Source organism: Bacillus sp. FSL K6-2861, assembly GCF_038630725.1.
Lineage (GTDB): Bacteria > Bacillota > Bacilli > Bacillales > Bacillaceae > Bacillus > Bacillus velezensis.
On record NZ_CP152037.1, the window covers coordinates 518,529 to 574,713 of the forward strand.

62 protein-coding genes, 7 tRNA genes, 5 pseudogenes and 1 riboswitch (2 of these 75 only partly in view) are annotated in these 56,185 nt (G+C 41.9%); of the genes and pseudogenes, 56 read left to right on the top strand and 18 right to left on the bottom strand.

Going from position 1 to position 56,185, the window contains the following annotated elements:
- From NYE62_RS02490 to NYE62_RS02510, 5 genes are all read left to right on the top strand, one after another.
- Positions 1-563, top strand: the 3' portion of a protein-coding gene (locus NYE62_RS02490) for a D-alanine--D-alanine ligase (protein ID WP_003156199.1). The gene continues 523 nt to the left of window position 1, outside the view; the window shows 563 of its 1,086 coding nt (coding positions 524-1,086); its start codon lies off the left edge, out of view; it ends in the stop codon at positions 561-563.
- Between the two features lie 76 nt (positions 564-639).
- Positions 640-2,010, top strand: coding sequence for a UDP-N-acetylmuramoyl-tripeptide--D-alanyl-D-alanine ligase (gene murF, locus NYE62_RS02495; RefSeq protein WP_342497211.1), 1,371 nt, complete (start codon positions 640-642; stop codon positions 2,008-2,010).
- Positions 2,011-2,339: 329 nt separating this feature from the next.
- Positions 2,340-3,824, top strand: coding sequence for an ATP-dependent RNA helicase CshA (cshA, locus tag NYE62_RS02500; protein WP_144664530.1), 1,485 nt, complete (start codon positions 2,340-2,342; stop codon positions 3,822-3,824).
- Between the two features lie 116 nt (positions 3,825-3,940).
- Positions 3,941-4,420, top strand: a complete 480-nt coding sequence (locus NYE62_RS02505) for a PH domain-containing protein (RefSeq protein WP_342497212.1) — start codon at positions 3,941-3,943, stop codon at positions 4,418-4,420.
- Complete coding sequence (locus NYE62_RS02510; RefSeq protein WP_342497213.1) at positions 4,410-5,876, top strand: PH domain-containing protein; 1,467 nt, start codon at positions 4,410-4,412, stop codon at positions 5,874-5,876. Before NYE62_RS02505 ends, NYE62_RS02510 begins: the two co-directional genes overlap by 11 nt.
- On the opposite strand, the gene NYE62_RS02515 is transcribed toward NYE62_RS02510, so the two are convergent.
- Positions 5,873-6,472 (bottom strand): rhomboid family intramembrane serine protease, encoded by a 600-nt coding sequence (locus NYE62_RS02515; protein ID WP_003156193.1) that lies wholly within the window; start codon positions 6,470-6,472, stop codon positions 5,873-5,875. The genes NYE62_RS02510 and NYE62_RS02515 overlap by 4 nt on opposite strands.
- Positions 6,473-6,564: 92 nt before the next feature.
- Here NYE62_RS02515 and acpS point away from each other — a divergent pair, with 92 nt between their 5' ends.
- From acpS to NYE62_RS02585, 14 genes are all read left to right on the top strand, one after another.
- A complete protein-coding gene (acpS, locus tag NYE62_RS02520; protein WP_007410229.1) occupies positions 6,565-6,930 on the top strand; it encodes a holo-ACP synthase in 366 nt (121 codons plus the stop codon).
- Between the two features lie 164 nt (positions 6,931-7,094).
- Complete coding sequence (locus NYE62_RS02525) at positions 7,095-8,102, top strand: outer membrane lipoprotein carrier protein LolA (RefSeq protein WP_007410230.1); 1,008 nt, start codon at positions 7,095-7,097, stop codon at positions 8,100-8,102.
- A gap of 116 nt (positions 8,103-8,218) precedes the next feature.
- Positions 8,219-9,388: an alanine racemase gene (alr, locus tag NYE62_RS02530; RefSeq protein WP_039252648.1), complete on the top strand. Its 1,170-nt coding sequence runs from the start codon at positions 8,219-8,221 to the stop codon at positions 9,386-9,388.
- Between the two features lie 119 nt (positions 9,389-9,507).
- Positions 9,508-9,789 (top strand): type II toxin-antitoxin system antitoxin EndoAI, encoded by a 282-nt coding sequence (endB, locus tag NYE62_RS02535; RefSeq protein WP_003156188.1) that lies wholly within the window; start codon positions 9,508-9,510, stop codon positions 9,787-9,789.
- A gap of 5 nt (positions 9,790-9,794) precedes the next feature.
- Complete coding sequence (gene ndoA / locus NYE62_RS02540; protein WP_003156187.1) at positions 9,795-10,145, top strand: type II toxin-antitoxin system endoribonuclease NdoA; 351 nt, start codon at positions 9,795-9,797, stop codon at positions 10,143-10,145.
- 117 nt (positions 10,146-10,262) lie between these two features.
- On the top strand, positions 10,263-11,084 hold the full coding sequence (locus NYE62_RS02545) for an STAS domain-containing protein (protein ID WP_003156182.1): 822 nt from the start codon (positions 10,263-10,265) through the stop codon (positions 11,082-11,084).
- Between the two features lie 4 nt (positions 11,085-11,088).
- Positions 11,089-11,454: an RsbT antagonist protein RsbS gene (gene rsbS, locus NYE62_RS02550; protein ID WP_003156180.1), complete on the top strand. Its 366-nt coding sequence runs from the start codon at positions 11,089-11,091 to the stop codon at positions 11,452-11,454.
- Positions 11,455-11,456: 2 nt separating this feature from the next.
- A complete protein-coding gene (locus NYE62_RS02555; protein ID WP_003156178.1) occupies positions 11,457-11,858 on the top strand; it encodes an anti-sigma regulatory factor in 402 nt (133 codons plus the stop codon).
- Between the two features lie 11 nt (positions 11,859-11,869).
- Positions 11,870-12,877, top strand: coding sequence for a PP2C family protein-serine/threonine phosphatase (locus tag NYE62_RS02560; protein WP_039252645.1), 1,008 nt, complete (start codon positions 11,870-11,872; stop codon positions 12,875-12,877).
- A 63-nt stretch (positions 12,878-12,940) separates the two neighbouring features.
- A complete protein-coding gene (locus tag NYE62_RS02565; RefSeq protein WP_031378636.1) occupies positions 12,941-13,270 on the top strand; it encodes an anti-sigma factor antagonist in 330 nt (109 codons plus the stop codon).
- The gene (gene rsbW, locus NYE62_RS02570) at positions 13,267-13,749 is read left to right on the top strand and encodes an anti-sigma B factor RsbW (protein WP_007609591.1); all 483 of its coding nucleotides are present in this window, start codon (positions 13,267-13,269) and stop codon (positions 13,747-13,749) included. The genes NYE62_RS02565 and rsbW overlap by 4 nt, the downstream gene beginning before the upstream one ends.
- The gene (gene sigB / locus NYE62_RS02575) at positions 13,715-14,503 is read left to right on the top strand and encodes an RNA polymerase sigma factor SigB (protein ID WP_003156171.1); all 789 of its coding nucleotides are present in this window, start codon (positions 13,715-13,717) and stop codon (positions 14,501-14,503) included. Before rsbW ends, sigB begins: the two co-directional genes overlap by 35 nt.
- On the top strand, positions 14,503-15,105 hold the full coding sequence (locus tag NYE62_RS02580; RefSeq protein WP_039252641.1) for a PP2C family serine/threonine-protein phosphatase: 603 nt from the start codon (positions 14,503-14,505) through the stop codon (positions 15,103-15,105). Before sigB ends, NYE62_RS02580 begins: the two co-directional genes overlap by 1 nt.
- 72 nt (positions 15,106-15,177) lie before the next feature.
- Positions 15,178-17,337, top strand: a complete 2,160-nt coding sequence (locus NYE62_RS02585) for a Tex family protein (protein WP_039252639.1) — start codon at positions 15,178-15,180, stop codon at positions 17,335-17,337.
- A 9-nt stretch (positions 17,338-17,346) separates the two neighbouring features.
- Here the strand turns inward: NYE62_RS02585 and cmpA are convergent, their stop codons facing one another.
- Positions 17,347-17,460: a cortex morphogenetic protein CmpA gene (cmpA, locus tag NYE62_RS02590; protein WP_003156164.1), complete on the bottom strand. Its 114-nt coding sequence runs from the start codon at positions 17,458-17,460 to the stop codon at positions 17,347-17,349.
- Between the two features lie 99 nt (positions 17,461-17,559).
- Between cmpA and NYE62_RS02595 the strand changes: the two genes are divergently transcribed.
- The 9 genes from NYE62_RS02595 (at position 17,560) to NYE62_RS02635 (ending at position 19,825) form a co-directional block, all read left to right on the top strand.
- Positions 17,560-18,009, top strand: coding sequence for a SprT family protein (locus NYE62_RS02595; RefSeq protein ID WP_061861178.1), 450 nt, complete (start codon positions 17,560-17,562; stop codon positions 18,007-18,009).
- Positions 18,010-18,144: 135 nt separating this feature from the next.
- Positions 18,145-18,219: transfer RNA gene (locus tag NYE62_RS02600), tRNA-Asn, on the top strand.
- Positions 18,220-18,222: 3 nt separating this feature from the next.
- A tRNA-Ser gene (locus NYE62_RS02605) sits at positions 18,223-18,313 on the top strand.
- A 19-nt stretch (positions 18,314-18,332) separates the two neighbouring features.
- Positions 18,333-18,407, top strand: a tRNA-Glu gene (locus NYE62_RS02610).
- Between the two features lie 11 nt (positions 18,408-18,418).
- Positions 18,419-18,493: transfer RNA gene (locus NYE62_RS02615), tRNA-Gln, on the top strand.
- A gap of 33 nt (positions 18,494-18,526) precedes the next feature.
- A tRNA-Lys gene (locus NYE62_RS02620) sits at positions 18,527-18,602 on the top strand.
- An 8-nt stretch (positions 18,603-18,610) separates the two neighbouring features.
- Positions 18,611-18,692, top strand: a tRNA-Leu gene (locus tag NYE62_RS02625).
- 68 nt (positions 18,693-18,760) lie between these two features.
- A tRNA-Leu gene (locus tag NYE62_RS02630) sits at positions 18,761-18,844 on the top strand.
- 456 nt (positions 18,845-19,300) lie between these two features.
- Positions 19,301-19,825 (top strand): NAD(P)H-dependent oxidoreductase, encoded by a 525-nt coding sequence (locus NYE62_RS02635; protein ID WP_015416878.1) that lies wholly within the window; start codon positions 19,301-19,303, stop codon positions 19,823-19,825.
- Positions 19,826-20,010: 185 nt separating this feature from the next.
- On the opposite strand, the gene NYE62_RS02640 is transcribed toward NYE62_RS02635, so the two are convergent.
- A complete protein-coding gene (locus NYE62_RS02640) occupies positions 20,011-20,169 on the bottom strand; it encodes an ester cyclase (protein WP_076982829.1) in 159 nt (52 codons plus the stop codon).
- 453 nt (positions 20,170-20,622) lie between these two features.
- On the opposite strand from NYE62_RS02640, the pseudogene NYE62_RS02645 reads away from it, so the two are divergent.
- The 5 genes and pseudogenes from NYE62_RS02645 to NYE62_RS02665 all read left to right on the top strand — a co-directional run.
- A pseudogene (locus NYE62_RS02645) lies at positions 20,623-21,013 on the top strand (BCCT family transporter); the annotation flags it as partial.
- A gap of 38 nt (positions 21,014-21,051) precedes the next feature.
- Complete coding sequence (locus tag NYE62_RS02650; RefSeq protein WP_007409580.1) at positions 21,052-22,455, top strand: MFS transporter; 1,404 nt, start codon at positions 21,052-21,054, stop codon at positions 22,453-22,455.
- Between the two features lie 332 nt (positions 22,456-22,787).
- Positions 22,788-23,107 (top strand): annotated as a pseudogene (locus tag NYE62_RS02655) (MarR family transcriptional regulator); the annotation flags it as partial.
- A 159-nt stretch (positions 23,108-23,266) separates the two neighbouring features.
- Positions 23,267-23,731, top strand: a complete 465-nt coding sequence (locus NYE62_RS02660) for a cystatin-like fold lipoprotein (RefSeq protein ID WP_040238526.1) — start codon at positions 23,267-23,269, stop codon at positions 23,729-23,731.
- 11 nt (positions 23,732-23,742) lie between these two features.
- Entirely contained in the window at positions 23,743-24,168 is a 426-nt protein-coding gene (locus NYE62_RS02665) for a MaoC family dehydratase (RefSeq protein WP_040238524.1), read from the top strand.
- Between the two features lie 265 nt (positions 24,169-24,433).
- Here the strand turns inward: NYE62_RS02665 and NYE62_RS02670 are convergent, their stop codons facing one another.
- The 3 genes from NYE62_RS02670 to NYE62_RS02680 form a co-directional block, all read right to left on the bottom strand.
- Positions 24,434-24,775, bottom strand: a complete 342-nt coding sequence (locus NYE62_RS02670) for an MmcQ/YjbR family DNA-binding protein (protein WP_032870349.1) — start codon at positions 24,773-24,775, stop codon at positions 24,434-24,436.
- 54 nt (positions 24,776-24,829) lie between these two features.
- The gene (locus tag NYE62_RS02675) at positions 24,830-25,024 is read right to left on the bottom strand and encodes a recombination factor protein RarA (RefSeq protein WP_007409575.1); all 195 of its coding nucleotides are present in this window, start codon (positions 25,022-25,024) and stop codon (positions 24,830-24,832) included.
- 122 nt (positions 25,025-25,146) lie between these two features.
- Positions 25,147-25,590: an Rrf2 family transcriptional regulator gene (locus NYE62_RS02680; RefSeq protein WP_040238522.1), complete on the bottom strand. Its 444-nt coding sequence runs from the start codon at positions 25,588-25,590 to the stop codon at positions 25,147-25,149.
- Between the two features lie 197 nt (positions 25,591-25,787).
- On the opposite strand from NYE62_RS02680, the gene NYE62_RS02685 reads away from it, so the two are divergent.
- Complete coding sequence (locus NYE62_RS02685) at positions 25,788-26,426, top strand: NAD(P)-dependent oxidoreductase (protein ID WP_032870355.1); 639 nt, start codon at positions 25,788-25,790, stop codon at positions 26,424-26,426.
- Positions 26,427-27,038: 612 nt separating this feature from the next.
- Here the strand turns inward: NYE62_RS02685 and NYE62_RS02690 are convergent.
- Positions 27,039-28,067 (bottom strand): fatty acid desaturase, encoded by a 1,029-nt coding sequence (locus NYE62_RS02690; RefSeq protein WP_136803580.1) that lies wholly within the window; start codon positions 28,065-28,067, stop codon positions 27,039-27,041.
- 721 nt (positions 28,068-28,788) lie between these two features.
- Here NYE62_RS02690 and cspC point away from each other — a divergent pair.
- Positions 28,789-28,992, top strand: a complete 204-nt coding sequence (gene cspC / locus NYE62_RS02695) for a cold shock protein CspC (protein ID WP_003156143.1) — start codon at positions 28,789-28,791, stop codon at positions 28,990-28,992.
- A 644-nt stretch (positions 28,993-29,636) separates the two neighbouring features.
- Here cspC and NYE62_RS02700 read toward each other — a convergent pair.
- Positions 29,637-30,098 carry a CarD family transcriptional regulator gene (locus tag NYE62_RS02700; protein WP_032870361.1) on the bottom strand — a complete coding sequence of 154 codons (462 nt, stop codon included), beginning with the start codon at positions 30,096-30,098 and terminating at the stop codon, positions 29,637-29,639.
- 556 nt (positions 30,099-30,654) lie between these two features.
- Between NYE62_RS02700 and NYE62_RS02705 the strand changes: the two are divergent.
- Positions 30,655-31,334: pseudogene (locus NYE62_RS02705) on the top strand (amino acid racemase).
- Between the two features lie 107 nt (positions 31,335-31,441).
- Here NYE62_RS02705 and NYE62_RS02710 read toward each other — a convergent pair.
- The 3 genes from NYE62_RS02710 to cotR form a co-directional block, all read right to left on the bottom strand.
- Entirely contained in the window at positions 31,442-32,011 is a 570-nt protein-coding gene (locus tag NYE62_RS02710; RefSeq protein WP_007409565.1) for a DUF2812 domain-containing protein, read from the bottom strand.
- Positions 31,998-32,315 carry a helix-turn-helix transcriptional regulator gene (locus NYE62_RS02715; protein WP_007409564.1) on the bottom strand — a complete coding sequence of 106 codons (318 nt, stop codon included), beginning with the start codon at positions 32,313-32,315 and terminating at the stop codon, positions 31,998-32,000. Before NYE62_RS02715 ends, NYE62_RS02710 begins: the two co-directional genes overlap by 14 nt.
- Positions 32,316-32,670: 355 nt before the next feature.
- Positions 32,671-33,636: a sporulation hydrolase CotR gene (cotR, locus tag NYE62_RS02720; RefSeq protein WP_064107249.1), complete on the bottom strand. Its 966-nt coding sequence runs from the start codon at positions 33,634-33,636 to the stop codon at positions 32,671-32,673.
- Between the two features lie 200 nt (positions 33,637-33,836).
- Here cotR and NYE62_RS02725 point away from each other — a divergent pair, with 200 nt between their 5' ends.
- The 5 genes from NYE62_RS02725 (at position 33,837) to NYE62_RS02745 (ending at position 37,361) form a co-directional block, all read left to right on the top strand.
- Positions 33,837-34,313 carry a DinB family protein gene (locus NYE62_RS02725; protein ID WP_342497214.1) on the top strand — a complete coding sequence of 159 codons (477 nt, stop codon included), beginning with the start codon at positions 33,837-33,839 and terminating at the stop codon, positions 34,311-34,313.
- A 35-nt stretch (positions 34,314-34,348) separates the two neighbouring features.
- Complete coding sequence (locus NYE62_RS02730) at positions 34,349-34,714, top strand: cupin domain-containing protein (protein ID WP_106080079.1); 366 nt, start codon at positions 34,349-34,351, stop codon at positions 34,712-34,714.
- A 162-nt stretch (positions 34,715-34,876) separates the two neighbouring features.
- Complete coding sequence (locus NYE62_RS02735; protein WP_043021445.1) at positions 34,877-35,062, top strand: hypothetical protein; 186 nt, start codon at positions 34,877-34,879, stop codon at positions 35,060-35,062.
- Between the two features lie 257 nt (positions 35,063-35,319).
- A complete protein-coding gene (locus tag NYE62_RS02740) occupies positions 35,320-35,619 on the top strand; it encodes a hypothetical protein (RefSeq protein WP_060675357.1) in 300 nt (99 codons plus the stop codon).
- A 395-nt stretch (positions 35,620-36,014) separates the two neighbouring features.
- Complete coding sequence (locus tag NYE62_RS02745) at positions 36,015-37,361, top strand: FAD-binding oxidoreductase (protein ID WP_060563153.1); 1,347 nt, start codon at positions 36,015-36,017, stop codon at positions 37,359-37,361.
- A 73-nt stretch (positions 37,362-37,434) separates the two neighbouring features.
- On the opposite strand, the pseudogene NYE62_RS02750 reads toward NYE62_RS02745, so the two are convergent.
- Positions 37,435-37,857, bottom strand: a pseudogene (locus NYE62_RS02750) (VOC family protein).
- A 191-nt stretch (positions 37,858-38,048) separates the two neighbouring features.
- Here NYE62_RS02750 and NYE62_RS02755 point away from each other — a divergent pair.
- Both NYE62_RS02755 and NYE62_RS02760 read left to right on the top strand, forming a co-directional pair.
- Positions 38,049-38,990: a cation diffusion facilitator family transporter gene (locus tag NYE62_RS02755; protein WP_122503742.1), complete on the top strand. Its 942-nt coding sequence runs from the start codon at positions 38,049-38,051 to the stop codon at positions 38,988-38,990.
- Between the two features lie 63 nt (positions 38,991-39,053).
- Complete coding sequence (locus NYE62_RS02760) at positions 39,054-40,091, top strand: NAD(P)/FAD-dependent oxidoreductase (protein ID WP_342497215.1); 1,038 nt, start codon at positions 39,054-39,056, stop codon at positions 40,089-40,091.
- 446 nt (positions 40,092-40,537) lie between these two features.
- On the opposite strand, the gene NYE62_RS02765 is transcribed toward NYE62_RS02760, so the two are convergent.
- Entirely contained in the window at positions 40,538-40,879 is a 342-nt protein-coding gene (locus tag NYE62_RS02765; protein ID WP_061861892.1) for a YxeA family protein, read from the bottom strand.
- Between the two features lie 173 nt (positions 40,880-41,052).
- Between NYE62_RS02765 and NYE62_RS02770 the strand changes: the two are divergent.
- Positions 41,053-41,294 (top strand): annotated as a pseudogene (locus tag NYE62_RS02770) (GNAT family N-acetyltransferase); the annotation flags it as partial.
- 102 nt (positions 41,295-41,396) lie between these two features.
- On the opposite strand, the gene NYE62_RS02775 reads toward NYE62_RS02770, so the two are convergent.
- Positions 41,397-41,924, bottom strand: a complete 528-nt coding sequence (locus NYE62_RS02775) for a DinB family protein (RefSeq protein WP_233162018.1) — start codon at positions 41,922-41,924, stop codon at positions 41,397-41,399.
- Positions 41,925-42,118: 194 nt separating this feature from the next.
- Between NYE62_RS02775 and NYE62_RS02780 the strand changes: the two genes are divergently transcribed.
- The 8 genes from NYE62_RS02780 to NYE62_RS02815 all read left to right on the top strand — a co-directional run bounded on the left by NYE62_RS02780 (position 42,119) and on the right by NYE62_RS02815 (position 48,724).
- Complete coding sequence (locus tag NYE62_RS02780) at positions 42,119-42,364, top strand: dihydrodipicolinate synthase family protein (protein WP_233162020.1); 246 nt, start codon at positions 42,119-42,121, stop codon at positions 42,362-42,364.
- Positions 42,365-42,616: 252 nt separating this feature from the next.
- Positions 42,617-42,997, top strand: coding sequence for a hypothetical protein (locus tag NYE62_RS02785; RefSeq protein ID WP_040238516.1), 381 nt, complete (start codon positions 42,617-42,619; stop codon positions 42,995-42,997).
- Positions 42,998-43,084: 87 nt separating this feature from the next.
- A riboswitch (TPP riboswitch) is annotated at positions 43,085-43,188 on the top strand.
- A 77-nt stretch (positions 43,189-43,265) separates the two neighbouring features.
- Entirely contained in the window at positions 43,266-43,730 is a 465-nt protein-coding gene (locus tag NYE62_RS02790) for a hypothetical protein (RefSeq protein WP_012116917.1), read from the top strand.
- A complete protein-coding gene (locus NYE62_RS02795; RefSeq protein WP_342497216.1) occupies positions 43,727-44,737 on the top strand; it encodes a thymidylate synthase in 1,011 nt (336 codons plus the stop codon). The genes NYE62_RS02790 and NYE62_RS02795 overlap by 4 nt, the downstream gene beginning before the upstream one ends.
- Positions 44,734-45,492: a methyltransferase domain-containing protein gene (locus NYE62_RS02800; RefSeq protein ID WP_342497217.1), complete on the top strand. Its 759-nt coding sequence runs from the start codon at positions 44,734-44,736 to the stop codon at positions 45,490-45,492. The genes NYE62_RS02795 and NYE62_RS02800 overlap by 4 nt, the downstream gene beginning before the upstream one ends.
- A gap of 14 nt (positions 45,493-45,506) precedes the next feature.
- Positions 45,507-46,325: a bifunctional hydroxymethylpyrimidine kinase/phosphomethylpyrimidine kinase gene (gene thiD / locus NYE62_RS02805; RefSeq protein WP_040238514.1), complete on the top strand. Its 819-nt coding sequence runs from the start codon at positions 45,507-45,509 to the stop codon at positions 46,323-46,325.
- Between the two features lie 8 nt (positions 46,326-46,333).
- Positions 46,334-47,572, top strand: a complete 1,239-nt coding sequence (locus NYE62_RS02810; protein WP_015416907.1) for an HAD-IIA family hydrolase — start codon at positions 46,334-46,336, stop codon at positions 47,570-47,572.
- A 189-nt stretch (positions 47,573-47,761) separates the two neighbouring features.
- Entirely contained in the window at positions 47,762-48,724 is a 963-nt protein-coding gene (locus NYE62_RS02815; protein WP_342497218.1) for an arsenic resistance protein, read from the top strand.
- Positions 48,725-48,782: 58 nt separating this feature from the next.
- On the opposite strand, the gene NYE62_RS02820 is transcribed toward NYE62_RS02815, so the two are convergent.
- Complete coding sequence (locus NYE62_RS02820; protein WP_251257293.1) at positions 48,783-49,832, bottom strand: NAD(P)-dependent alcohol dehydrogenase; 1,050 nt, start codon at positions 49,830-49,832, stop codon at positions 48,783-48,785.
- Positions 49,833-49,991: 159 nt separating this feature from the next.
- On the opposite strand from NYE62_RS02820, the gene NYE62_RS02825 reads away from it, so the two are divergent.
- On the top strand, positions 49,992-50,396 hold the full coding sequence (locus tag NYE62_RS02825; RefSeq protein WP_251257292.1) for a MerR family transcriptional regulator: 405 nt from the start codon (positions 49,992-49,994) through the stop codon (positions 50,394-50,396).
- A 223-nt stretch (positions 50,397-50,619) separates the two neighbouring features.
- Complete coding sequence (locus tag NYE62_RS02830) at positions 50,620-51,909, top strand: Na+/H+ antiporter NhaC family protein (protein ID WP_199022385.1); 1,290 nt, start codon at positions 50,620-50,622, stop codon at positions 51,907-51,909.
- 30 nt (positions 51,910-51,939) lie between these two features.
- On the opposite strand, the gene NYE62_RS02835 is transcribed toward NYE62_RS02830, so the two are convergent.
- The gene (locus tag NYE62_RS02835; protein ID WP_199022386.1) at positions 51,940-53,322 is read right to left on the bottom strand and encodes a PLP-dependent aminotransferase family protein; all 1,383 of its coding nucleotides are present in this window, start codon (positions 53,320-53,322) and stop codon (positions 51,940-51,942) included.
- Positions 53,323-53,439: 117 nt separating this feature from the next.
- Here NYE62_RS02835 and NYE62_RS02840 point away from each other — a divergent pair, with 117 nt between their 5' ends.
- Positions 53,440-54,060 (top strand): FMN-binding negative transcriptional regulator, encoded by a 621-nt coding sequence (locus NYE62_RS02840; protein ID WP_199022387.1) that lies wholly within the window; start codon positions 53,440-53,442, stop codon positions 54,058-54,060.
- Positions 54,061-54,096: 36 nt separating this feature from the next.
- Here NYE62_RS02840 and NYE62_RS02845 read toward each other — a convergent pair whose 3' ends face one another.
- A complete protein-coding gene (locus tag NYE62_RS02845) occupies positions 54,097-54,459 on the bottom strand; it encodes a hypothetical protein (RefSeq protein ID WP_040238506.1) in 363 nt (120 codons plus the stop codon).
- Positions 54,460-54,656: 197 nt separating this feature from the next.
- The gene (locus tag NYE62_RS02850) at positions 54,657-55,847 is read right to left on the bottom strand and encodes an MFS transporter (protein WP_040238504.1); all 1,191 of its coding nucleotides are present in this window, start codon (positions 55,845-55,847) and stop codon (positions 54,657-54,659) included.
- A gap of 258 nt (positions 55,848-56,105) precedes the next feature.
- Here NYE62_RS02850 and NYE62_RS02855 point away from each other — a divergent pair, with 258 nt between their 5' ends.
- Positions 56,106-56,185, top strand: partial view of a TetR/AcrR family transcriptional regulator gene (locus NYE62_RS02855; protein ID WP_021495037.1) — the 5' end (the start) only. Its footprint extends 499 nt past the window's final position; the window shows 80 of its 579 coding nt (coding positions 1-80); its start codon is at positions 56,106-56,108; its stop codon lies beyond the right edge, outside the window.

The window sequence follows — 56,185 nt, forward strand, 5'->3', positions numbered from 1 at the left end:
AACTGGGATATCCGTGCTTCGTCAAACCGGCGAACCTCGGATCAAGCGTCGGAATCAGCAAATGCCGAAACCGTGAAGAGCTTGAAAAAGCCTTCGAACTGGCTTTTGAGTATGACCGGAAAATTGTGGTGGAAGAAGGAATCGCCGGCAGAGAAATCGAAATCGGCGTACTCGGAAATGACGAACCGAAATGCTCCGCCGTCGGTGAAATCGCGCCGAAAACCGACTTTTACGATTACAAAGCGAAATATGAAGACGGCGACACGGATTTAATGATTCCCGCGCAAGTGACGGATGAACAATATGCGGAAATCAGCGAAATGGCGATTAAAGCCTTCAAAGCGATTGACGGATCAGGCCTTGTCCGCGCCGATTTCTTCCTGACCAATGACGGTCAAGTGCTCATTAACGAAGTGAACACAATGCCGGGCTTTACGCCATTCAGCATGTTCCCGCTGCTTTGGAAAGAAGCAGGCGTAGATTACAGTGATCTGATCGAACAGCTGGTTGAGCTGGCAAAAGAACGCCATGCCGAAAAACAGCTGATTAAACATACATTTTAATGAAGACGGACACTGCCTGAAGGGGCAGTGTCTTTTCCCGTAACAGACAACATTTTCAGAAAGCGAGGTGCCACCTTTGATAAAGCGAACTGTAAAACGAATCGCAGACATGGTCAAAGGCACACTGACAAATCCCGAATTTGAACAAACAATGATTGAGGGCGCCGCAACCGATACGCGGACTTTGGAAAAAAATCAGCTGTTCATTCCTTTAAAAGGCGAGCATTTTAACGGCCATACCTTTGTGCCGCAAGCATTCGAAAAAGGCGTTTCCGCGGTATTGTGGGACCGCTCTGAACCGAATCCGCCGGAAGGGCGTGCTGTCATCCTGGTCAATGACACGCTGGAGGCGCTGCAAACATTGGCAAAAGCTTATTTGGAAGAGCTCGGCACACGGGTTATCGGGGTGACCGGGAGCAACGGAAAAACGACAACGAAAGACATGCTTCACGCCGTTCTCGGCACGCAGTACCGCGTTCACAAAACCGCCGGCAATTTCAACAATCATATCGGCCTGCCGCTGACCGTGCTTGCCATGCCTGAAGATACAGAAATCGCCGTTTTAGAAATGGGGATGAGCGCGAGAGGCGAAATTGATTTTCTGAGCCGTCTTGCTGAACCGGAAGCGGCCGTCATTACCAATATCGGCGAATCCCACATGCAGGATTTAGGCTCAAGAGAAGGAATTGCGGAGGCGAAACTTGAAATTATAAACGGACTTCGGGAAGACGGCGTTCTGTTTTATTTCGGGGATGAGCCGCTGCTCCGCCAAAAGACGTACACTTGCCGGACAACGACATACGGCGCAGGCGCGGACAATGATCTCCGCCTGAAAGAAATAAAACAAGCGGAAGAAGGCACGTACTTCAATATCGACGGGATCGACCGTTCTTTCTTTATTCCGGTTCTCGGCAGACATAATGTGATGAATGCTATGGCCTCATACGCCGCCGGCATCTATTTCGGCATTACGCCGGAAAATGCCGCTCTGGGACTGAGCCGCCTGAAGGTGACGGGTATGAGATTGGAACTGGTCAAAACGGAAAACGGCATCTCAATCGTAAACGACGCGTATAATGCGAGCCCGACGTCAATGAAAGCGGCGGTCGAATTAATCGAAACGATGAAAGGCTATCGGAAGAAAATGCTCGTGCTCGGTGATATGCTTGAACTCGGGGATAATGAAAAAGCATTCCACGAAGAATGCGGAGCTGCGGTCAATCCGGCGGAAATCGATCATGTATTTACTTACGGCACACTCGGCGCATTCATCGCTGACGGAGCGCGCCGGCATTTTGAAGAAGGGCGCGTCAGCCATTATCTTGACAAAAAAGAACTGCTTCACGCCATACAGGAAATGGCCGCTTCCGGCGATCTCCTGCTGTTTAAAGCATCAAGAGGTATGAAGCTCGAAGAAATCGTTAAAGATTTATTAGAGAAGAACTGAAAAAATACCGATCAGCATTATAAAATTATCAAAAATGAAGAAACTAATTCAGGGTGAAATAATTCTGTCCGTATGAAAAAGAAATCCCGCCGGCTGGGAAAACCCGCACGGTGCGGGGGCCGGCATCATTCGCGGGAAGAATCCGGTCAGGCCGCTTCCGGCCGCCTGACCATCTCGCCTTATTGAAAAACACATACTGTAATGGTAAGATTAAACGTAAAGTAATTCGGGCTTTGTATACGTACGATCCTGTCTTTTGAATGAAAGGACAGTTTTTAGTGGTAAATCACGACATTACTGAAACAGCAATTAGAAGGAGTTTGAATAATTTGACTATAACGTTTCAAGATTTTCAATTAAGTTCTGATCTCATGAAGGCAATTAATCGTATGGGATTTGAAGAAGCAACGCCGATTCAGGCACAAACGATTCCGCTCGGACTTTCAAATAAAGACGTCATTGGACAAGCGCAAACAGGTACAGGTAAAACAGCTGCGTTTGGTATACCCCTTGTTGAAAAAATGAACCCCGAGTCTCCTAATATTCAAGCAATCGTAATCGCGCCAACCCGTGAATTAGCCATTCAAGTATCTGAAGAGTTATATAAAATCGGACAAGATAAGCGTGCGAAAGTACTGCCTATTTATGGCGGACAGGATATCGGACGTCAGATCCGCGCATTGAAGAAAAACCCGCATATCATCGTAGGTACGCCGGGGCGTCTTCTTGACCATATCAACCGCCGCACGATCCGTTTAAACAACGTGAATACGGTTGTTATGGATGAGGCTGATGAAATGCTGAACATGGGATTCATTGATGATATTGAATCCATTCTCTCAAACGTGCCGAGCGAGCACCAAACGCTCTTATTCTCAGCAACAATGCCTGCGCCGATCAAACGGATCGCAGAGCGTTTCATGACTGAGCCGGAACACGTAAAAGTAAAAGCGAAAGAAATGACTGTGTCCAACATTCAGCAGTTCTACTTGGAAGTGCAGGAGCGCAAAAAATTCGATACCCTGACTCGTCTTCTTGACATTCAGTCTCCGGAACTTGCGATCGTATTCGGACGTACGAAACGCCGTGTCGATGAGCTTGCTGAAGCCCTGAACCTTCGCGGATATGCGGCTGAAGGAATTCACGGCGACTTAACGCAGGCGAAACGTATGGTTGCGCTTCGTAAATTTAAAGAAGGTGCGATCGAAGTGCTTGTAGCGACTGATGTTGCCGCCCGCGGACTTGATATCTCAGGCGTTACCCACGTTTATAACTTTGACGTGCCTCAAGATCCTGAAAGCTACGTTCACCGTATCGGAAGAACGGGCCGTGCAGGAAAAACGGGTATGGCGATGACGTTTATCACACCGCGTGAGAAAAACATGCTTCGCGCGATCGAACAAACGACAAAACGCAAAATGGACCGCATGAAAGAGCCGACGCTTGACGAAGCATTAGAAGGTCAGCAGCAGATGACGGTTGACCGTCTGCGCACGGCGATCAGCGAAAACAACCTGAACTTCTACATGACGGCAGCTGCGGAATTGTTAGAAGATCATGATGCAGTGACAGTTGTGGCTGCAGCCATTAAAATGGCGACAAAAGAGCCGGACAGCACGCCTGTACGCCTCACTGATGAAGCGCCGATGGTCAGCAAACGCTATAAAAACCAGCGTACTTCTAAGCGCAGAGACGGCCAAGGCGGCGGCTACCGCGGCGGCAAAGGGAAAAACAACAACCGTTCTTCCTACGATAAAAAACGCTCAAGCGACCGCCGTTCTTCAGGTGACAGACGCCAGAAAAAATCATACTAAAACACAGGAAGCGGACCCTTTTACGGGGTCCGCTTTTTTTTGATATGCCGGAAAGTGAATCTTTTTTGCAAATCAGCCGTATTTGTATGTATGATAAAAAATGGGAGGTAGGTATGTTGAGAGCACAGCCAAAAAATCGAATCAGTCCAAGCGGCTTAAAAGTCTGGCGTCTCCAGGAAGTCATTTTGTCCGCCGTTTGTCTTCTGGCCGTCATAGCAGAAGCTGTTTTAAGCCATTTCTTCCATTGGCCGTATTGGATCACCGGAGTCCTCGGCATCATTTGGATTTTCGGTTCAGTGATATCCGTCTATGCCATACCGAAAATCAGGCACAGGATCTGGCGCTATGAAGTCCATGAAAATGAAATTGATATTCAATCCGGCATTTTTATTGTCAAACGGGTCATTGTGCCGATGGTGAGGGTGCAGCACGTAGATACTTCACAAGGCCCGCTCCTCAGAAGGTACCGTCTGGCCTCAGTCAAAATCTCCACGGCGGCAACCGTTCATTCCATTCCGGCGCTTGATATGGAGGAAGCTGACCGGCTGAGGGATTCCATTTCCCGTCTGGCAAGGGTGACGGAAGATGATGTCTGAGCCGAAACGTCTGCACCCGGCGGCCGTGATTTTGAACTTATTCCATATTATTATCGAAACCATTAAAAACATTATTCTGCCATTTTTTCTTGTCTATATTGTAAACTCCAACCACTTCATCCGCTTTTACGGAGGCATTGCGCTCGCCGTCCTGCTTATCTGGCTGATTACGGCTAGTGTGATCGAGTGGAGAAAATTTACATACCGGATTGAGGACGGAGAATTCAGAATTGAAGAAGGCTTGTTTTTTACGAAAAAGAGATACATCTCCATTGACCGGATTCAATCAATGAATACGAGTGCCGGCATCATTCAGCAGCTTTTTAAGCTTGTTAAGCTTCAAATCGAAACGGCCGGCGAAGGGAAAAACGCCGAAGCCGTCTTATCCGCCATTACTGTGGAAGAGGCGGAACGGATCAGAGCGGCTGTTTTTCAGCAAAAAGCGGAACAAGAAGAACGAGGGGAGACCGCAGCGGAGCAGGAGCCGATGCGCGGGGAAGATGTGCAATCCGTTTACCGATTGTCTGTAGGTGAGCTGCTTATGGCCGCCTCAACATCCGGGGGAATCGGTGTCATCATCTCAGCGGTATTCGCCCTCTTTTCTCAGATTGATGAAGTACTTCCGATGGACTGGCTCTATGACAGGTTTTCTTTTCTCAAGCATGCGAGCATCGGTATATACGCCGTGATCATTTTCATAGGATTGTTCATCGCCTGGCTGTTAAGCATCGCCGGTATGATGATCAAGCATGCCAACTTTAAAATAGAAAAAAAGGAACACGAATTGGTCATTACCAGAGGAATTATTGAAAAACATCAAGTGACAATCCCGCTCCGTAAAATCCAAGCCATTAAAATGAAAGAAAATGTGATCAGGCAATTATTCGGATACGCGACGGTGGCGATTGTCAGCGCAGGCAGTGCGGGGAATGAGAAAGAAGGAGCACAGACGATTCTGTTTCCGATCATCCGCAAATCAAAGCTCGGAGTGATGCTGAACGGTTTCACACCGGATTACGTGCTGGAAGAAAACCGGAATCATTTGCCGAAAAGGGCGCTGCGCCGGTATTTATTCCGATCCATAATCTTCTCGGTTTTCGTGATCATCCCGCTTTGTATTCTGTTTAAGCCGTGGGGATATGCATCGCTCCTTGTGCTTCCCGTCGAACTGGTGCTTGGATATGCCTCGTTTAGGACAGCGTCATGGTGCATAAACGGCGGCAGGCTTCAGATCACCACGAGGCTGGTCGGGAAGACGACCACGATTATGCTGAGAAGAAGAATGCAGATGTTTGAAGTCAGCCGCTCCTTTCTGCAAAAAAGAAGGCGGCTCGCATCTGTGGCTACCGCAGTGAAATCAGCTCACCACATGGAGCATGTCATGCTGAAGGATGTCAGCGAGGAAGATGCCGAACGCATCGGGCGCTGGTATTCATATGAAAAAGCGGACGGTTAATACCGCCGCTTTTTTTGCTGCACGCATAAAAAGGAAAGCAAAAATCCGCCTGCCAGTCCGAACAAATGCGCCATAATGTTAATATTAGAGTTGATAAACGTCGACAGCACCGCGATGATAAGCAGGGTCATAATCATTTTCGACTGATCCCGGCCGATCAGCTCCTTGCGGAAAACAGTCAGAAACACATACACGCCGAAAAGTCCGAAGATCGCGCCGGATGCGCCGACATGCACATAATCAAGCGGTTCGGCAAGATACGTGCCGATATTGCCGATGATGCCCGATGCGATGTACACAATCAGAAAACGGACTTTTCCGAGCATCTGCTCAAGCGGGGGCGCGAATAAAAAGAGAGACATGGAGTTAAACAAAAGGTGAGTGAAATTCGCGTGTAAAAACATCGGTGTCACCAGCCGCCACCATTCTCCCGAGGAAACGCCGTAATTATAGCCGGTCACAGCATCTGACCACATCATGACGGAATGAAGCGGCATACTGAAAAACAGCCACAAGAACGCCTGCAGCGCCAAGATACAGCTGACGGCCGGATAACGTCTGATAAAAGTCTGGAAATTTTCCGTTCGTATAAACATCGCAAGCCCCTTTGCATCTGATTTGTTACATATATAGTAACACGTTTATGACATAAACCGTTTTTTAGTACGGACTTTTAGGAGGAATTCACATGATTTTCGGAATCGGAATCGACATCGTTGAACTGCACAGAATTGAAAACATGCTCAGCCGGCAGGCAAGATTTCCGCAAAGAATATTGACGGAGGCTGAATACGCCCGTTTTACATTGCTGTCGGACAAAAGGAAAATTGAATTTCTCGCGGGAAGATTTGCGGCAAAAGAAGCCTTTTCGAAAGCATACGGTACAGGTATCGGCAAAGAGCTCAGCTTTCAGGATATTGAAACTGGAAACGACAAAGCGGGAAAGCCTGTGCTGGCCTGCGCCAAGCTTGACGGCGCGGCGGTTCACGTCTCCATTACCCATACAAAAGAATACGCCGCGGCACAGGTCGTGATTGAAAGGTTGTCACGCTAGTCTGCATATTAGCCGGAACCCCTTCATATATTTGATAGTGCATTAAGGGAGACAAGTTGTTTGAGGCTTTTATGGTACGCGTCCGTCCGTTCAGGGCGTACCGTTAAAGTCAAACAAGCGATTTCTTCCCTTTACATCAATTGAGAAGAAGGGGTTGAAAAAAGGTGAGAAAAAGCTTTGTTTTGCTTTTAACGGGACTGCTTGCCGTCCTTATTCTTTCGGCCTGCGGCCAAAAATCACAGGAAGATATCGTGAACGGTTTAGATAAGAAGGCGAAGGAATACACCTCGTACAAAGCGAAAGCCAAAATGACCATCGAAACGGGGAGTGATCCGCAAGTATACAATGTGGAAATCTGGCATAAAAAACCTTCCCTGTACCGGGTCTATCTGGAAAATCCGAAAAAAGACCAAAACCAAGTCATTTTACGGAACGCCAACGGAGTCTTTGTCCTCACGCCGTCTCTAAATAAGAGCTTCAGATTCCAAAGCGACTGGCCGAATAACAGCAGCCAAGTATATTTGTTTGAGTCACTTGTAAAGGACGTGCAGCATGACAAAGACGCCGTCTATTCCGCCAAAGATAAAAAGTACACGTTTGAAACAAAAACAAACTATCAGCACAACAAAATGCTGCCGACTCAGGAAATCACTTTCAACAAAAAGGACATGAGCCCGTCGCTCGTCAAAGTCATGGATACAGACCGGAAAGTGATGGTAAAAGTCGAATTCAAAAGCTTTGAATTCAACAAGCCGTTTGATAAAGACTCTTTTGACGAGAAGAAAAATATGACGCTTTCCCAGATGGACGTCGCCACAAGCGCCAAGCCGTCTGATTCATTTGCGGTCAAAACACCGCTTCAAGTGCCGGCCGGCGTCAAAAAGCTTGAAGAGAAAGATATTTCAACGGCGGACGGCAAACGGATCGTCATGACTTACGGCGGAGAAAAATCATTCACCCTTATTCAAGAAAAAGCTCATATCGCAAAAGCCGCCTCTGCCGTCACGCTGAAAGGCGAACCGGTTAATCTCGGCTTCACGGTTGCGGCATTATCTGATACGTCTTTAACGTGGACATATGACGGAGTGGATTATCTTCTGTCATCACAGGATCTGACAAAAGATGAAATGGTGGCCGCCGCCAAAAGCATGCAGGGACAGTCGTCAAAATAACGTCAAAAAAGAGGCCGCCGCTGTCGGTCTCTTTTTTGATTCCATTTCACTTTGCAGAATAATTTTAGTATGATAATAACAATATGAATTGAAAATAATGCTAGGAAGTGTATCGAATGACCACAGCATCCTTTTACAGAGAAACGTGGGCGGAAATCAATCTGTCCGCGATTAAAGAAAATGTCACGCATATGAAAAAACACATCGGGCAAAACGTCCATCTCATGGCGGTTGTAAAGGCGAACGCTTACGGACACGGAGATTTGGAAGCCGGTAAAGCCGCGCTTGAAGCGGGTGCCTCTTGTCTTGCCGTAGCCATACTGGATGAAGCGATTTCATTGAGAAAGCGGGGCATTACAGCGCCGATTCTCGTGCTTGGCGCCGTGCCGCCCGAATATGTACAAGCAGCTGCCGAGTATGACGTAACACTCACGGGGTATTCTGTTGAATGGCTTCAGGAAGCTGCGCGCCACCTCGGGAGTGCGACAGTGCCGTTTCATCTGAAAGTCGACACCGGCATGAACAGACTCGGAGTCAAAACGGAGGAAGAAATCCAAAGCGTGTTAAAAATCCTCAGCCAAAATCCCGGTTTAGTCTGTAAAGGCGTATTCACCCACTTTGCTACCGCGGATGAGAAAAACAGAGATTATTTCCTCTGCCAGTTTGACCGCTTTAAAACATTGATCGCTCCGCTTCCTTTAAAAGAATTGATGGTGCACTGCGCGAACAGCGCTGCCGGACTTCGTCTTAAAAAGGGCTTCTTTAACGCGGTTCGTTTCGGCATCAGTATGTACGGGCTTCGTCCTTCTGCTGACATCCAAAGCGAAATTCCGTTTCAATTAAAGCCGGCTTTTGCGCTGCACTCTGTTTTATCCCATGTGAAAAAGATCCGCAAAGGGGAAAGCGTCAGCTACGGCGCAACATATACGGCAGAGAAGGATCAATGGATCGGAACGGTTCCCATCGGCTATGCAGACGGGTGGCTCCGCAAGCTGAGCGGCACGTCTGTGCTGATCGGCGGCAAACGGATGAATATCGCGGGAAGAATCTGCATGGATCAATTGATGGTCGAATTAGATCAATCTTATCCGCCGGGCACCAAAGTCACCCTGATCGGCAGCCAGAAGGAAGAAACGATCACGATGGATGAAATCGCCGGGCGGCTTGGGACGATTAATTACGAGGTCCCTTGTACCATTAGTTCCCGCGTTCCCCGTATGTTTTTGGAAAATGAGAGTATAATGGAAGTAAGAAATCCTTTACTGCAAGATAATACAAGCAAGTAGCCGTCATCCGGAAAAAGAGAATTTATAAAACAGCTTTGCTTGACGTTTGAATAATGGTATCATTATGTCTGGATGGATGAATTGGTCGTATCCGTAAGTTTGGTGGAGGTGTATGTTTTTTGTCTGAATCCAGCGCAAGAACCGAAATGAAAATCAGCTTGCCCGAAAACTTAGTAGCTGAATTGGATGGTGTAGCGATGCGGGAGAAACGAAGCAGAAACGAACTGATATCACAAGCAGTGAGAGCGTATGTCAGCGAACGGACAACTCGCCATAACCGTGATTTGATGAGACGCGGGTATATGGAAATGGCGAAAATCAACTTGAATATCTCTTCTGAGGCTCACTATGCTGAGTGCGAAGCAGAAACGACCGTTGAGCGCTTAGTCAGCGGAGGATAATCATTTTGATTGTAAAGCGCGGCGATGTTTATTTTGCTGATTTATCTCCTGTTGTTGGCTCAGAGCAAGGCGGCGTACGCCCGGTTTTAGTGATCCAGAATGATATCGGAAATCGCTTTAGCCCGACTGCTATTGTTGCAGCCATAACAGCCCAAATACAGAAAGCGAAATTACCAACCCACGTCGAAATTGATGCAAAACGCTACGGTTTTGAAAGAGATTCCGTTATTTTGCTGGAGCAAATTCGGACGATTGACAAGCAAAGATTAACGGATAAAATAACTCATCTGGATGATGAAATGATGGATAAGGTTGATGAAGCCCTGCAAATCAGTTTGGCACTCATTGATTTTTAGTCATATTTTGGTTGCTCATATAGAGCAACTTTTTTTGTTTTCGAAAAACATAAGCGCTATAATAAAGAGATAATCAAACAAAATTTGTTGTTTTGTGTCGGGAGGTCAGTGAAACCCATGTCGAATCAGAAAGTGTATCAGTTCATCATTGATCAGCATGATGAACTGCTTGATACTTGGACAGCCAAACTAAAAGAAGTAGGCAATCAGGAAGACTATCAGCTTACGAATCACATATGTGAAAATATTTGTAAAGACTATATAGACATTCTTTTATTATCGACTAAAAATGACGAGGCTACGGAAGAGCAGATCAGTGAACTCGCACTGCGTGCCGTTCAGCTCGGCCTGTCACTGAAACTTCTTTCAGCCACCCTGTCAGAGTTTTGGAAACTGCTTTACGAAACGATGGTCGACCTTAATATGGCCGATCAGGACAGAGCAGATTTGATTTTGGAAATAGACAGCTTTTTCAATCCGATCAACACGGAAATCTTAAATCAGTATTCTATCTCCTGGGAAAAAACGGTTACTTTGCAAAAAATCGCGCTTCAGGAATTGTCGGCTCCGCTGATCCCGGTATTTGAGCATGTAACGGTCATGCCGCTTGTCGGGACGATTGATACGGAGCGTGCAAAGCATATTATGGAAAATCTGTTAAACGGCGTCGTAAAGCACCGTTCACAGGTTGTATTAATTGATATCACGGGCGTGCCGGTCGTTGATACGATGGTGGCGCACCATATTATTCAGGCATCAGAAGCGGTGCGGCTTGTCGGCGCGAAATGCCTGCTCGTCGGAATCCGTCCGGAGATTGCGCAGACGATCGTTAATCTGGGAATTGATTTGTCGCAGGTTATTACGAAGAATACCCTTCAAAAAGGAATTCAAACAGCGCTTGAAATGACAAATCGAAAAATCGTTTCATTGGGGGAATAACATTGTGAGACATCCAAAAATCCCGATCCTGAAACTGTATAACTGCTTATTGGTATCCATCCAATGGGAACTTGACGACCAGACAGCTTTGCATTTTCAAGAAGATCTGCTGAACAAAATCTATGAAACCGGCGCAAACGGGGTCGTCATTGACCTGACATCCGTTGACATGATCGATTCATTTATCGCGAAAGTGCTCGGCGATGTCATCACCATGTCTAAATTGATGGGCGCAAAGGTCGTATTGACGGGAATTCAGCCGGCTGTGGCGGTCACATTGATTGAACTCGGAATCTCACTTGAGGAAATTGAAACGGCGCTCGATTTAGAGCAAGGGCTTGAGACATTGAAGCGGGAATTGGGGGAATAGCGATGAACGACCAATCCTGTGTGAAAATCATGACAGAATGGGATATCGTAGCCGCCAGACAGCTTGGCCGCAACGTTGCGAAGGAATTAGGCTTCGGTACGGTGGACCAGGCCAGAATCACGACGGCTATCTCAGAATTGGCCAGAAACATTTACTTATATGCAGGCAAAGGCCAGGTCAGCATAGAACAAGTAAACGACAGAGGGAAAAAAGGCCTTAAAATTATAGCAGAAGACAAAGGACCCGGAATCCCCGACATCCGTAAAGTGATGGAAGACGGCTTTTCAACGTCAGGCGGACTGGGAGCGGGACTTCCGGGCGTCAAAAGGCTGATGGACGAATTCAGCCTGCAATCTGTTGCAGAGGAAGGAACAGAGATTCAAGCCGTGAAATGGCTTCGGTAGGAGGTTAGAACGTGGATTTCAGGGAGGTTATAGAGCAGCGGTATCATCAGCTGCTTAGCCGATATATAGCCGAATTAACAGAAACATCTTTATATCAAGCCCAAAAATTCAGCCGAAAAACGATTGAACATCAGGTTCCTCCGGAGGAGATTATCAGTATCCACCGAAAAGTAGTAAAGGAACTGTATCCGGATCTGCCGGAAGATGTTTTTCATTCGCTGGATTTTTTAATAGAAGTCATGATTGGCTACGGGATGGCTTATCAGGAACATCAAAGTCTGAGAGATATCCAGCAGGAGCTTCGTTCAGAAATTGAAATTGCCGCAAATGTTCAGCAGACGCTGCTTGGCACAAAAATTCCTGAAGAAGAAGATCTGGATATCGGGGCGATCAGCGTCCCCGCCAAACAGATGAGCGGGGATTATTATCACTTTGTCAAAGACAAGGAATCGATTAACATCGCGATAGCCGATGTCATCGGAAAAGGAATACCCGCCGCATTGTGCATGTCGATGATCAAGTATGCCATGGACTCTCTTCCGGAGATCGGCATTCACCCCTCCCAAGTGCTGAAAAATCTTAACCGCGTTGTAGAACAGAACGTGGATTCAAGCATGTTTATCACCATGTTTTACGCAAACTACAATACGGAAAATCACCAATTTACATATGCCTCTGCGGGGCATGAACCGGGCTTCTACTACTCTGAAAAAGAAAAAAAGTTTTATGATCTGGAGGCAAAAGGATTGGTGCTGGGAATTTCTCAGGATTTTGATTACAGCCAATATGAACAGCACATGGACGAAGGAGACATGATCGTTCTTTTTTCTGACGGCGTCACCGAATGCCGTACCGAAAACGGTTTCTTAGAACGCAGCGACATTCAGCGCATGCTGGAAGAACATATGGACTGCTCCGCGCAGGATATGGTCAAAAACATTTACGACAGCCTGCTGAGACTCCAGGACTTTCAGCTTCATGACGATTTTACGTTAATTGTTTTAAAAAGAAAGGTTTAAAAAAACAGCAGCACGGGTAAAAAGCCATTAGCACGAGTAAGGATAACTTTCAGAGGTGATACGATGAATTTAACGGTAGATATGAAGGAGAATCTTTCAGATATACAAATCAAAATCGCTGGAGAAATCGATGTATACTCAGCTCCGGTGGTTCGTGAAAAGCTGATGCCCCTGGCAAACGAGGGGAAAGACATGAGAATCTGCTTAAAAGATGTAAATTATATGGACAGTACGGGTTTAGGCGTTTTTGTAGGCGTGTTTAAAACGGTGAGCAAGGAAGGCGGCTCTCTGAAGCTTGAGAATCTTTCCGACCGGCTCGTCCGTCTGTTTGAAATTACGGGGCTTAAGGACATCATCGACATTTCGGCAAAGTCAGAAGGTGGCGTGCAATGAGTACATCAGTTGATTATATAGAGATGAAAATTCCGGCCGAACCGGAATATGTAGGAATCGTCAGGCTTACGTTATCAGGGGTCGCAAGCAGAATGGGCTATACCTATGATGACATTGAAGATTTAAAAATCGCTGTCAGCGAAGCTTGTACAAACGCTGTCCAGCATGCATACAACGATGAAAATAAGGGAGAAGTATCCGTGCGGTTCGGTGTGTTTGAGGATCGGCTGGAGGTCATTGTCGCCGATCAGGGAGACAGCTTTGATTTTGATCAGAAGCAGCAGGATCTCGGGCCGTACACTCCTTCGCACACAGTCGATCAATTGTCAGAAGGAGGGCTCGGTCTGTATTTAATGGAAACGCTCATGGATGAAGTCAAAGTTCAAAGCAACTCTGGCGTAACCGTGGCGATGACAAAGTATTTAAATGGGGAGCGAGTTGATCATGGCACAACCATCAAAAACTACGAAACTAACTAAAGATGAAGTTGATCGGCTCATACGCGACTTTCAAACACATGATAATAAAGAAGCCCAGGAAACACTCGTTGAGGTGTATACCAATCTCGTCGAAATGCTGGCAAAGAAATATTCAAAAGGAAAAAGTTTTCATGAAGACCTCCGCCAGGTCGGGATGATCGGACTTCTCGGAGCCATTAAACGGTATGATCCCGAGGTCGGCAAATCCTTTGAAGCATTTGCGATTCCGACCATCATCGGCGAAATCAAACGCTTCCTCAGAGATAAAACATGGAGCGTACACGTCCCGCGACGGATTAAAGAACTCGGGCCGCGCATTAAAATGGCGGTGGATCAGCTGACGACAGAGACGCAGCGGTCGCCGAAAGTCGAAGAAATCGCAGCCTTTCTCGATGTGTCAGAAGAGGAAGTGCTTGAAACGATGGAGATGGGAAAAAGCTATCAGGCGCTGTCTGTCGATCACAGCATCGAAGCGGATGCGGACGGAAGCACCGTCACGATTTTAGATATCGTCGGTTCGCAGGAGGAAGGATACGAACGCGTCAACCAGCAGATGATGATCAAAAGCGTGCTTCATGTGCTGTCCGACCGCGAAAAACAGATTATCGATCTAACATTTGTGCAAAATAAAAGCCAAAAAGAAACAGGGGACATTCTCGGAATATCTCAAATGCACGTCTCGCGCCTGCAGCGGAAAGCGGTGAAAAAACTGAGAGAGGCCTTGATTGGAGATCCCTCCATGGAGCTAATGTAATGATTCAGGTTGAAGAAAATGAACATGTTCAAACTCTTGTATACCAATTAAATAAAGAAGGCAAGTCCATATGCGGCGACAGCTTTTTTATGAAGGCGAATGAAGAAGAATTAGTTTGCGCGGTAGCGGACGGTCTCGGCAGCGGATCTCTTGCCAATGAATCCTCGTCAGCCATTAAAGACATCGTGGAAACGTATGCGGATGAGGATGTGGAAAGCATCATTGAGCGCTGCAATCAAGCGATGAAAAACAAAAGAGGGGCGACTGCCTCCATCTTAAAAATCAATTTCATCAAAAGGGAATTGACATATTGCTCGATCGGCAACGTCCGTTTCTTCTTGCACTCCCCATCAGGCGAAGTCTTTCATCCGCTGCCGATTTCGGGTTACCTCTCAGGCAAACCGCAAAGATACAAAACGTATACGTCATCATACGAAAAAGGGGCGAGGTTCATCATCTACACGGATGGGCTTGAGGCTCCACATATCCGCACCTGCTTAAAGCAGGGACACTCAATAGAAGATATATCAAAATCACTTCATCCGTACACAACATCCAGACGTGATGATTTGACCTATATTCTAGGGCAGCTTTTATCGTAAGGCTGCTTTTTTTATGTTCCGCCGTTTTTTGATACACTAGAGAAAGAATGAAGAGATGGAGGCTTTTGTGATATGGAAACGTTAGCCCTTTTGAAAAAACAAATTGCTGAAGAAACAGCGTTATCCCAAAAACATGTCGAAAGTGTCATCCGCCTGCTGGAAGACGGCAATACCGTCCCGTTTATTGCGCGGTACCGAAAAGAGCAGACCGGCTCAATGGACGAGGTGCAGATTCAGGCAATCTCCGAGCGGTGGCAATACATACAAAACCTGACGCAGCGGAAAGAAGAAGTCATCAGATTGATCTCTGAGCAGGACAAGCTGACGGAAGGGCTGAAGCAAAAAATCGAACAAGCGGTCAAGCTTCAGGAAGTCGAGGATTTATACCGTCCCTTCAAACAAAAACGGAAAACAAAAGCCACCGTCGCCAAAAACAAAGGTCTTGAACCGCTTGCGGACTATATTCTTTCTCTCCCGAAAGAAAACCGCCTTCACGACATCGCTGATCAATATATCAGTGCAGAAAAAGAAGTCGCTTCAAGAGAGGAAGCCATTGAAGGCGCGAAGCACATCATAGCCGAGCAAATCTCGGATGATCCTCATTTCAGAAAGTGGATTCGCCAGGAAACGTATAAAAAAGGAATTCTCACTTCCGCGGCAGGCAAGTCAGCCGCTGATGACGAGAAAAACGTCTATGAAATGTACTACGAGTACGAAGAGCCGATCCAAAAGGTCGTTCCTCACAGAGTGCTTGCGATGAACCGCGGTGAAAAAGAAGGCATTTTAAAGATTGCGATCGAACCGCCCGCCGATCAGATAAAAGCTTATTTAGAAAAGCAAATTATCAAACACCGTGAAACGCCTGTGATAGAAACGCTGAAAGAAGCCATTGAGGACAGTTACAAACGTCTGATCCAGCCGGCTATTGAGCGCGATATCCGCAAAGAGCTGTCAGAAAAAGCAGACGCGCAGGCGATTCATATTTTCGCTGAAAACCTGCGTAAGCTCCTGCTGCAGCCGCCGATGAAGGGGAAAGTTGTGCTCGGCGTCGATCCGGCCTTCCGTACGGGGTGCAAACTGGCAGTTGTTGATGAGACGGGAAAAGTGCTGAAAATCGATGTCATTTACCCGCACGCTCCCGTAAAAAAGACAGCGGAAGCCCGGGAAAAAATCAAACAATTGCTGGATCGGTACGAAGTCGAGGTTGTGGCGATCGGAAACGGCACGGCATCACGGGAGACAGAGCAATTCGTCGTTGATGTGCTGAAAGAAACAGAGCGTGACATTTATTATGTCATCGTCAATGAGGCCGGAGCAAGCGTGTATTCCGCGTCAGAAATCGCCCGTGAGGAATTTCCGGATTTTCAGGTCGAAGAGCGCAGCGCCGTCTCCATCGCGCGGAGGTTGCAGGACCCGCTGGCCGAGCTTGTAAAAATTGATCCTAAATCCGTCGGCGTCGGGCAATACCAGCACGATGTCAGCCAAAAGCAATTAAACGAATCTCTCCGTTTTGTCGTAGAGACCGTCGTCAACCAAGTCGGGGTGAATGTCAATACAGCTTCAGCCGCGCTGCTCCAATATGTAGCCGGGTTATCCAAAACCGTTGCCGGCAATATCGTTAAAAAAAGGGAAGAGCTCGGAAAATTTACAAATCGCAAAGAACTGAAAGAAATTCCGCGTCTCGGCGCAAAAACATATGAACAGTGCATCGGCTTCTTGAGAGTGCCCGGGGGACCGGAGCCGCTCGACCGCACCGGGATACACCCGGAAAGCTATAAAGAGACAAAGGCGCTGCTCAAAAAACTGCAGCTCACTGCGGATCAGATCGGAAGCGCGGACGTAAAAGAGAAAATAAGCGCATTGCCGCTGTCTGAAACGGCTGAAGAGCTCGGTATAGGGGAAATTACGCTTGCGGATATTTGCGGGCAGCTGACAAGGCCGGAGCGCGATCCTCGTGACGAAGTGCCGAAGCCTTTGCTGAAAAAAGACGTTCTGCAGCTTGAGGATTTAAAGGAAGGAATGGAATTGCAGGGCACCGTCCGCAACGTTGTAGACTTCGGCGCTTTCGTCGATATCGGCGTCAAGCAGGACGGGCTTGTGCACATTTCAAAACTGAGCAATCAATTCGTCAAACATCCTCTCGACGTCGTATCGGTCGGAGACATCGTCACCGTATGGGTCGAAGGGGTGGACGTGCAAAAAGGCAGAGTGTCGCTGTCTATGGTAAAATAAAAGCACTGCTTACGAGCAGTGTTTTTTTCTGTAGAAATACCAGCACTGATTCAGCAGTTTGATTTGGTAATTGTCCTTTTCTAAAAACGCTTTTTGCATTTGTTTCATCAGCCAATTCGGCATGGCTCATTCCTCCTCAGCTTTTAGTTAGAGGTCGGTTTTAACTCATTGTATGCGAACGGTGAATTGTCCCGTTCAATGTTTTTAAAGCGGGGTGCACTTATGGATAACGAACAACTTCAAAAGCTGACGGAAGACATCTCTGAACAAGATTTCGGAAAGCCGTTCCGTCACAGAGCCTTCTTCAATGACCGGCTGAAAACGACAGGCGGCCGGTACATGCTGTCTTCCCATAACATTGAATTAAACCGAAAATATCTGCTTGAACACGGACGGAGCGAGCTGGTAGGCATCATCAAACACGAGCTGTGCCATTACCATCTTCACCTTGAAGGAAAAGGGTACAAGCACAGAGACAAAGACTTCAGAGAACTGCTTCAGAAAGTCGGAGCGCCGAGATTCTGCAAGCCGCTCCAAACCAAAAAGACACAAAAGAAAACATATATGTATAGATGCGCGGCTTGCGGCCAACAGTATATAAAGAAGCGGGCAATGAATCCGGAAAGATATGCCTGCGGAAAGTGCAGAGGAAAAATCAAAAGAATTTTTTAAAAAGGCTTGACTCATTTTAATGTTCTATGTTAAATTATAAAAGTCGTTGAGAGACAACGACACTTTCTCAAAAAAATAAATGTTGCTTCTTGACACAATATGTCGCATCATTTATAATGAAGAAAGTCTGATTATTCCACAGTAGCTCAGTGGTAGAGCTATCGGCTGTTAACCGATCGGTCGCAGGTTCGAATCCTGCCTGTGGAGCCATATGGAGAAGTACTCAAGTGGCTGAAGAGGCGCCCCTGCTAAGGGTGTAGGTCGCGTAAGCGGCGCGAGGGTTCAAATCCCTCCTTCTCCGCCAGATAAGTTCTCAACCAGACGGCCCGTTGGTCAAGCGGTTAAGACACCGCCCTTTCACGGCGGTAACACGGGTTCGAATCCCGTACGGGTCACCATTTACCTTCGTTGGGCTATAGCCAAGCGGTAAGGCAACGGACTTTGACTCCGTCATGCGTTGGTTCGAATCCAGCTAGCCCAGCCATTTTATTTAAAATTTTTGAATCACTTTTAGAGCGAGCCATTAGCTCAGTTGGTAGAGCATCTGACTTTTAATCAGAGGGTCGAAGGTTCGAGTCCTTCATGGCTCACCACTTGTCACGCGGGTGTGGCGGAATTGGCAGACGCGCTAGACTTAGGATCTAGTGTCTTACGACGTGGGGGTTCGAGTCCCTTCACCCGCACTTTCTTTTCAAAGTGCTGATCATCATCACTAGCTTATATGCTTAGTGGAAAGACAGCTTCATAGCACGCGGTCGTGGCGGAATGGCAGACGCGCTAGGTTGAGGGCCTAGTGGGTGAATAACCCGTGGAGGTTCAAGTCCTCTCGGCCGCATCAATGATACCAAGGATTATAGAGATCCTTGGTATTTTTTTGTGCTTATTTTTAAATGATCTACTGCCCACAAACTGCCCACTTACCTAAAGTAAGTCATCTGCAGTCGACATCGCACAAATATTTTCATCATTATAGGTAGTTACTAATGCCTCAAGCTCCAATTTGCAAAAGCAGAGAAAGTATTGCTAAGCATGGAAGACCTTGTTATATGATCAGCTATTAGAATTAGACACGAGATAATAGGGTAGGGGCATAAGAATACTGAAAAGGCTTAATCTTTTTTAAAAGGTTAAGTCTTCTTTGGGCTATAAATGTAATCGGTGCCCAATTAGTTGCCCTGAATTCATGAAAAAGGATAAAATAGGTGTAAATAAGTTGTGATTTTAAAATTAGAATCAAATCCTTATCACAAAAGCAATAATAACTAATCGGCGAAGAAAGGATAACAGTCAAATGAAAACATTAGTTATCGTTATACACCCTAATTTGGAAACGTCTGTTGTCAACAAAACCTGGATGAATCGTTTAAAGCAAGAGAATGACATTACGGTTCATGACCTGTACGGTGAATACCCTAATTTTATCATTGATGTAGAAAAAGAGCAGCAGCTCCTGTTAGATCATGAGCGTATCGTTTTTCAGTTCCCAATGTATTGGTACAGCAGTCCCGCGTTACTCAAACAATGGGAAGATGATGTGTTAACACATGGCTGGGCTTATGGAACTGGAGGTACTAAATTGCATGGAAAAGAACTGCTCTTAGCTATCTCCTTAGGCGCACAGGAATCTGATTATCAAGCAGGCGGAGAATATAATATCACGATCAGCGAGCTTATCAGACCGTTTCAAGTCACTGCTAACTATATAGGAATGCGTTTTCTTCCTGCCTTTACACAATATGGGACACTTCACCTTTCAAAAGAAGATGTTAAGAACAGTGCGGAGAAATTGGTTAACTATCTTAAAGCTGAGCATTGATCCGGTATTCGCGAGGGAAGCTGAAATAAATGATGTGTTGTGAAAATAAGGATTTGTGATAGATGTTAATTAAACTTTATTTCAAAGTTACATCGACTGAATGCAGGAGGGCATAGAGCGAGGACTTAATTATAAAAAAGAGACAAGCTATTCACCTGGTCTCTCACTATTTCAACTTTTTACTGTTAATTAACGCCAAGCTGACGGAGAATATCATGCACATCCACATGAGATCTATGTTCAATAATTTTACCGTCAACAATACGTAACAACATCATAAGAGAGAATTTAACGCTTTTTCCTAAATTCAATTGTCGGTGATTGGCCTGTTTAAATGCATCCATTATTTCATACCCGGTGCTACTTATTTCTGTTGTAGTCTGTATCCTGATTAATAGGTAAAGAAAGTCGAAAAGGTATACGAAATTCTTCATACAAATTAAAGTTTTGAATGAAAGAGCAGGATTACTCCTGCTCTTTTTCTTTCTAATTGGGCTGGATTAAACGCAGACGGTTATTCCTTGGGAAAAACAAAAAAATTTCTTCTATCCATTGACTAGCTTGGCTTTAGCCGGGTTTCTATCACCCTGTTGGGCTTGTCAGATTTTAAAAAGATATGCTACGTTTATAGTGTTTTGTTTCACCTGATTGTGGGGTAATAAAGATAGAATCAGTAAATAATTCTTAGGAACGACCTCAATCTTATAATAAACATATTGGAAGCCGTAATGGAAGAACTAAAATAAAGGTTTAGGATACTTTGGAGAAAATAAAAGTTTGTTTTCGAATGTGACAATATTCACAATAGAGCTGTATGAAGGGGAATCATTTCTCGAAATAGTCTGCAGAAAATACCAACCACAGCCCAAGGATATATCACTAACCGCTTTGGCTGGTATTATCTGTTGGATGTTTCTCTTTTTGTTGCTTTTTGTATTATTTTTAGTCCAATCGGCAAAAATAAGTTAAGGAAACCAGCGAAAAAACTGAATTTCATCCTTCTTTCCTGGTTTACAATGTTATTTGGCGCTGATATGGATATTAGTCTAGTCTTTTAAGGTACAGTTGAACCAATCATCCACTATGCCGTTAGCTCTCCATCAGGTGAAACAGAAACCCCCAGACTTTTAGAGAAGCATTACGCTATACATTCTGGGACTGCATGCTTGGACCGTTTATGCGCTTGTATAATGTGGATTTGATAATTAAGGAGTCGATATTATTAAATGAAGTTTAACAAGAAAAAAATTAACGTTGTAGACATTCAAAAAGCGAAGAAAAGCGTGTTTGCTACAGGGATAGGAAACGCGATGGAATGGTTTGATTTTGCTTTATATTCTTATTTGGCAGTTATTATTAGTAAAAACTTTTTCAGTCCAGTTCAAAACGATGAATTAAAGTTAATATTTACTTTTGCTACATTTGCAATTGCCTTCTTACTTAGACCGGTAGGCGGAATTATTTTTGGTAAAATGGGTGATAAATTTGGTCGGAAAATAGTATTAACAATTACTATTTTAATGATGGCTTTATCTACTTTAATAATTGGTGTGCTTCCTACCTATGAACAGATTGGTGTATGGGCCCCTATATTATTACTCTTAGCTCGTATTCTGCAAGGTTTTTCTGTGGGTGGAGAGTACGCTGGTGCAATGGTATATATCGCAGAATCTTCTCCAGATAATAAGCGTATAAGGTTAGGCAGCGGTTTAGAAATCGGCACATTATCTGGTTATATAGTAGCTTCTGTTTTAGTTACAGTACTTTTCTGGACTTTATCTGATGTTCAAATGAATAGTTGGGGATGGAGAATTCCTTTCTTCTTAAGTATTCCAATAGGATTATTTGGTTTATATTTGAGAAGTCATTTAGATGAATCACCAATTTTTGAAAATGACATCTCTGAAAGCCAAGAACAACAACCAGGTTTATTAGAAGTCATTAAAACATATAAAAAAGATATCTTTTTATGTATCGTATTTGTGGCATTTTTCAATATAACCAATTACCTATTGTTAGGTTATATGCCTTCTTATTTAGATGAGAACCTTGGTATAAGTGATAATATAAGTACACCGGTTACAGCAATTGTATTGATTATTATGGTACCGTTCGCTTTAACTTTTGGTAAATTGGGAGATAAATTAGGAAATAAAAAAGTTATAACAATTGGATTAGTATTAGGAATTGTATTTTCGATTATCTCTTTTCAATTTCTTAATATGGGGAATATAACATTCTTATTTATAGGACTTTTAATGTTAGGGATTGTATTATCTGTATACGAAGGTACTATGCCAGGATCTTTACCTACGTTGTTCCATACTGACATTAGATATCGTACATTATCCTGGACATTCAACTTATCAGTTTCTATTTTTGGTGGAACAACACCTTTAGTTGCTTCTTGGTTAACCCATGTGACAAGAAACAATTTGGCGCCGGGTTTCTATTTATTGGCAGTTAGTTTAATTGGCTTAATAGTTGTGTTAACCTTATTTAAAGATACTTCAGGTAAATCTTTAAAAGGTTCTTACCCAACAGTTGCTTCTAAAGCTGAGTTTCAAGAAGCTGTTGAAAATCCAAAAGATTCACTGTGGTGGAAAATGGAACAAACAGAAAAGGAATGAAAAAAACATCCATTTAATTGACCGGCTACTCGACATACAGACTCAGAATAAGCTGGGATTATCCGAGCAGCAATGACTGCAGCTCTTTTATATTCTGGAGGGCTTACTGCTTTGCAAAAGCAGCGTTGCTATTCTCGATCGTCATTATTTTATTGGTTGTGTCCTAATAATAAAACGTTGACGCAAGAACGAAGAGAAATTAAAAGGTCCGAGCAATACAGCAAAATAAGAAGCAAGAAGCTTTGTTATGCCAGTTCTTCTCCCGAAGGAGAGCTGGCTTTTTATTTTCTTATGGGGTCCAAAGCAGAAAACGAGAACTTGTACGCTAATCACAGTATTTGGTTCTTCTTGTTTTATGGGAGAAGGAAAAAATATCTGTTAAAGGTTTAGGCGAAGAATTATATCTAGACTCCGGAACATTAACTCCAGTTTTAAAACGACTTGAGGAGCGAGGTCTTATTATAAGAGAGCGTTCAAAAGAGGATGAACGAGTGTAATTATTACGTTAACAACTGAAGGGAATGAGTTTAAAGAAAAAGTCACAATGATACCTAATGCAGTATTTGATAAAACCGGTTGTAATGAAGAAGAAATTAAAAGTTATAACAAGGAAATTCGTAATTTACTTAACATGCTGACAACTGAGCAATAGTTTTATGAATATAGATGGTGGGCCCAGCGGTGAATAACCCGTGGAGGTTCAAGTCCTTTCGGCCGCATCAATGATACCAAGGGTTTTGACACCCTTGGTATTTTTTGTTTAAAAAAATTCATCTGTTACTGTCCACTTACTTATAGTAGGTCGTATGATTTGTCAGTCACCTTCATCCTTCTGCTGACTGCGTGCACGGTAGTAAATATGATAATGATTAATGAAGTGATGAAGCAGGAGAAGAAAGTCAGAAAAGAAATGCGAGCAGATTCAGATGAGTACAAAAGAGATAACGCCATAATTCGTGTATATGATGACGGGAAATATATTCAACTTGCGTTTTATCAGCCAGAAGAAAGTTCTCGTAGGCTGACTGCTTATTCTTATTATGAGAAGCTTGGAGATTCTTATGAGGAAATGGCACATATGCCGGGTGATGGTGATGGCGACCGCCTTGGTCTTTATAAGAAAACACCTGATTATAAAGAGGTTAAAGGCAAGGAAACAAAAACAATGTGCTTGTTCATACCTGATAGGGGAACAATTGTTTTACCGTTAAGTTGTTGTGTGAGAGCCAGTATGTTAAAATGCTACGTAGATTTAATAATAAAGTTTAGATTCTAGGAGATTTATTTATGAAGTTGGATGAATTCACCATCGGGCAGGTTTTTCAAACTAAATCTTTTGAATTAACAAAAGAGAATATAATGAATTTTGCAGAAGTGTATGACCCACAATACATGCATTTAAATGAAGAAAAAGCAAAAATGGGCAGATTTAATGGAATTATTGCTTCTGGAATACAAACGTTATCTATTACTTTTAAGCTTTGGATTGAAGAAGGGTGTCATGAAGACGATATTATTGCTGGGACAGGAATGAATAATATAAAATTCCTAGCACCCGTTTACCCTAATGATAAACTGAACACTATTGTTAAGGTTATTGATAAAAAACCAAATAAAAGCCAGACGGGGATACTTACTGTATTGTTATCTACCTATAATCAGAAAGAGGAAAAAGTGTTTGAAGGTGAGTTATCAGTATTAATGAAACGCTAAATGACCTTTGCGGCATATCATCGTCACCTTTCAATTTTTATAGGTGTCTGGATGAAATAAGCAATCATCTTAATTAATAGAGTGGACTTTGTGTCTGCTCTTTTTTTATTTGTTCAACCTATGATCGAGAAACAAAGGGCTCGCAATAACGAAAAAATCATCTCGTAAATACGAATTTAAAAATTGCTGCCTTGAGGTTTTTTGCATATTCCTCTGTATCATTGAGCCGGGTGAATATCTATAATGAGCGTTCTATCCTTCGATGTTATGTTTCCTTTTTACTTTTTGGTTTTGTCAGTTCAAAGCTGTACTTTACCATGTCATGGATTTGGTGCTCTGGGAGTCCCTCATCTAAGGTAAGAGTATTCCAATGCTCCTTGTTCATATGGTATCCGGGCTTGATTTCTTCAAAAAGACCACGTAGAAAATCAGCCCTTTCAGGTTCGCATTTAAGGTTGACACATAAGTGTTCGTCGCGAGTGAAGATAAGTGCAAATATTTTCTTATTCCCTTTGTGCCGAATTGCAGTCCAACCATCTCCAAAAGGATGGTCTTCATAAGAGTTTGGAAAGGTTAGGCAGTAATCTTTTATTTCACCATAATTCATTATCAATTCACTCCATACCTCATTATTTTTATATACAGAACATATTCGTTCAAACTAAGATTTGCGGTTTCTTTTATACCAATCCGAGATTTCCTCAAGTCTTTGTTTGAACTTAGCTTCTGAACCTTGAGTTGTTGGATAGTAATACTCACGTCCTATTAAAGAATCTGGCATCGTCTGCATTGTCGTTAATTTTTCCTTTTTATCATGAGCATATTTATATCCCTTACCGTAATCTAAATCTTTCATCAAAAGGAGCAGACTTTATGTCTGCTCTTTTTTTGTTCATGAAAAAGCCATTTTTTTAATCAAAAAATCAATATCAATTCGGGGCTGGATTCAATATGATAAAAGATTTTCTGTGAAATCATTTAACAATTATTGGTCAAATTTTCTTTTTCAATAATATCCTTTACCACATCCTCAATTGTGATATGCCCAAGAGCTTTTTCCAAGGCAGATTGGGCGATTTCAAATATTGGACCAATTGTACTTTGAATGTTCCGGCCTACAGGACATTGAGGATTGGGATTTTCATGTATACTAAACAATTCTTTATCTTGAACAACATTAACTGCTCTATAAACATCAAGTAAGGTGATTTCAGTTAGATCCTTCGCTAATTCAGCCCCTGCAATACCTGGCCGAACATTTACTAAACCTGCTTTTTTCAGCATCCCCATAATTTTTCTTATGAAGGCGGGATTTGTATTTACACTTCCAGCTAAAAATTCAGAAGTGCTAATTCCGTCTTCATTTATTTCAATAAGAGCCAATATATGAATTCCTACAGCAAAACGGCTGCTAATAGACATGATTTCTTCACCATCCTCATTACTTTACACTCTTTATAGTACACTTGTAACTGAATGTATTACAAGTTCTTTTACTCTAATATGCTCAATTAACAAGATGATAAAAGTATTGACAAATAAATAAGGTGTAACTAAACTTATTACATGTAATTGATATGGTTACATTTAAAATTTTGAATGATTAGGAGGACTTTAAATTGAAAATTGGAATCATTGGTGCAACCGGAAAAGCTGGAAGTCTTATCTTGAAAGAAGCGGTAAGCAGGGGACATGAAGTAACTGCAATTGTAAGAGATGCTGCAAAACTTAAAGAGGAAAAGATTGCAATCATTGAAAAAAATATAATTGATCTTACATCGGATGATCTAAAAAAGTTAGATGTAGCAGTTAATGCCTTCGGTGCTCCATTAGGAGAAGAACAGGCACATGTAGATGCTGGCCGGGCATTAATTAGGGCATTAAAAGGAACGGGTACAAGAGCCGTAATTGTAGGTGGAGCAGGGAGTCTTTATGTAGACGAAAATAAAACTGTCAGTGTAATGGATACACCTGATTTCCCGGAGATTTTTATTCCGACAGCTAAAGGGCAAGGTCGTAACTTGCAAGAACTAAAGGAAACTTCTGATATTAACTGGACATTTATCAGTCCTTCAGCGGTATTTGACCCAGACGGGAAAAGAACTGGATTTTATCAGTCAGGAAAAGATCATCTTCTTGTGAATTCGAAAGGTGAAAGTTATATTAGCTATGCAGACTATGCAATTGCAGTATTGGATGAAATTGAAAATCCAAAACATATAAATGAACGCTTTACAGTTGTTGGAGAAGCTGAATAAGTGATTGAGTAGAAACAAAGGGTACCATTAGTGTCATCGCTAATGGTATCTTCCTTCTAAGAATGGACGGAGACATTGAAAACTTTGCAATCAGAGCAGCTGATTATTTTTTGAAAAAGGGGATTTATCACGTTTAGAGCTTTTGTAAACCCACTCGTTTTCGTGAGTGGGCTTTTTTAAAATACACCTATCAACATGATATTTATTATTAAGTACGGTAAGGGTCCGTCAAAACTTCTAAATTACAGAAGTTTATTTTCATGATAGTTTAATCATAATGTCACTTTCGAATAATATCGATTAAACTTGATTGAATAGATCAAGACATAAATAACGATTAGTGCGGCAAATGTGTTTAGAACAATGGTTTTATAACAGAAAACACAGTTTCACTTTATTGAGGGCCCAGCGGGTGAATAACCCGTGGAGGTTCAAGTCCTCTCGGCCGCATCCTAATGATACCAAAGGTTTTGACACCTTTGGTATTTTTTTGTTGTAAGTGCATTTGGCAATTAAAAAAGTGCTGACCTCTGCACAAAATCTTTGCGCGAGTCTGCACTTTTATTATGCAAGATACACTGCCCATTATCATCGATTATGGGAGTAGTTTATTTAATCCGTTCTTAGCCGAGCTGATACCTGGCTTTTAGAAGTTTTTTTTAAGTGGGTAAAACCAACAAATTTTTTGCCTTCTTCATCCCATAGGCGGAACTTTAACGACTTAATACTTGTTGCCAGTGTGATGGTCGGAACGTTTTGCAATGGTTCAGTGTTGTTATGCACGATTTCAAGCTTATAGTTTGGGACTCTTGGGCTTAAATGATGAACATGATGGAAACCGATATTGCCTGTTAACCATTGCATGACTTTTGGAAGCTTATAAAAAGAGCTTCCTTCAACGGCTGCTTTTACATATTCCCAATGCTCATCTTCTTCGAAATATGAATCCTCAAACGTATGCTGAATATAAAACATCCAAATTCCGAGGGATCCCGATATCATAAAAATTGGTGTCTGGACCAGCAGAAAGTTTTGCCAGCCGATAGCCCAACATAAAAGTGCTGCCAAAGCGACGATCCCCAGGTTCGTTACATATGTATTCATCCGTTCTGTGCGTTTTGCCCCTTTACGATTAAAACGATTGGTAATCCCGAAGACGTAAATCGGTCCGATAATAAACATAACAAACGGATTTCTGTACAAACGGTACATTATTTTTGTCTTAGTTGAGGCTTCCTTATATTCCTCAACAGTCAGTACCCAAATATCGCCCGTACCGCGTTTGTCCAGGTTGCTGCTTGTCGCATGATGGACAGAATGATCGTGTGCCCAATGATCAAACGGATGCAGAGTCAGAATTCCTGTTATTGTTCCAAGGATTCGATTCGCCTTTCTGTTCTTAAAAAAGGAATAGTGGCAGCAATCATGAAAGATGATGAAGGTTCTTACTAAAAAACCTGCTGCAACGACAGAAATGGCTAATGTAAGGAAATAAGAAATGGACAAGCTCTTATATGCCAAATACCATAGCAGGAAAAATGGTACCAATGTGTTAATGATTTGACATATACTTTTTTGTAAATCGGACTTTTCATAAGGTGTAACCAGTTTTCTCAAAGTCCTTAGGTTTTGTTCATTCATTTTTTAAAGATTTCCCCTTCCCTGATGTTCTTCTAAGTATCGAAAACGTTTGTCTTTGAAGTCACAGCGTCATACACCATAGATGATAAGTATCTTTCCCATCCGCCTGTGAAATTATTGGAAATGAGATACTTTTTTCCAGACTGATTAAATCTTTATTAGCAGAACCAGCCGGAATACAAAAGGTGTATGAAGATTATACCCGGCTCTTTATCGGGCCAAACTCTCTCCATGCTCCCCAATGTGAATCGGTTTATTTAGACCGTAAACTTTGATTGTTTGAGGAACAAACATGACAAGTTAATACCGTTAAAATAGAGGTATACCTGAGTGATCGTTTGGAAACATCTGCAGAAACAAAGCTATACCAGTGAACAGCCAAGAATATCTTGTACTTGAACAAGAAACAGCTGAGCTTTTTAAAGAAATCTTTAACAATCAATATGAAGTACTGGGTTTGAAGACACTCGTGATCCATTTTCACGGTGTTTTCACACCATAGTTATTAATAAGCATCTTATTTTGCACTGGTATCGACAGGTTTAACAAATAAAACATGAATGAACATATTATTAATTTGCAGTTATTTCCGTTTCGTGCTATGATAAAGGAGAATTATTTTTGTTCGTGTAAAGGATAGTATGAATATCGACTTTTCGTCTTGATGATACTTTGGGCAAGGATAGTAATACAATGTGTAACACACTAGGAGGCAACAAAAATGGAACAAGGTACAGTTAAATGGTTTAATGCAGAAAAAGGTTTTGGATTTATCGAACGTGAAAATGGAGACGATGTATTCGTACACTTTTCTGCAATCCAAAGTGACGGATTCAAATCTTTAGACGAAGGTCAAAAAGTAACGTTTGACGTTGAGCAAGGTGCTCGTGGAGCTCAAGCTGCTAACGTTCAAAAAACTGCTTAATCTTCAATCGTTTATACAAACAGGCTCTTTATATAGGGCCTGTTTTTTTATGTTCTCTGTATCATACTGAATAAAAAAACCCTACTCAACGTTCGAGTAGGGACAGTTGCTACAAGGTAAGAAAAAGGTTTAAAACCTCAAAGGATTGTTTACAGTATAACATACCGGATTGACGATATGTGGAATATATATAAATGATTTGTTTTTATGTTCTCAATATAACTGTATGTTATTCTTTGTTACATTTCGCATATCTCTTTTATGAAAAGAAGATAAACAACTGCTATTCACTGTGGGAGCAGATGTAAGAAATTCTTAAAGATAAAGAGGAGAGTGGTTGTTTTTTCTTCTGGAAATAATCACTTAGACCTAAAACAATGAAAGCCCTGCCTCTCTTCCATCCTTACGGCTCCATGTCCGTGCCAGTGTGAATCAGGATTACAAAAATCAAGTGACTATTTCATCGAGAATTCAAATGTTCGTTGAAGAAAAAAATAAAACAGATTAGATTGTAGGAATAATAAAAGAGGTTAATGTTCTAAAAGTAAGTTGAAGAAGTTAAGCGTCTTTGAAATATTTTAATCGTAATATTCCGAAAACTCGCGGGTGCTTTTTGGAATGCAAAACATTATTTAAAATTAACCTTAGCAGAAACTTTTTATTTGTTTTTCAGTGATTCCTTTAATGACTTCCAGTTCACTAATCAAAAATTCATAGGCATTATCCAACATTTTTTTTTCGCTTGAATTAAGTGCTTTTTCTTTCTTCATTCGCATTAAATCACGTACAACTTCAACGCCTTCTTGTATTTCACCCGTTTTTATTTTGTTCGTGTTTACTACATACCTTTGCTTCCATGGCAGTAACCTATCTGATTCTCCATGCTGAAAAATGTGTAAAATGTGTTTTAATGCACGTATATCAGTAACTGGCCGTATATTTGAACTCAATATTTTACGCGTTGGAATCATAACTGTCATATTACTGATTGACATTCTTATGACATAATACTGTTGTTTTTCCTCTAAGAATTGTTTTTCTTCTATGGCTTCAATTGTACCTGCTCCGTGCATTGGATAAACAATGTTATCGCCAATTTGAAACATATAATCCACCTCCATATATGGGAACTTAACTTAAGGTTACCATATATGGAGTGAGATATCAAATTTTTAATGATAACATGGTCATTTATTGGTGTCAATAACTTTTTTAAAAAAACAAGAGGGAACCTGTCGGGGTCCTAAAAAAGGAAAGATCAATTGGTCCGTGTATATCTTTGAATCTCGACTAATTAACAGAAATCAGTTTTTCGTTGAAAATGAGTTATTAAATCTCCTTTAGGAGTTCATGACTTGACATCAATGACACTTTACTAATCTATATGGGCACAATTTAATCACCGATTTTTAACCATAATTCATGAAAACATATAGAAGTGATGAAAGTGGAGGATAGAGAGTGTAATGAAAACAAGCTTTCATAACCTTAATGTATCTGCCATTCTTCTGCGTGCGGCGGAATTAGATATGATAATTCGATTAATGAAATGATAAAATAGGAGAAGACAGCCAAAAAGAAATGAGAGCAGATTCAGATGAGAAACACAAGAATAACTCATCGTGATCGTATTCGTACACATTTTTACAGAGGAGGACAATTATGATTGGAATACTGGCAGGAATGGGGCCAAAATCTACTGGGCCATTTGTAGATAAGGTAGTAGACGAGTGCCAAAAAATATATGGAGCAATACATGACATGGATTTTCCTCATATGATGATTTATTCCTGTCCGACTCCTTTCTATATGAATAAACCTCTCAATCATACGGACATGGAAAAGGCAATTATTGAGGGGGCTGTAAAGCTTGAAAAAACGGGTGTTGATTTTATTGCAATCCCATGTAATACCGCACATATCTATTTTAACCAAATAAAAAAATCGATTTCAGTCCCTTTACTAAACATGATTGATGAAACCATAAAAAAATACCTAAAGGCTCCAAAAAAGCAGCTCTTTTAGCCACTGTTCCTACGGTTCAATCTGGAATATTTCAAGAAGCGTTAAACAGAGAAGGTTATGATTTTTTACATCAAGATAGTTGGCAAATCTATGTCGATCACATAATAGAAAAGATTAAACAAGGTCAAATCAATGAGGCTCGTACATTATATGATGAATTACACCGTGACTTAGCAGAAAAGGTTGATACGGTTATCATTGCATGTACGGATTTAAATATGGTCACGGATCAAAAAAGCAGCGAACTTACCTTTGTTGATTCATCAGCTTGTCTCGCTCAAGCCATTGTAAATAAGTATGTATTATTAACAAAATAAGCCGTCTGATTTATCAGCAAATTCAGGGCGCTTTTTTTCCGTTAAAGCGCCCGGATTCGGCAAATACATGATCCTCGATTACTTCTTTGAATGTAACTTCCCCCGCGTTATTGTTCTTTTAACATTGAATACTTTCGATACGCTTTATAGAAACTGCAGCCAAATAGAACAGCCATAAGGGCGGGAAGCGACCTCAAAAGGGCAAATGGAGTTTCAAATAAAAATGCTTTCCAAAACATTGCGCTTTCCATACTCCACAGACCTTCAGTTAAATACAAACCTGAATCCTTGTAAATCAAATAAGAATAAAACAAGCACAGTAACCCAAAACAAGATGAAAAACTCATTAGTCTTTTATAATAATTACTCTTTGATTGGCGATCCGAGAAGATTTCATTTTGATCATCATCTTCTTTTTGCCAATATCGAGTTCCGCTAAGCCATGGGCTGTTTATATAACTCCAGCCGAAGTCTTCATAGATCTCTTTGTAGTCTTTGAACTTTTTCTTTGATAAATAATCTTGATAATCCAGTCGCATTACATATTTTTTGTCGGTTTTTTCGAAAGTGTATATTCCTAATCCGCTGATATTTGTACAGTGATAGCCTTTTTGTAGGTGCTCGTTCAGCCATTGCTCCTCTTTTTCAATATCAAAAAACATCTTACATTTCTTCATTCGATTCACTTCCTTCGTGCAGGGATAAAATATGAAGTAATCTGTTTTGTTCCATTTTCAAAATGGCGCTTCCTTCCGCAGTTATCATATAAACTTTTCTCCGGCCCGATTCTCCGACAGGTTCAATCCAGCCATGCTTATTCAAGTTTTCAATCGCGCCGTATAATGTGCCGGCTGCTAAAATAACAGTTCCGTTACTCATCTTTTCGATCTTCTGCATGGCAGCATAGCCATGAAGCGGCTCCCGCAGAGCTAATAAAATATAATGCATGGTTTCAGACAGCGGTAATAATTTATGTTTCATATCCTCATCCTCTATTCAGTCTGACTATATAGTTAAACTTAATACAGTTCAACTGAATAGTCAATGGTCTTTTCAAAATTTGTCAAAGGAACTTGAAAATCAAATCTAAAAAGTCGCTTTTCTTACGTAATGGAAGCGACTTCTGAGTAGTCCTATTCAATTAAATGGCCCGATTGTTGGTTGTAATGCTTAACTTCAGTGTTTGAAATGCCGGGCGGTAATAAGATTTCACTTTATCGAATGCCCAGCGTATAAATACCCCGTAAAGGTCCAAATCCTCTCAGCCGCATTAAAAATACCAAGGGTTTTGAGTCCCTTGGTATTTTTTGTTCATTGTTTTAAGATGTGAATTTCCTTAGTGGCTGTCGTTCCAGTTTTTCTCTATAAATGTATTCACAGGCTGTAAGTTGGTTTTGTTCGCAATTTCAATGACAGCGGGAACCACGGAAGGGTCTGTTTTGGAGAAGTTAGGAATCCGCGGATCTAACCGGAAAAAGCGATCTCCCAGCAGATTCGCACTGACCATGGATTCATAGTAGCCATTTCCGCCGGAGATCATCTGAAGAAATGGCAGTAATGGTTCATTAGGCGACCTGTCCAAAAGGACTCCCCAATTTGGAGGAAGGTTCTTCAGATTTTCGGGACGTATGTTATCCGCACTTACCATTCCCCACCCCCTCGTATCTCTTCTTAACCGAGTCGGGGCTTCGCCTGTACCGATGGATAGCGCCGCAATTTGATCCAATGGCACGTTGGCTTTACCAACCGCAAACGCGATACTGGCCGTACTGGGGTTCGTTGCCACTACATATCCGTCCACGTAGTTTTGATAGGCGCGCTGCGTTGCGGGAGCACCGCTGCTCCGCAGTATGACATCACTCACTTTCTCATTTAAATAGGGAGAGCCGGGAAAGTTGTGAAATAATACGGGCGTCCAACGATCCAGTGCCGGGGAGTATAATTTGAATGAAGGGACAACAATTCGTTTTCTTAGATCTTTAAGGCGAAGGCCTGGCGGGAAAAAGTTTCGTACCGCTTTAATAAAACCGGAATATGGCAATTGTTGATTGAAAACAGGTCCTCCCGGCCGGGAAGTGCTGAATGCGGGCAGGATTTCATCCTCAAAATACTGAAGTGTTTCCTTCGGAGATCTTCCGCTTGCTAATGCAAGGGCAGTAAATGAACCGATTGAATTTCCCGCAAATACATGGGTTCGGCTTATTAATGCTGGATTTTCTTCAGCTAGTCTGTTCAATAGTTGTAAACTTAAAGCACCTAAGGTACCGCCCCCGTCAAAGGTCATGATCCGATACTTTGCCAAAGCTGATTTCTCCTTTCTAATGAAAACTATCATTTAGTATATGTTCAACCAGAGTCTATTGTATGGATGAATGAATATCTCCTTATCTTAAAAATGGTTTGATTATCAATCCAGCGAGTTGGGAAAGAATATGTTTTTTATTTGAAGAGGTTTTTTCCGGGAAGAAGGAGAATTATTTAAAAATAAAAGGGGGAAAACACTTGAATACAATTGACCTTATTGTTTTACATTTTGAAGAAGTAAGACGGCGAAGCATCAAGTTATGGGCAGCTATACCTGAGGAAAAAATGGACTGGCGCCCGGATTCCGAAGCAATGTCGTGTAAGGAAATGATAAGACATGTATTAGAAGCGGAATTTCTTTATCATCACATTTTACTAAAACAAATGAATGAGTCTTCAGAGGAATCTAAAAATCCGTATGAATCAAAAACGTTTACCACAGTAATCGAAGAATTAGAATTTGCAAAACCGTATCGGGCCGAGTTTTTGACATTCATCAAATCGTTAAACGAAACAGATTTAACAAATATAAAGATTGACAGGTCTGATGTTGGATATATTCGCGAACTAGGAGACATGTTATTAAGAATCGCTTACCATGAGTCAGTACATACCGGTCAGCTTTTAGACTATCTCAGAACTGCTGAAGTGGACAGGCCTTTAATTTGGGACTAGTTAAATATTTGAGTTTTACAAGGAAAGCGGAAAGAATGGAATATAGACCGATTAATTTTCAAGAGAAATTAGCTGCGTTCCAAGATCAATGGTCTCCAAAAGTAATCGCTGAAATGAATGATTATCAATTTAAACTTGTTAAGGTACAAGGGGATTTTGTTTGGCATAAGCATGACGAAACAGATGAAGTCTTCATTGTCATTAAGGGTAATTTAATCATTGAATTTCGTGATGGAGAAGTAACATTAAATGAAGGTGAAATGTTTGTCATTCCGAAAAATGTTGAACATAAACCTTATGCAGAATCAGAGTGTAACATTTTGCTTGTAGAACCTAAAGGTGTTGTGAATACCGGGCAGGAAATAACTGATCAAACAGCTGAAAATGATGTCTGGGTCTAGCCTGTAACAAAAAAATGATCAAAAATCCGAAAGATCGAAGACGATTAGAGAAAATGATCAGGAAAACCAATTAAGAATGATTTAAGGTAAATTATTGAAAAATTTTGTTAATATTATAATACATTGTTTTGAAATGTAATCATTTTATAAGGAGTTTTCTAATTGCGTTGGAGTAAATGGTTCAATATTTTTTGTATAGCAGCATTGGGGTCAATATATGGCTATAAATTATTTACTAACCAAGAAGTCAGTACGACTCGTTTAATCATAGCTGCTGCAATTATCTTGTGGAACGTTGTCGGACTTTTTAGCAAAGAACCAGTAAAACAAACACAGCAAGCAAACTAAAAGCCAAAAAACACTTTCCAATCGTTCAATAAAAAGTTGTACAGAAGGATGCTGCAGCGTGCAGCATCCTTTTTCGTAGTCTCCCTTTTTACGCTGCTTATCATAAACATTTAAGTTTCATCAAGCATCCAGAATCTGTTGTATCGATAAATGAAAATTGCCCTAAAATGTGCCGGTTCATCATAATACCAGTCCAAGCTGCAGTTATTTCTTTACATAGTATGTAAAGATTAAAAGATGAGAGAAGGAGTGGCGTAATGTATTATAACGAAGGTGAAGATCAACAGTACGTTCAGAAGAAAAAGCCATACAACGAAGCCTGTGACCTTGGCCATGATTTTGATATGGCGGAAGACGAAGCAAGAGCAGAAGCAGCAAGAGAAGCAGAAGCGAGAGCCAGAGCGGAAGAGGCGATAGCAAGAGCGGAAGAAGCAAGAGCCAGAGCAGCAGAAGCAAAGGTAGAAGCGGCAAAATTAGCAGCCAAAGCGAAATGTAAAAAACGTCATAAGAAAGAGAAAAAACATGATTGCAAACGTAAGCACAAGAAGAAAAAATAAGATCTTTTCATAACGTAAAAGATAAGATTTTTGACTGAGAAAATCAATACAGGGATGCAAAAACGATAAAGAATAAGATTCTTGTCGGGGGATCAAGCAGAAAGATTGCTCAGCCGGTGTCTCAGCAGAACCACGCATGGCAGGGCAAACATAATTTTCTATGGACTTCCATAGTTTGGTCGGGATATCACGCCAATAAATGTAAGTGCCTATCATGATAAAAAAGGCAGGAGAGACAAGAGTTTCGGCAGCTTGCCGCTCTTGTCTTTTTTTGTTTTTATCTCATCTTCGCGTATATGTATCTATTTTTAAGTTTGCAGAACATCTGTCTAAGAATTTGTCCCATTCCTACATATACTGGTATCGGAATCAAATGCTTATTGGGAGTGAAATAGATGGGATCAGCACAGTTAACAGGACGCGTCATCTTCAAAGGGGACCCCGGCTATACACAGGCGGTTAAGAATTGGAACCCTTATGTTGATGTCTGTCCGCTTGTCTTTGTTTTTGCACAAAATTCATACGATGTAAGTAATGCTATTAAATGGGCTCGTGAGAAGAATGTGCCTATGCGTGTCAGAAGCGGCCGCCATGCTCTGGATAAAAATCTTTCCACGGTAAGTGATGGGATTGTTATTGATGTGAGTGACATGAATAAAGTTTTCTTAGATGAAAAAAACGCGGTAGCAACCGTTCAAACCGGCATTCACGTCGGCCCGCTTGTAAAAGGTTTAGCTCGGGAAGGTTTTATGGCCCCGTTCGGAGACAGTCCAACCGTCGGAATCGGAGGAATCACGATGGGAGGCGGATTTGGAGTGCTTTCACGATCGATCGGCCTGATAAGCGATAACCTTCTCGCACTGAAAATGGTAGATGCCAAAGGCAGGATTATTCAAGCAAATCAATCCCGCAATGAAGATTTACTGTGGGCTTCCAGAGGCGGCGGGGGAGGCAATTTCGGATATAACACCCAATATACGTTCAAAGTTCACCGTGCCCCTAAAACCGCAACCGTCTTTAATATTATTTGGCCGTGGGAACAGTTAGAAACGGTATTTAAAGCGTGGCAAAAATGGGCGCCGTTTACAGACGAACGATTAGGATGCTACCTTGAGATTTACAGCAAAGTAAATGGCTTGTGCCATGCGGAAGGATTGTTCCTCGGTTCAAAACCAGAGCTGATTCAATTATTAAAACCTTTATTAAATGCCGGAACGCCGGCACAAACAGTAATCAAAACATTATACTACCCGGATTGTATAGATTTCTTAGATCCTGACGAACCGATTCCCGGCAGATCTGATCAGAGTGTTAAATTCTCCTCGGCGTGGGCGCTCAATCTTTGGCCGGAAGAACCTATTGCAGTAATGAGACAATTTTTAGAAAAAGCGACTGGGACAGAAACCAATTTCTTTTTTATCAATTGGGGCGGCGCGATAAGCAGAGTACCAAGCAGTGAAACAGCCTTCTATTGGCGCCGTCCGTTGTTTTATACGGAATGGACGGCTAGTTGGAAAAATAAATCACAAGAAGCTTCGAATCTTGCATCAGTTGAAAGAGTGCGTCAGCTGATGAAACCATATGTAACAGGTTCATATGTGAATGTTCCGGATCAAAATATCGAGAACTTCGGAAAAGCATATTATGGCTCAAACTTTGCAAGGCTTCAAAGAATAAAGGCGAAATACGATCCCGAAAATGTATTCCGTTTTCCGCAAAGCATCCCGCCATCGTATAAATAGTTTGATCGTTTTGGGAAACAAATAAAAAACACACCAGAACTTTCAGGTGTGTTTTTATTGTTGCTAAATTTGGTTATTCAATTGCATCCCAGTGCGGATTCCAAACGATTTCCCATAAGTGTCCATCGGGGTCTTGGAAGTGACCGGAGTATCCGCCCCAAAAAGTATCATGAGCGGGATCAGTTATCGTTGCTCCTGCCTGTTTTGCCTGTTCCATGACTTTATCGGCTTCAGCTTTACTGCTGACATTATGTCCTCATGTAAATTCTGCAGGGCTTGGCGCATTTAACGTAACGTTTGTTTCATGTGCGATGTCTTTGCGGTTCCAAATGGCAAGTTTCAGTCCTGTTTGCAAGTCAAAAAAGGCAACTGCGCCATGTTCAAATTCTGTACCGGCTATTCCCTCTGTAGGCAGATCCAAGCCATCTCGATAGAAGTGAAGCGATTTTTCTAAATTGTCTGCGCCTAAAGTAATTACTGTAATCCGCGGCTTCATAGCAATTATTGATCAAGAGCAATATAAAGTATTGGACATTTTCATTGAAAAGATTTTGACATTTCAGTAAAGAACCTATATATTCATATATGATCATATAATCATATAAGGTTATTTTTTGTCCATGTTAGAATGCTTCATAACAGAAAAGAAATAATAAATGCAGTGTATGAGATAAGGAGGAGATTTTTATGGGTCACAATCACAATCACGCTGGCGGATCCAATAAGAAGGTTTTATTGATCTCTTTTATCATGATTACAGGTTATATGATAATAGAAGCGATAGGCGGTTTTTTAACCAATAGTTTAGCGCTTTTGTCAGATGCAGGTCATATGCTGAGTGACTCGATCTCATTAATGGTTGCTCTGATTGCTTTTAAATTGGCCGAAAAAAAGGCAAGTCATCATAAGACATTCGGCTACAAACGATTTGAGATTCTCGCAGCTGTGATAAACGGTGTTGCATTAATATTGATTTCCCTTTACATCATTTATGAAGCAATCAAACGTTTCTCTCATCCGCCGGAGGTAGCAACAACCGGCATGCTGACGATTAGTATCATCGGGTTAGCTGTAAATATATTGGCCGCTTGGATTATGCTGAACGGCGGAGATACAAAGAATAACCTGAACATAAGAGGGGCTTACTTACATGTGATAAGTGACATGCTCGGATCTGTAGGTGCCATACTGGCTGCGATCCTAATCATCTTTTTCGGGTGGAGCTGGGCAGATCCAGTGGCCAGTGTCATTGTAGCTATTCTTGTTCTGAGAAGCGGTTATCATGTGACGAAAGACTCCATTCACGTATTAATGGAAGGAACTCCGGAAAATATCGATGTCACTGACATCATTCATACAATTGAAGAGACAGAAGGAATTCAAAGCATTCATGATTTGCACATATGGTCTATCACAAGCGGATTGAATGCTCTTTCCTGCCACGCAGTTGTTAACGATCAACTGACCATTTCTGAAAGTGAAAGTATTTTACGCAAAATGGAACATGAACTTGCTGATAAAGGCATTACACATGTAACCATTCAAATGGAAACAGCAGCGCATAATCACGACAATACGATTCTTTGTCAGGCCCAATCTGAGAATCCGCGTGACCATCATCATCATTAAAGGAGGAAATAGGGACTCACTTTGTCTGCTGACAATTAAGATAAAACCGGAGGGGGGATTCATATGTACGACACGATAGTAATCGGAGCCGGTCAGGCAGGAATCTCAGTAGGATATTATCTAAAGAAGTCGAAACAAAAGTTTATCATTTTGGATAAAAGTCATGAAGTGGGAGAAAGCTGGAACAACCGGTATGACTCATTGGTTTTATTTACTTCTCGAATGTACAGCTCTTTGCCTGGAATGCAGCTTGAAGGAGACAAGCATGGACTCCCTTCAAAAAATGAAATTGCTGCTTATCTGAAAAAATACGTTGAAAGATTTGAAATCCCGATCCAATTACGGACAGAAGTAATAAGTGTCCAAAAATTAAACAACTATTTCTTAATAAAAACAAACCGGGAAGAATATCAAACGAAGAATCTTGTGATGGCCGCAGGTCCTTTTCATACCCCTAATATTCCATCAATATCAAGGGATGTAGCCGATCATATTCATCAATTACATTCTTCACAATATAAACATTCAAAACAACTGGCGCCTGGGAATGTACTGGTAGTCGGCGGCGGGAATAGCGGGGCTCAGATAGCTGTTGAATTATCCAAAGAAAGAGTTACATATTTGGCTTGCAGTAATAAACCGGTTTATTTCCCTTTATGGATTGGAAAAAGAAGTATCTTTTGGTGGTTTGATAAATTAGGAGTTTTACATGCAAGTCATACATCCATATTAGGCAAGTTCATTCAGAAGAAAGGCGACCCCATATTTGGGTATGAATTAAAACATGCAATAAGACAGAAGAAGATCATCTTAAAACAAAGAGTCATAGCCGGAAAGCAAAATGAAATCATTTTTAAAGATTCATCTTCATTAGAAGTAAACAATATCATTTGGGCAACTGGTTTTAAGAATCCGCTTTGTTGGATGAAAATAGAAGGTGTTTTGGATAAGGAAGGCCGAATTATACATCACCGGGGTGTTTCAGCTGCGGAAGGATTGTATTTTATTGGTTTGCCTTGGCAGCATAGGCGAGGTTCGGCGCTGCTTCAAGGTGTAGGAAATGATGCTGAATACATTGTAAAACAAATGAACGGTGGATAGACTGAGGAGAGCAGTAACTTACGGGTTTCCTGCTCTTTTTTGTGTTGAATAAGTCCATCAGTGCAACTATTTTAGTCCGCGCATATTCAGTTTGAACTAAATGGATTCACATGGAGCGCGTGCTTCACTCCTCGTTCAGACTCTCTAATTTAATTCTTTCAAGTAAAAGTCGAAATAGCTCAAATAACAAGAAGTTAAAAAACTGCAAACCCCGCCGTATACGTATCCGCCCACTATAGAGTTCATTAATTACTTGGGACCATAGAAGAATTGTCAATGTCACTTCCGATAGTTGTAACCAGCCAAAAAAAGAAAATGGGGAGGGTGTGCTTAATTTGCACAATCTTTTATGTAGAAGTGGCCCAAGGAGCCATCCTGCATTTTGCATTCGAATGAACCTGTCGTAAAAAATTGAGAGCAGACTTAAATATCTGCTCAACTCGCTGTTATTTCTCAATGTTGAATCGGTCTTTGATCTTTTCAGGCAGTTTCTCGGCCTTAATAGCTTCAGGTTCTCCGGTATAACCCTCATAGCTCCTCGGAACGCGTACAATGTCACCTTCTTGATAAGGCTTTTCAACAAAGAAAGAAACCATCTTTTTCTTACCTTTCTCGTTATACCCTTCTAAATTGTAAACGTAGTTGCTATTATTTTTGTTTTTTTCCGCTTTTCCGTGAATTTGTACGTAATAATCGCTTTCCAGCACGGCGCCTTGATCAGCGCAGCCTCCTAATATGAAAACCGATAGGCAGCCTAATATAATAATGAAAATGCTCATATTTTTCATTCTTCATCACTCCTTTTATATTTCTTATTCTAGTGAACACTGCATATCGAATAAATGCGGATACCTTACACTCACCTTACTTTTTTGTAAGAATTCCTGATATAAAAGATAATGATTCAGTTGCAGAATAACAAATAATGGGTAAATGCAATCTCGTTTGGAAGGAGACTGATATGATCATTAAAATGACTCCATTTAATATGAAAGAATTCAATAAACCAAACAACCATTTGCTGTTTCAGGGAGAATTGCACCTGCATTTGAAAACAATGTGTGGAATATACCGAGGAACGATTTGCTGAACCTTATGTTAAGAAAAATGAAGATGATGATGTCAGTTACGTTGAAGAAGAGGGGAAAGCGGTCTTTTTTTTATTATGCTGAAAACAACTGCGCCGGCCGGATTAAGATACGTTGCAAATGTAATAGCGATTTTTTGTCTGACCATTTTAATTGATTGGCAGTCAGTGAACATGAATTTGTAATAAATTTATCCTTGCTCCTCCTATAATCGGCTTTAACAGCCAAGTTTCTGTTTCTCTTCAAACCATTTGCGAAGCTGATTAATATGAGCTTGATGATATCTATTATGGTCTGCCATATGCCATATTCCCCATTGAATGGTTGCTTGTTTTTCAGCTTCATAATCTACTGTGTGATTCAGTTGATCGTCAGTTAACTGATAACAAACAGACTTAAACATGCTGAATACTTTTTCATAATCAGTGAGAATTTGTTTTAATGAAACACCGGAAATGAAAGGGATCTTATTGTTCTGATCTAACATTGGTCCATACTTCTCTTCAAGCTGCTTTGGTATCGGTTCACCCTTTATTCTGAATATCCAGTTGAGATCAACATATGCTAAGTGTCTTATTAGCTGAGCTGTACTATTGTATGTTTGATTTGGTCCTTTATAATCGACCTCCTGCTGTGACATGTCTGACACAATGGATATTAAGCGGCTGTAATTTTCATTAACGGCAGAATACAGCATTCCCACAAGATGATCCATGTGCGGTTCACCTTTTAAATCTAAAATCATAAATCCCACCTCATTAGTACAATTTTTATATTTAGTTTGCCTTATTACTCTTATTTGTCAAGCAATCCAGAGAATGAATCGCTATAGGATGAAGCGATGAAGCAGGCTCTCTTTCCTTTTTTGTGTGTCAGCCTTTACATCTGACATGTTGAGTTATCTGAAACTGTACTTTTTTAAATGTCAGACAGTGTTATATGATACTCTGCAGATATTCAAGAATAGTACTTGGAGGTCATTCTCATGCAAATTTTATTGCTATCCCTACGCCTTTTCATGAAGATGAACGTTTATATTCAGCAGGATTTGATCTTATTGTCGAACACTTGAAAAACAGCGGTATCCATTCGTTACTCATATGCGGCACGACTGGTGAACAGCATCCACTCAGCATAGATGAGCGCCTTCAGATCATTGAGTATGTTAATCAGCGAAAAATTTGAAGATGTTGAACTGATATTCGGGGTTTCAGCCGTAAGAACCAGTGATGCCGTCAAACTGATGAAACACATCGAGAAAACCAATATTGATTCTGTACGGATTGTTTTTCCTCCTGATATAAGACCGACACAGCAGCAAGCCGTTTATTACGTTATTCATTCATCAATTGACTTCATATTATTTCATTTGATAACATAAAATGGTTATCGTCTTAAAAAAAAGGATACCCGTTTTTATAAAAAGGAGTCATAACGTTGCTGAAAAGGCTTTTTCTTGTTTTTCTTACGCTGATAATGTCTATATTTGCTGTATTCGCGGCTGCTGAAGAGTCTCCCGGCGATCGTGTCATTTCTTTTGACGAGCCTATGATTTTATTGATCTCACTCGGAATCATCTTATGTTTGTTCATTCCTCCATTCGTCATGTCCTTTTTTGGCAGTTTGGTTGTGAGAATCATATCCGGAGTCTATCAATGTTTTATCGTCCTCACGTTTGCGGGGCTCATTCCGATTGGATTTCTGATCCCCAATGGCTTTTTGACAATTCTTGCTGCCGTACTGGGGACTTTGGTCAGTTTAGCCAGTGTTGTGGTCACCTTATTCGTTGGCAGGAAAAAAGAGGCCGGAAGGTTTTAAAACTAGTGGGTAAGCTGCAATATTGAAGGGAAAGTCATTGTTTGACTATTTATATGGAATAGCATAGAATTAAAGTAAATATTTATAAAAAGTCACTAGGGGAGCTTTAATAGCTGAGAAGAGACAATACGTCCTGACCCTTTGAACCTGATTTGGTTAATACCAGCGTAGGGAAGTGAAAAATTAGAGAGATTCTTTATCTTATCTATATTTAAGCCACTTTCCATAGAGGAAAGTGGCTTTATTTATTTTGAAAGGGTGATATGAAGTGGCGACTAAAAAAGTTTTTCTGGCAGGGCCTTTTAAAAGTTTAGTAGATGAGAAAACTGGATTGATGAGTACGTATGAGAGGGGAAAGCTGGAATCATTAATTTCCTTTTTTGAGAATGAAGGATGGCTGGTTCATAATGCTCACAAGCGGGAAGGGTGGGGGAAAGATTTCATGACACCCCTTCAATGCACTAAAATTGATTTTGATGAAATAAGTACTTGCGACCTTTTTGCAGCATTTCCCGGATCACCCGCTTCTCCTGGAACACATATAGAGATTGGATGGGCTTCCGCCTTGAAAAAAAAGATCGTGCTATTTCTAGAAAAGGACAAGGATTATGCTTTCTTAATTCAAGGGTTACATGCAGTGGCGGATGTTGAGTACATCAGCTATAAAGATACAGATGATTTATTAGAGAACATTAAAAATATCTTTGCAGCATATAAGGCGGAATCTCAATGAGAAAGAGAACTTTTCATGAAGCATATACGGAAACGCTGTATGACATCTATCACAACCCTGAATTTTTTAATTCACCGCGCGGACAAAAAAGCAGAGAACAATTGAACTACCATCTGACTCTGGAAAATCCAATAGAACGTGTCACTTATTTATCCTCAAGAAAAACCAATATCGTGTTTAATTTTGCTGAAGTGCTATGGTATTTATCGGGGAGTAACGACTTAGATTTTATCAGTTATTACAATAAAAAAATGCCTTCATACTCAATGAATAAAAAAACATTAACAGGCACTGCGTACGGGCCTAAAATATTCGAATTCGGAAATGCAAAACTAAATCAATGGAATAGAATAAAAAATCTTTTGACACAAGAAGATATTGATTCAAAAAGGGCATTTATTCAAATATTCGATGCTTCGGAACTCTTCGTTTTAGAAAATATAGATGTTTCCTGCACAATCGGTTTGCAGTTTTTTGTGAGGGAAGGCGAATTATACATGTCTTCTGTCATGCGTGCAAATGATGCTTTTCGCGGGATGATCAGTGATCTTTTCTCATTTACCTTCATGCAGGAATTAATGGCCAGAGAACTGCGTGTAGAAGTCGGAGAATATTTTCATAATGCGGGATCAATCCATATTTATGATTCAGATCATGAATGGGCGAAAACGGTGCTTGAAGAAGCTGAAAATCACCATGATATTCCGGAATTTGAATTCCCGAAAATGCCTGAGGGAAATAACTGGCCGTCCATTGAAATAGTCTTAAAGTACGAAGAATTACTTAGGAAAGATCAAATTTCTATGACAAAAAACGATATTGAAATGCTTGATTTACCTGATTACTGGAAACAGATTCTTTTCCTTTTCAGTATATACCAGCATATTGCATATAAACGTGATATGGATCATTCTCTATTTCAAAGTTTACTTCCTATATATCAATTTTTCGTCAGGAATAAGTGGCTTCATTATTTCTCAACTGAGCAAAAGGAGGAAATTCAATGAAAACTTCATGGAAAGAAGACAGTGTTGCTGGTAAATTCGATGCTTATAACGACGTTTTAGAACAAACGTTAGGTTTTGAGTTTGTTTTTCGTACTTTTGATAAAGCGGAGATTAAAAAGGTGCTCGATTTCGGATGCGGTCCAGGAAAGGTAGCTTATAGGCTGGCTGACAGAATAGGCTGCAATGTGATCGCAGTCGATGAATCAAGGAAGATGTTAGATATAGCAAAGGCAAAAAGACAACATCCTCATGTGGACTATCATTTAATTGAACACGATAATCTTTCCTTCTTACCAGATCACTCAGTTGATGCTGCAATGGCCTGTTATGTTTTTATTAATACGGATAGTGACCAGCGTATCAAAGGTATCATAGATGAAATTTTTCGTGTGTTAAAACCAGGAGCTTCATTTGTCATACTCGATACGAATCCTGATTCAACCGGAATTGAATTTTCAACCTTCCGCAATGGAATATCGGGGAAAGAATATTCTTACGGAGAAGAAAGAAATGAATGGCTCCATGTTCCCGGACAAGCAGATTTAATTTTAAATGATTTTCATTGGCCGAAGTCAATGTATTATAAACTATTAACTCTTGCAGGTTTTGAAAATGTAACTTTATCAGAACCAACGTTAAACGATATTGACCAAGAGCATGTAAAAGCCATAGAGAAAGAGTTTCAATTTAATAATTGGAAATGTGAAAAGGAATATCCGCCTTTTGTCATTTTTAAAGCAGTGAAACCTGCCTGAAGGAGGAGTGTAAGTTGACGGATATTTATAAAGCCCTTTCGATTGCTGGGACTGATCCTTCCGGAGGGGCGGGAATTCACGCAGATTTAAAAACATTTCAGGAACAAAAGGTATATGGAATGGCAGTTATTACATCAGTTGTTGCACAAAACACACTTGGTGTGAAAAGTTTTGAGGAGATGTCTCTTCAGAATATATCTCAGCAAATAGACTGTGTCATGGATGATATAAAACCGGATGCTGTCAAAACCGGTATGCTTGCAAGTATAGGAATTATTGAATTGCTGGCAGAAAAGTTAAAAGAGGCAAATATTCAATCGTATGTGATGGATCCGGTTATGATTGCTAAAAGCGGACATCATCTGCTCCATAAGGACGCCATTGATCATTTGAAGAAATTATTAATACCCCAAACAACTGTTATTACACCGAACATTCCGGAAGCGGAAGTAATCATCGGCAAATCAATCGAGACTGTACAGCAGATGCGTGATGCGGCGAAAGAAATAGTGGAGGTATACGGGGCAAAAAGTGCTGTCGTAAAAGGGGGGCACCTGAACGGAGAAGCCCGTGATATTTTGTACTTTGACGAGGACTTCGGGGAATTTGTTTCTCCCCGCTTTGACACAAAGCATACTCATGGAACAGGCTGTACGTTTTCAGCTGTGATAACTGCAGAGCTGGCAAAGCAGCACAGCATACCGGAATCAGTGGCAACTGGAAAGGAATTCATTTCAGCAGCCATTAAACATCCCTTAGGAATCGGGAAAGGACAAGGCCCTACAAATCATTTTGCGTATCGCTCAACTATTAACCAAGAGACAACCGCTTAAGGAGTGTTATGATGATCTCCGAGAATTATGATGTATTTTTATTTGATTTAGACGGAGTGATATATATAGGAGATAAAGCTTTACCAGGAGCTGTGGCCTCTTTAAAACGACTCCGTGAAGAAAAGAAAGCCATTCGCTTTTTAACGAATGATCCTTGTGTTACAAGAGAAACGATTGTGAAACGCCTTCATAAACTGGGGATTTCAGCAAGTATTGATGAAGTGTTTACTGCGGGGTGGGCAACAGCTGATTACCTTGTCAGTGAAGGAATAAAGAAGGCATATATATTGGGAAATGACCAACTTAAAAGTGAAATTCAAAAGGCCGGTATTGATCTTACGGAAGATCAGGCGGAGGCTGTTGTCATTGGATGGGATCAAAATATTACATTTCAGGATGTGCATAAGGCAGTAAACCTCATCCGCTGCGGGGCTTCATTTATCGCTGCAAACGGGGATAAAACATTTCCTGCCGCTAACGGACCAGCTCCCGCGACAGGCGCTATAGTCGCGGCTGTTAAAACAGCAGCTGCTAAAGAGCCGATTATAATTGGAAAACCGGCGTCTTCAATATTTGAAAAAGTACTCGAGTCTTTTGAAGATAAAGAGAGATGCGTTATGATTGGGGATACGCCTGAAACAGATATTGTCGGAGCAAACCAAATAGGCATCACTTCCGTATTAGTTTCTGAACAAAATACTTTATTTCCTGCAAAACATGATTTTAGAAATCCGGATGTTGTGATCCGCGATCTGAAAGACTTGTTCGATAATGAAATAAAGGCAGAAGTACGGAAAAAACCGGATTTCCAATGGACAGAACAAGTGAAAGCCGGAGTCGCTGGAATTATAATTAAAGAATCAAGTTCCGTTTTATTAATGAAGCGTGCTGATAATGGTTTATGGGGCATTCCTTCAGGACATGTGGAACCTGGTGAAACAGTTGAACAAGCAATTATAAGAGAAATAGAAGAGGAAACTGGATTAGTGGTGAAAGTCTCTAAAATGATAGGCGTTTATTCTGATCCGAGTTCACAAACCTTTATATACCCTGACGGCAGAGTCAGCCATTTTATTACCAATTGTTTTCAATGTGACGTCATCGGCGGCACTTTGAAAAAGTCCACAGAGGAAGCTATGGAAATCAGATATTTTGATATCCATGAATTACCTGAACATCTCTTGCCGATGCACCCGAGATGGCTGGATGATGCTTTGGAAATGAAAGAGAATGCTTTTATTCGATAAGGAACAGTATGTCAAAAATATTTTTTTGGGAGTTATTTACAAGGATTAACGGTTTTCATCCCGTTTTTCTCGGCCGCGTTCCAAAAACACCAAGTGTCACAGACCCTTGGTGTTTTTTAATTCCGGCAGAACCATAATGCAAGAGCGGCAGAAAAGAAGGTATAATGGGCGGGGAAGAGGTGTCAGCCAATGAAAATAACCAGAGAGACATTAGAAAAACAGCAAATTTGGATATATGGTGTGACTCTTGTAATCGGCGGAATAGCGGGGATCGCCGGAAAAGATTCAGGACTTCGCTGGGGATGGACGATATCACCGCTTATCGCTGTTCTCATGTATGCCATGTTTGCCCAAATCCCATTCTTGAAGCTGAAGGAAGCCATGTCAAACCTCAAATTTATGGCGGCTTTATTGATCGGTAATTTCTTAGCTGTACCTGTCGTTGTATGGGTGTTAACCGCCATTTTTCCTCAATCTCCTCCTATATTATTAGGGGTTTGTTTGGTATTGCTTACACCTTGTATTGATTACGTCATCGTCTTTACTCAGCTCGGCAAAGGAAATGAGAGATTAATACTGGCTTCCACGCCGGTTTTGTTCGCCGTTCAGATGGTATTGCTTCCGTTATACCTGTGGCTGTTTATCGGGAAAGAAGTGATAGGGGCTGTTCATGCGGGACCGTTTCTGGAAGCATTCTTATTGTTAATAGCAGTGCCGCTGCTGGCGGCGGTGATGACTCAATTATGGGCTGATAAGAAGCCGGCGGGAGAAAAGATGTTAGAGTGGACGGCGTGGCTGCCTGTTCCTTTTATGGCTCTGCTCTTACTGGCGGTCGTCGCCACACAAATCGGAAAGGTCATCAGTGATGCTGGCATCATTATACGTGTGATTCCGATCTATCTGTTATTCCTGCTCATTATGCCGTTTGTCTCCCGGTTTATTGCATATGCGTTCCGTCTGGATACAGGTGAAGGAAGAGCATTGATCTTCAGCACGGGCACAAGAAATTCTCTCGCAGTCCTTCCGTTGGCGCTGGCTCTGCCGGATGCTTGGGCCTCATTAGCCGCCGCTGTTATCGTCACACAGACGATCGTTGAATTGATAGGCGAATTGGTTTACATAAAAGCGGTGCCCGGATGGCTGCTGAAATAAAAAATAATTTGAACTGAAAAAAACATACCAACAAATATTGGTATGTTTTTTATGTCGATTATAAAGTTGAAATATCAATGACGAAACGGTAGCGGACATCGCTTTGGAGAACCCGTTCGTACGCTTCGTCAACTTGATTGGCCGGTATCACCTCAATTTTAGGAGCAATGCCGTGCTCGGCGGCGAAATCAAGCATCTCCTGAGTCTGCGGAATACCGCCGACGAGTGAACCCGCAATGCTGCGGCGGCCCGTGATTAAGGAGAACACACTGTATGAGTCCGGCTTAGCGGGCGCTCCCACATTTACCAATGTACCGTCAATGCGAATCAGGGATAAGTAGGCATCTACGTCAAGGTTCGCGGATACTGTATTTAAAATAAGATCAAATCGTCCGGCCAGCTCAGTAAATGTATCCGGATCGCTTGTTGCAAAGTAATGATCGGCTCCAAATTCAAGCGCTTCGTCTTTTTTGTTCATTGAGCGGCTGAGGACGGTGACCTCTGCGCCTAAAGCGTGCGCAAATTGAACGGCTAAATGTCCGAGCCCGCCCATTCCGACAATTGCCACTTTTTTGCCGGGGCCGGCATTCCAGTGTTTCAGCGGAGAATAGGTGGTAATGCCCGCGCACAATAGCGGGCTGGCAGCATCCAAATCCAGCTGATCCGGAATCCGGACAACGAATCTGTCAGTGACAACTATTTTCTGGCTGTAGCCGCCATACGTAGGGTTTCCGTCGTAGTCCAGGTTATTATAAGTCTGAACAACGCCTTTTGTGCAATATTGTTCGTCTCCGTTCAGGCAGTATTCACATTCCCCGCAGGAGTCTACAAAACAGCCGACACCCACACGGTCGCCGACGGCAAATGTGGTGACTTCTTCACCCACGGCTTCCACAACTCCGGCAATTTCGTGTCCGGGAACCATCGGAAAGATTCCGCCGCCCCATTCATCGAATGCACTGTGGATGTCTGAGTGACAAATCCCGCTGTACTTAATATCAATCAGGATATCGTGCGGCCGTAATGCTCTTCTCTCAATCGTTGTCCGCTCAAATTTAGCTTTTGCATGCGGAGCGCTTAATACACGAGTCGGATGATTATTGCACATGGTTATCTTCCTTTCCAAGATAAAGTGATGAATCCTCTGTTCGATTTTACTTTAAATGTTAAAGCGGACTTTAAGTCAAGGAGTTTGGTTTATTTTTTTATGAAATGATATTCTATAATGGCACGCTTATGAAAGGTATGAAGGACGGGTGGTAAAAATATGAAGATTGCGCAGGCTGCAAAGCAGGTTGAGTTATCAGCCGCAACGCTTAGGTATTATGAAAGTATAGGACTGATTCCTCCGGTAAAACGCGATGAAAGCGGCATCCGCAATTATGACGAAGATGATGTGAATTGGATTCAATTTATAAAATGCATGAGAAGTGCCGGGCTGTCGATTGAGGCGCTGATTGAATATACCGCTTTATTTATTGAAGGAGCCGATCATACGATCGAACCCCGAAAAAACATCCTGATAAATGAAAGGAAAAGGCTGACGGAGAAACAGAGGGAAATTGATGAAACCATAAAACGATTAAACAGGAAGATTGAGGATTACGAAGATATCCTTGAAAATGAAGCGAAACTTAAAAACAGATTGAAAGCTGAATGTATTTCTGAATGAAGAGAAGGTGTCCCGGACGCGGGGCCGCATGAAATGTACCAAGGGAAACGAGCCTTGGTTTTTTTATTTTCTAAAGAGTGGAAACAAAACAGCCTTTTCTATCTTATCAATCATTACTTATCCTTTTTTCAGCTTGACTTTTTTACTGCAGACTTTTAAAGTGTGAAATGTTGCTTAGACTGTGATTAGCGACTTTAATGCTGAAAAGAGGTGGTTTACCCAGATGAACAATAAAAAGAACCCTTGGGCGTTATTGCCTTTAGTCTTATTCGTAGGGCTTTTTGTCGGCTCTGGTCTGGTGACCGGAGATTTTTATAAATTGCCGATCTTGATTGCCGCGATCATTGCGTCAGCTTTTGCGCTGTTATTTAACCGGAAGAAATCGCTCAATCAAAAAATAGAATGGTTCGCTTCCGGTGCGGGACATCCTGATATTATCATTATGGTTTTGATTTTTATATTGGCAGGTGCCTTTGCTTCAGCGGCTGAAGCGATGGGGGCGGTGCATTCAACTGTCAATCTTGCTTTGAGCGTTATTCCGCAGCAGTTTTTGCTGCCGGGGCTGTTTATCATTGCTTGTTTTATTTCTATATCGATGGGAACATCAATGGGCACGATTGCGGCGGTTGCGCCGATCAGCGCGGGTTTGAGCGGAGAGCTTGGCATCTCCGGCGCGATTACGATGGCGGCTGTGGTCGGCGGAGCTATGTTCGGAGATAATCTTTCTTTTATTTCTGATACGACCATCGCGTCAGTCCGGACGCAAAAAACACAAATGATGGATAAATTCAAAACGAACTTTCTGATTGTTTTGCCTGCTGCCATTGTGACTGTTATTATCTTATTTTTTATTCCGGCAGGCCACGCCGGCCATACGGGTGCTGAATCTTACAACTGGATTAAGGTGCTTCCTTATGTCGCCGTGTTGGTTTTTGCGTTAATCGGTATTAATGTGATGGCTGTCATATTCGGCGGATTGGTTTTGACGGGAATCATCGGATTAGCGGGCGGCAGCCTGACGCTTGACTCTTATTTTAAGGCGATTACGGATGGAATTGCCGGAATGAGCGATCTGATCATCCTGTCCATGCTGATCGGCGGGATGGTCGGCGTGATGAAACAAAACGGCGGGATCGACTTTTTACTGGAGTTCATCACGAAACGAATCCGTTCGAAAAAAGGCGCCGAAGCCGGCATTGCCGGACTGGTCAGCGTGACGAATCTGGCTGCGGCCAATAATACGATCTCCATTATCGCAGCCGGGCCGATTGCAAAGAATATCGCTGATAAATTCAACATCGACAACAGAAAATCGGCAAGTATTCTGGATATCTTTTCGTGTATGATACAAGGATTGATTCCTTACGGCGCGCAGCTGTTATCAGCCGGAAAATTCGGGAATATTTCACCAGTCAGCATCCTGCCATACTCTTTCTATCCCGTTTTAATCGGAATCTGTGGCATCGCCGCCATCATATTTGGACTGCCGAAATTCACAAGAAATACGAAATAAAAAAAGGCGCCGTTCGGCGCCTTTTTTCTTTCATGACAGCCAAGCATTTCTCAAAAGCTGTACGCCCTGTGTGATCTGATCAGTATCGAGATGAGCGAAACCTAGCTTTATGATCGGCGGTTCGGGTTTTTCGGCAACGAAATAAACGGCGGTAGGATATACCTTCACTCCGTACTGAAAAGCGCGTTCGATTAATGTTTCTTCTGTATAGTTCAGGTGAACTCTCACCAATATATACAATCCCGACTGCTCGCCGATGATCGTCACATGATCGCCGAACTGCTGCTTTACATGTGAAATCAAGTGCTGCATTTTTCGCCTGTAAACAATGCGCATGCGCTTAATATGGCGGGTCCATTCACCGGCCTTCATCAATTCAGCCATGGTCAGCTGGTTAAGCGAAGAAGCGGTGCTTTCGAAATGAATAAACCGTTCTTTATACCGGCGCAAAAGGCGCTGCGGCAAAACCATATAGCTTATGCGGATGCCCGGAAGAAAGGATTTTGAGAAATTCCCTAAATAAATCACCCGGTCTGATTGAATGGAAGCAAGAGCGGGAAACGGCTGCTGTGTATAACGGAATTCACTGTCATAATCATCCTCAAGAATATAACCCTCTCTATGATTCACCCAATTGATCAGCGTTTGGCGCTGCTGAATGGACATGCTTACGCCGTAAGGGCTGTGATGGGATGGGGTCACATAGATTAATTTTTCTTTCATTGCATGTAATTGAGAAAAATCAGCTCCGTTTTCATAGACAGGCATCGTTTCCAGAGAAAGCCCGTGAAATTGAAAAGCCGCTCTGGCACCGTCAAATCCGGGGTCTTCAACGATCATTCCCGAAAAATCTTCTTTCAGAATCCGGCTGAGATATATCAGCATCTGCTGCGTGCTGCTGCCGATGATAATGGAATCCGCATCTGTTTTCACTCCGCGGGATTCCAAGAGATAAGCGGCAATTTGTTCACGCAGGTCTCTCTCGCCGAACGGTTCACCGTACAGGAAGCTTTTCTCTGATGTCAAAACTTGATTGTATAATTTTCTCCATGTTTTCAGAGGAAAATGCTTTTGATCGACGGCTCCGGCGCGAAAGTCAATCAGGACCGGCTGAGTTGATTCGGTTTTTTCAGCGTGGACAACATCGTTTTCTTTTTGAAATAAAGAAGGTTCTACTTCATTTACAAAATAACCTTTGCGTGTTTCTCCGCGAATGTATCCCTCCGCTAAAAGAAGATCATAAGCCATCAGCGTTGTATTACGGCTTACCCGCAGGGAATCTGCCAGCTCCCGAATCGAAGGCAGCCGCTCATCTGCCTGAATATTTCCCTGCTCAATCAATGTTTTAAATTGTTCGTAAATTTGTTTGTATTTCGGGGTGTCGCTTTCGAAAGCGAAAATCATATTTTTCATCAGATGTTCTCCTCTGACATGTGTATTTATTCCTAACTGTACCTTTTTAAATGTCAGTTGATATCTTATTATAACGGAAAGCGCTTTATCAATCCATGTTCGAGAGGAGAGTTTTGTATGTATATTCCCGCTCCATTTCAGCTGAGTGAAGCTGAAGCGTGCAATGTCATCAAAGAGTATGGTTTCGCAGCATTGTTTTCAACGGCGGAAGGCATGCCGTATGCAACCCACCTGCCATTGATGATGAGTAAGAATAACGAATGCTTATACGGTCATTTTGCATTGCCGAACCCCCAATGGAAAGAGATTGATGGCCAAAACGTGTTAGCCGTTTTTCAAGGGCCTCATTGTTATATCTCACCTAAATGGTATGAGACGAATCAGGCTGTACCCACTTGGAATTATGTGGCGGTTCATGTTTACGGAGAGGCGGAGCTTTTGGATGAGGAAGAAACCGTGCAGTCGATGAGTGATCTCGTATTGAAATACGAAAGCCCCGACAGCCCGTACAAATTAGAGGATGTCGATGCGAAATTGCTGGCAGGCATGAACAAAGGGGTAAAAGGCTTTAAAATCAAAATCAGCAAAATAGAGGGGAAAGCAAAGCTGAGTCAAAATCATTCAGCTGCAAGACAAGGGCTGGTCGTACAACAGCTCAAACAGATTCCTCATACAAATGAACAGCTCATTTCCGGCTTGATGGAAGAAAACATCAAACGGATCACTGCGAACAACTGACAAGCATGTTAAAAACATACCGGCAGCATGCGCAGGTTATGAAGCTTTTCTCAGGATGAATAACGACTCAAACAGCACATAAATCAATGGCGCCATTAAAATGAAGAAAGAATGAAAAATAGCATACGGTATGAGTAAGTAAACGATAAGTTTCAATAGAATGGTAGACGGTTTATTGAATGTCCAGCGGTTCTTCAAGATATCAGTCATACAAGCTAAAACAAGGCCGACCGTCAAATATCCGGCTGCGATGTAAAGATAAATAAAAAGGTAAAACGGGTAAGAAGACAACGGCGGTGTGTCTTCCTGTGTCAATTTTAAACCCACATAAAAGACCAATAAAAAGCAAACGGACGAAACGAGAGCTAACAAAAGGTGTTTATATAAATACTTCTTCATGTGTTTCACCTGCCTATGGCGCAATTATTTCTTAACATATTATGACATGGTTTTACCGTTTCTGCTATGTGAGCGGGGCGTAAAGAATCAATATCATCTTTTTATGAATCCGGATTTTTTGTTCGGATGGATGTAAAGAAGAATACATCAAAAAAAGCTGTCAGCTTGGTTCTGACGGCTTATTTTTGGTGAATGGCTTATTTCTCCGTGGTGAAATAAAGCAATGCGATGACCGGAAAAGCGATTCCAATCCATAATGTGATACTCCACCCGCCTGAGGCGTATGCCCATCCTCCGATTGATGATCCTACAGCGCCGCCCAGAAAGAAGATGGCCATAAATAATCCGTTTAATCGGCTGCGAAATTCAGGTGCCAACGAAAAAATAGCACGCTGACTGAGTACCAGATTGGCAGATACACCCATATCCAACAGGATAGCTGCGGCCACCAGAACTGCTATGCCGACGTGGGAGCTGCTTTGAATCATGAGCGGGAGTAATAAAGAAACGATGACAGCACCGAGAGCGATTCCGGTGGCAAGCCGGGTCAGGCCGCGATCAGCCAGACGGCCGCCTATCGGTGCAGCCGCTGCACCTGCAATGCCCGCTAATGCGTACAGCGCGATTGCCTTTTGAGAAAAATGAAAAGCAGGACCGGACAATAATAAAGGTACAGTCGTCCAGAACAGGCTGAAAGCGCCAAATACAAACGCATGATAAATGGCACGGCGGCGTAAGACCGGAGTCGTGCGCAGCAGCTTCCACATTGAGCCGAGTAAGACGGTATAGCTTGTGTTTGCTGTTGGTTTTCTGACAGGAAGCACTTTTGATAAGACGATTGCCAGGACAACACTTAACGCGGCGGATAAAGCAAATATGGCATTCCACCCCCATATATCAGCGACCAGACTGGATATCGGACGGGAAAGCATAATACCGAGCAGCAGGCCGCTCATGACATTGCCGACAACCCGGCCGCGTGCGGCGTCCGGTGCAAGGTATGATGCGAACGGAACTAGCACTTGGGCTGCGATGGATCCCAGTCCGATGAAAAACGCAGCGGCTAAAAACAGTGTTCCATGCTTCGCAAATGCTGTCAGTGTCAAAGCGGCTGCGCTTAGAAGGAGCGATACAACGACAAGTTTTTTGTTTTCGATAATGTCTCCCAAAGGGACGAGAAACAGTAAGCCGGCAACGTATCCGATTTGAGTCAGTGTGACAATCAGTCCGGCGCTGCTTGGAGAAAGCCCGATTGCCGCACTAATGATTCCTGCCAAGGGCTGTGCATAATAAAGATTAGCGACAATGATTCCGCATGCAGTTGCGAGTAGAAGGGTTAAACCAGCTGAAATTCCCTGATCTGCTGTCTGTTTGTTTTCTTTAGCCATATGAATGAACTCCTTTTTAAGTGGTTTTTATGATGCTTGATAAATGATTTGCTGATTCATCTCCTTTACGCAGAGGCTTTAGGAGTCTGCATTTCATCATGACTTCCCTCAGGTTACTTTGTAAACTAAACGTTTAGTTTTATTATAAACAAATAATATACTAAACGTTCAGTTTTGTAAATGGGTTTCTGTTTTCTTTTTTTATACAGGTTAAGTATACTGAACGTATCGTTTATAATTCGGGAAGGAATGATTCATGTGCAGAGTAAACGAGGACGGCCGCGCGATGAAGGAACACATAAGGCGATTCTTTCTGCAGCCTATGATCTATTGTTGGA

Excerpts from the sequence above, each read along its gene's own strand:
- NYE62_RS02510 (WP_342497213.1), top strand. The coding sequence starts at position 4,410 with ATGATGTCTGAGCCGAAACGTCTGCACCCGGCGGCCGTGATTTTGAAC.
- NYE62_RS02515 (WP_003156193.1), bottom strand. The coding sequence starts at position 6,472 with ATGTTTATACGAACGGAAAATTTCCAGACTTTTATCAGACGTTATCCG.
- acpS (WP_007410229.1), top strand. The coding sequence starts at position 6,565 with ATGATTTTCGGAATCGGAATCGACATCGTTGAACTGCACAGAATTGAA.
- alr (WP_039252648.1), top strand. The coding sequence starts at position 8,219 with ATGACCACAGCATCCTTTTACAGAGAAACGTGGGCGGAAATCAATCTG.
- NYE62_RS02545 (WP_003156182.1), top strand. The coding sequence starts at position 10,263 with ATGTCGAATCAGAAAGTGTATCAGTTCATCATTGATCAGCATGATGAA.
- NYE62_RS02555 (WP_003156178.1), top strand. The coding sequence starts at position 11,457 with ATGAACGACCAATCCTGTGTGAAAATCATGACAGAATGGGATATCGTA.
- NYE62_RS02565 (WP_031378636.1), top strand. The coding sequence starts at position 12,941 with ATGAATTTAACGGTAGATATGAAGGAGAATCTTTCAGATATACAAATC.
- rsbW (WP_007609591.1), top strand. The coding sequence starts at position 13,267 with ATGAGTACATCAGTTGATTATATAGAGATGAAAATTCCGGCCGAACCG.
- sigB (WP_003156171.1), top strand. The coding sequence starts at position 13,715 with ATGGCACAACCATCAAAAACTACGAAACTAACTAAAGATGAAGTTGAT.
- NYE62_RS02580 (WP_039252641.1), top strand. The coding sequence starts at position 14,503 with ATGATTCAGGTTGAAGAAAATGAACATGTTCAAACTCTTGTATACCAA.
- NYE62_RS02585 (WP_039252639.1), top strand. The coding sequence starts at position 15,178 with ATGGAAACGTTAGCCCTTTTGAAAAAACAAATTGCTGAAGAAACAGCG.
- cmpA (WP_003156164.1), bottom strand. The coding sequence starts at position 17,460 with ATGCCGAATTGGCTGATGAAACAAATGCAAAAAGCGTTTTTAGAAAAG.
- NYE62_RS02595 (WP_061861178.1), top strand. The coding sequence starts at position 17,560 with ATGGATAACGAACAACTTCAAAAGCTGACGGAAGACATCTCTGAACAA.
- NYE62_RS02635 (WP_015416878.1), top strand. The coding sequence starts at position 19,301 with ATGAAAACATTAGTTATCGTTATACACCCTAATTTGGAAACGTCTGTT.
- NYE62_RS02640 (WP_076982829.1), bottom strand. The coding sequence starts at position 20,169 with ATGGATGCATTTAAACAGGCCAATCACCGACAATTGAATTTAGGAAAA.
- NYE62_RS02650 (WP_007409580.1), top strand. The coding sequence starts at position 21,052 with ATGAAGTTTAACAAGAAAAAAATTAACGTTGTAGACATTCAAAAAGCG.
- NYE62_RS02665 (WP_040238524.1), top strand. The coding sequence starts at position 23,743 with ATGAAGTTGGATGAATTCACCATCGGGCAGGTTTTTCAAACTAAATCT.
- NYE62_RS02670 (WP_032870349.1), bottom strand. The coding sequence starts at position 24,775 with ATGAATTATGGTGAAATAAAAGATTACTGCCTAACCTTTCCAAACTCT.
- NYE62_RS02675 (WP_007409575.1), bottom strand. The coding sequence starts at position 25,024 with ATGAAAGATTTAGATTACGGTAAGGGATATAAATATGCTCATGATAAA.
- NYE62_RS02680 (WP_040238522.1), bottom strand. The coding sequence starts at position 25,590 with ATGTCTATTAGCAGCCGTTTTGCTGTAGGAATTCATATATTGGCTCTT.
- NYE62_RS02690 (WP_136803580.1), bottom strand. The coding sequence starts at position 28,067 with ATGAATGAACAAAACCTAAGGACTTTGAGAAAACTGGTTACACCTTAT.
- cspC (WP_003156143.1), top strand. The coding sequence starts at position 28,789 with ATGGAACAAGGTACAGTTAAATGGTTTAATGCAGAAAAAGGTTTTGGA.
- NYE62_RS02700 (WP_032870361.1), bottom strand. The coding sequence starts at position 30,098 with ATGTTTCAAATTGGCGATAACATTGTTTATCCAATGCACGGAGCAGGT.
- NYE62_RS02710 (WP_007409565.1), bottom strand. The coding sequence starts at position 32,011 with ATGAAGAAATGTAAGATGTTTTTTGATATTGAAAAAGAGGAGCAATGG.
- NYE62_RS02715 (WP_007409564.1), bottom strand. The coding sequence starts at position 32,315 with ATGAAACATAAATTATTACCGCTGTCTGAAACCATGCATTATATTTTA.
- NYE62_RS02730 (WP_106080079.1), top strand. The coding sequence starts at position 34,349 with ATGGAATATAGACCGATTAATTTTCAAGAGAAATTAGCTGCGTTCCAA.
- NYE62_RS02740 (WP_060675357.1), top strand. The coding sequence starts at position 35,320 with ATGTATTATAACGAAGGTGAAGATCAACAGTACGTTCAGAAGAAAAAG.
- NYE62_RS02745 (WP_060563153.1), top strand. The coding sequence starts at position 36,015 with ATGGGATCAGCACAGTTAACAGGACGCGTCATCTTCAAAGGGGACCCC.
- NYE62_RS02755 (WP_122503742.1), top strand. The coding sequence starts at position 38,049 with ATGGGTCACAATCACAATCACGCTGGCGGATCCAATAAGAAGGTTTTA.
- NYE62_RS02760 (WP_342497215.1), top strand. The coding sequence starts at position 39,054 with ATGTACGACACGATAGTAATCGGAGCCGGTCAGGCAGGAATCTCAGTA.
- NYE62_RS02765 (WP_061861892.1), bottom strand. The coding sequence starts at position 40,879 with ATGAAAAATATGAGCATTTTCATTATTATATTAGGCTGCCTATCGGTT.
- NYE62_RS02775 (WP_233162018.1), bottom strand. The coding sequence starts at position 41,924 with ATGATTTTAGATTTAAAAGGTGAACCGCACATGGATCATCTTGTGGGA.
- NYE62_RS02780 (WP_233162020.1), top strand. The coding sequence starts at position 42,119 with ATGATACTCTGCAGATATTCAAGAATAGTACTTGGAGGTCATTCTCAT.
- NYE62_RS02795 (WP_342497216.1), top strand. The coding sequence starts at position 43,727 with ATGAGAAAGAGAACTTTTCATGAAGCATATACGGAAACGCTGTATGAC.
- NYE62_RS02800 (WP_342497217.1), top strand. The coding sequence starts at position 44,734 with ATGAAAACTTCATGGAAAGAAGACAGTGTTGCTGGTAAATTCGATGCT.
- NYE62_RS02810 (WP_015416907.1), top strand. The coding sequence starts at position 46,334 with ATGATGATCTCCGAGAATTATGATGTATTTTTATTTGATTTAGACGGA.
- NYE62_RS02815 (WP_342497218.1), top strand. The coding sequence starts at position 47,762 with ATGAAAATAACCAGAGAGACATTAGAAAAACAGCAAATTTGGATATAT.
- NYE62_RS02820 (WP_251257293.1), bottom strand. The coding sequence starts at position 49,832 with ATGTGCAATAATCATCCGACTCGTGTATTAAGCGCTCCGCATGCAAAA.
- NYE62_RS02825 (WP_251257292.1), top strand. The coding sequence starts at position 49,992 with ATGAAGATTGCGCAGGCTGCAAAGCAGGTTGAGTTATCAGCCGCAACG.
- NYE62_RS02830 (WP_199022385.1), top strand. The coding sequence starts at position 50,620 with ATGAACAATAAAAAGAACCCTTGGGCGTTATTGCCTTTAGTCTTATTC.
- NYE62_RS02835 (WP_199022386.1), bottom strand. The coding sequence starts at position 53,322 with ATGAAAAATATGATTTTCGCTTTCGAAAGCGACACCCCGAAATACAAA.
- NYE62_RS02840 (WP_199022387.1), top strand. The coding sequence starts at position 53,440 with ATGTATATTCCCGCTCCATTTCAGCTGAGTGAAGCTGAAGCGTGCAAT.
- NYE62_RS02845 (WP_040238506.1), bottom strand. The coding sequence starts at position 54,459 with ATGAAGAAGTATTTATATAAACACCTTTTGTTAGCTCTCGTTTCGTCC.
- NYE62_RS02850 (WP_040238504.1), bottom strand. The coding sequence starts at position 55,847 with ATGGCTAAAGAAAACAAACAGACAGCAGATCAGGGAATTTCAGCTGGT.